Below are 56,497 nucleotides of genomic sequence, written 5' to 3'. Positions count from 1 at the left end.
CGCCGACAAGGGCGTCGCCGACGTGAAGGCCGCGCTCGACGGCGCGCGCGACATCCTGTCCGAACAGTTCGGCGAGACGGCGGAGCTGCTCGGCAAGCTGCGCGACTACCTGCACAACCAGGGCGTCGTGTCGTCGGCCGTGGTCGAGGGCAAGGAAAGCGAGGAAGGCGAGAAATTCCGCGACTATTACGACTACGCGGAAACGATCAAGACCGTGCCGTCGCACCGCGCACTCGCGCTGTTCCGCGGCCGCAACGCGGGCGTGCTGACGGTCAAGCTCGGCCTCGGCGAAGAACTCGACGCGCAGGTGCCGCATCCCGGCGAGGCGATGATCGCGCGCCATTTCGGCATCGCGAACCAGAATCGCCCGGCCGACAAATGGCTGTCCGACGTCTGCCGCTGGTGCTGGCGCGTGAAGGTGCAGCCGCATATCGAAAACGAACTGCTCACGCAACTGCGCGAAACGGCCGAAACCGAAGCGATCCGCGTGTTCGCGCGCAACCTGAACGACCTGCTGCTGGCCGCACCGGCCGGCCCGAAGGCCGTGATCGGTCTCGACCCCGGCCTGCGCACCGGCGTGAAGGTCGCGGTCGTCGACCGCACCGGCAAGGTGCTCGCGACCGACACGATCTACCCGCACGAACCGCGCCGCGACTGGGACGGCTCGCTCGCGAAACTCGCGCGCATCGCCGCGCAAACTCAAGCCGAACTGATCAGCATCGGCAACGGCACCGCGTCGCGTGAAACCGACAAGCTCGCGAGCGAACTGATCGCGAAGCACCCGGAGCTGCGCCTGCAGAAGATCGTCGTGTCGGAAGCCGGCGCGTCGGTCTACTCGGCGTCCGAGCTCGCCGCGAAGGAATTCCCCGAAATGGACGTGTCGCTGCGCGGCGCGGTGTCGATCGCGCGCCGCCTGCAGGACCCGCTCGCCGAGCTCGTGAAGATCGAGCCGAAGGCGATCGGCGTCGGCCAGTACCAGCACGACGTGAACCAGCGTGAACTCGCCCGCTCGCTCGATGCGGTCGTCGAGGACTGCGTGAACGCGGTCGGCGTCGACGCGAACACGGCGTCGGCCCCGCTGCTCGCCCGTGTGTCGGGCCTGAACGCGACGCTCGCGCGCAACATCGTCGACTATCGCGACGCGAACGGCCCGTTCCCGTCGCGCGAGCACCTGCGCAAGGTGCCGCGCCTCGGCGACAAGACCTTCGAACAGGCCGCCGGCTTCCTGCGCATCAACGGCGGCGAGAATCCGCTCGACCGCTCGTCGGTGCACCCGGAAGCGTATCCGGTCGTCGAACGGATGCTCGCGAAGATCAACAAGCGCATCGACGACGTGCTCGGCAACCGCGAAGCGCTGTCGGGCCTGTCGCCGACGGAATTCGTCGACGAACGTTTCGGTCTGCCGACCGTGCGCGACATCCTGGCCGAACTGGAGAAGCCGGGCCGCGATCCACGCCCGGAATTCAAGACGGCCACGTTCCGCGAAGGCGTCGAGAAGGTCTCGGATCTCGTGCCGGGCATGACGCTCGAAGGTGTCGTGACGAACGTGGCCGCATTCGGCGCGTTCGTGGATATCGGCGTGCACCAGGACGGCCTCGTCCACGTGTCCGCGATGTCGACGAAGTTCATCAAGGATCCTCACGAAGTCGTGAAGGCCGGCCAGGTCGTCAAGGTGAAGGTGATCGACGTCGACGTGAAGCGCCAGCGCATTGCGCTGACGATGCGCCTCGACGACGACGCGGCAGCACCCGGCATGTCGTCGCGCGGCGGCCAGGATCGCGGCAACGCCGGGCGCGGCGCCGCCCGTCCGCAGCGTGCGCGCGAGCCGGAACCGGCCGGCGCGATGGCCGCGGCATTCGCGAAGCTGAAGCGCTGAGCAGTCGAAAGCCTCGACGCACAAAAAAACCCGCCGAAAGGCGGGTTTTTCATTGCTTCGGAGAGGCGCGCGGCCTGATTCGGCATGGGCCGCATACGCGGCCCGCTCGCGCCCCGTCAGATCTCGATCTTCGTGCCGAGCTCGACGACGCGGTTCGCCGGAATCGAGAAGAAGTCGGTCGGCTTCGCCGCGTTCTGATGCATCCACGCGAATACGCGCTCGCGCCAGATCGACATCCCGGGCAGATGCGTCGGCACGACCGTTTCGCGCGCGAGGAAGAACGACGTATCCATCAGCTCGAACGTCATGTCGTGCGCGCGGCCGAATTCCTCGAGTACGGCCTTCACGTCCGGCGTCTCGTTGAAACCGTACTCGGCCTTGACGATGTACAGCCCGCCGCCCGCATCGCGCGAACTCAGGCGCTTGTCGTCGCGCACGTAAGGAAAGTCGCGCGTGACGAACGTCAGGAAAATGGTTCGCTCGTGCAGCACCTTGTTGTGCTTGAGGTTGTGCAGCAGGCTGACGGGCACGAGCTTGTCGTTGCCGGTCAGGTAGATCGCGGTGCCCGACACGCGATGCGGCGGATGCGCGAGCAGCCCCTGCAGGAACGGCTCGAGCGGAATGCCGTCGGCGGCCGTGCGCTCCTTGACGATGTGGCGCCCCTTGTACCAGGTCATCAGCAGGAAGAACAGCAGCCCGCCGATGCCGAGCGGCAGCCAGCCGCCCTGCGCGACCTTCAGCAGGTTCGCGCCGAAAAAGCCGAGGTCGATCGCGAGGAACACCGCGATGATCGCGCCGACCAGTATCCGGTTCCAGTTCCACACCTTCACCATCACGACGCATGCGAGCACCGTCGTGATCACCATCGTCGCCGTCACCGCGATGCCGTACGCGGCCGCGAGGTTCTCGGAGCTCTTGAAGCCGACCACGATGCAGAGGATCACGAACAGCAGCAGCCAGTTCACGACCGGCACGTAGATCTGGCCGATCGCGAGTTCCGACGTATGCAGCACCTTCATGCGCGGCACGTAGCCGAGCTGGATCGCCTGCGACGTCAGCGAATAGGCACCCGAGATCACGGCCTGCGACGCGATCACGGTCGCAACCGTCGACAGCACGACGAGCGGCAGCAGCCCCCATTCGGGCGCGAGCAGGAAGAACGGGTTCTCGATCGCCTTCGGGTTCTGGATCAGCAGCGCGCCCTGGCCGAAGTAGTTCAGCACGAGCGACGGCATCACGAGCCCGTATGCAGCGAGGCGAATCGGCTTCGCGCCGAAGTGCCCCATGTCCGCGTAGAGCGCTTCCGCGCCGGTCAGCACCAGCACGACCGAGCCGAGCACGACGTAGGCCTGCAGCAGATGGTCGGCCATGAACGACGCTGCGTAGTACGGATTGATTGCCGCGATGATGCCCGGCACGCGCATGATGTGGTACACGCCGAGCGCGGCGATCACGACGAACCACAGCACCATGATCGGACCGAACAGCTTGCCGACCAACGCGGTGCCGTGACGCTGGATCCAGAACAGCGCGATCAGGATCACGATCGTGATCGGCAGCACGAGGTGCGACAGGTGCGGCGTCGCGATCTCGAGACCTTCGACGGCCGACATCACCGAGATCGCCGGCGTGATCACCGCGTCCCCGTAGAACATGCATGCGCCGAATATCCCGAGCGCCATCAGCGCACCCGCGACGCGGGTTTTCGAGTCGAGCGGCCGCAGCGACAGCGCCATCAGCGCGAGCACGCCGCCTTCGCCGTTGTTGTCCGCCCGCATCACGAACAGCAGGTACTTGACGCCGACCACCAGGACGATCGCCCAGAACAGCAGCGAAATCACGCCGAGAATCGAGCTTTCGGTCAACGGAATGCCGTGCGCGGGGCTGAACGCCTCCTTGAGCGAATACAGCGGGCTGGTGCCGATGTCGCCGAACACGACGCCGATGGCTGCTATCGCTAGCGCCCGCATCGAATGTTGCTGCGTCGAATGCGGCGCGTGTGCTGCGTCGGTCGCGTGGATCGTGTCGTTCATATGAAGCGTAATAATCGGGTCCGGGTCGGACAAAACGAGCGCTATTCTACTCGCGCCCCCGTGAAACGCCGCCCTGCTCTGTTGCCGTGAAACCACGTGATCCACGCTGCGCATGCAATCCGGCGCGAGCTGTGGCAGGGCTGCCATCATAGCCGGGGCGGCGCCGTCTGCCTACCGGATACGCAGCGCACGCCGCGCCGCGCAAACGGTGCCGCAACGAAAAACGGCGCCGCAAGCGGCGCCGTACAAGGCTTTCGTTCGATCGGCCGGACGCTTACGCGCCCGAACCGTCGCGCTGCGCGCGACCGCGCTTGATCCACGCCTCGAGGTTGTGCGGACGAACCGTGTCCCACTCCTCGAACGGCTGATGAATCCACGGATTCGTCGGCAGGAACTGCGTGTGATAGTCGGGCTTGACCTTCGAGCACCCCTTGTACCAGAGCACGGCCGAACGCACGGCCGTCACGGACGGGTAGCGCTCCTTCAGGTGCTCCTGCACGCGCGCGAGCGTGACGCCCGAGTCGACGAGATCGTCGACCAGCAGCACGTTGCCCGCGAGATTGCCGCGCGTCATCGTGATGTATTGCGCGATGTCGAGCTCGCCCTGCTCGGTGCCGGCCGCTTCCCGGTACGAACTCGTCGCGAGGATCGCGAGCGGCACGTCGTAGATGCGCGACAGCTGGTCGCCGACGCGCAGGCCGCCGCGCGCGAGGCACAGGATCTGGTCGAACTTCCAGCCCGAGGCATGCACCTGGAGCGCGAGCAGCTCGATCAGACGGTGATACTCGTCCCAGCCTACCCACAGGTTCTTGTCGTCGTTGCGCGGATCGGTCATCAAGTCTGCCGCCGTCATCGTGATTTGCTGCGTCATCTGGAAATTACACCTTGAACGGATGGCGGAGCAGGATCGTTTCGTCGCGGTCCGGGCCCGTCGACACCATGTCGACCGGCACGCCAGCCACTTCCTGGACGCGGGCGAGGTAGGCCTGCGCGTTCGCCGGCAGCGCGTCCCACGTGTTGATCCCGACGGTGCTTTCCTTCCAGCCGGCGAACGTCTCGTACACCGGTTCGCAACGCGCGACATCGACCGCGCCGCGCGGCAGGATGTCCACGTCCTTGCCGTCGACGTGATAGCCGACGCACAGCTTGACTTCGTCGAGGCCGTCGAGCACGTCGAGCTTCGTCATGCACAGGCCCGACACGCCGTTGATCTGGATCGAGCGGCGCAGCGCAGCCGCATCGAGCCAGCCGGTGCGGCGCGGCCGGCCGGTGACCGAACCGAATTCCTTGCCGACGTTCGCCAGCGTGACGCCGATCTGGTCCTGACGCTGCGGGTTGTCCGCATCGTACAGTTCGCTCGGGAACGGGCCCGAGCCGACGCGCGTGCAATACGCCTTCGTGATGCCGAGGATGTAGTTGAGCTTCTGCGGACCGACGCCCGCGCCGGCCGACGCCGCGCCTGCGACGCAGTTGCTCGACGTGACGAACGGATAGGTGCCGTGGTCGATGTCGAGCAGCGTGCCTTGCGCGCCTTCGAACAGCAGGTTCTGGCCCGCGTTGTTCGCGTCGTACAGGCGGCGCGACACGTCGGCCACCATCGGCTTCAGGCGGTCGGCATAGCCGAGCATCGTGTCGAGCGTGGCCTGGAAATCGACGGCCGCGCCGCCCAGATACTGGGTCAGCACGAAATTGTGGAAATCGAGATTTTCGCGCAGGCGATCGGCGAAGGTCTTCGCATCGAACAGGTCCTGCACGCGCAGCGCGCGGCGGCCGACCTTGTCTTCGTACGCGGGACCGATGCCGCGGCCGGTCGTACCGATCTTGCCCGCGCCCTTGCGCGCTTCGCGCGCCTGGTCGATCGCGATGTGGTACGGCAGGATCAGCGTCGCGGCTTCGGAGATGAACAGGCGGTCGCGCACGTTCACGCCGGCTTCTTCGAGCTCGCCGATTTCCTTGAACAGTGCTTCGGGGGACAGGACGACGCCGTTGCCGATGTAGCAGGCGACGCCTTCACGCATGATGCCCGACGGAATGAGGCGCAAGATCGTTTTCTTGCCGCCGATGATGAGGGTGTGGCCGGCGTTGTGACCGCCCTGGAAACGCACGACGCCCTGAGCGTGGTCCGTCAGCCAGTCGACGATCTTGCCCTTGCCTTCATCACCCCATTGCGTTCCCACGACGACGACATTGCGCCCGGGAGTCACGTTCACTGCGCTGGCAGACATGTTGATTCGTTAGCTGGTTAAAAACGTATTCTACCTATGTTCGCGGGCGATTCCGAATTTTTCCGTTTCACTTCAACGATATGCACGCCGAAGCACGGGCCCGCGAACACCTGTTTATCGGGGTTCGACCACCCATGCGCCGTTGCGCTCGACGAGCGAACGATCGCACGCGAACTCGTCGAGCACGTGGTCGTGCCCCGGCAGCGCCTGGATCACGACCTCGCCCGCATCGCGCAGCGCCGCGACGGCCGCGCCCAGCGCATCGTCCTGCGCCCACGGCGCGAGGATCGCGGTGCCGCGCGCCTCGACCGGCGAAATCCGCGCGAGCTCGCGCAGGTCGAGCGAGAAGCCGGTCGCCGGACGAGCCCGGCCATAGGCCTGCCCCACGTGGTCGTAACGGCCGCCGCGCGCGATCGCGTTCGGCACGCCGTCGATGTATGCGCTGAACATCGCGCCGCTGTGATACGCATAGCCGCGCAGATCGGCGAGATCGATCGCGACCTCGACGCCCTTCGCCTGCGACGCAAGCTGCGCGAGATCGTCGAGCGCCCGCGTGATTTCGGGCAGCACCGGCAGGCGCGTGCGCGCCTCGGCGAGCACGCTCGCGTCGCCGTAGAGGCTCGGCAGCGCGCGCAGCGCGGCACGCGTATCGGCGCCGAGATCGTCGGTGAGTTCGTTCAGCAGCGGCACGTCCTTGCCCGACAGCGCGTCGTACAGCGACTCGCCACGCCCGGCGGCCTGCGCGTCGCGCGCCAGCAGCGCCGCGAGCACGCCCGCGTGACCGAGGTCGAGACGGATGCGCGACAGGCCCGCGAGATGCAGCGCGTCGAGCATCAGTTGCTGAATCTCGAGATCGGCTTCGAGCCCGGCGTGGCCGTAGATTTCGGCGCCGATCTGGATCTGCTCGCGCGTCGCGTGCAGGCCGCGCGGACGCGTATGCATCACGTGGCCCGCGTAGCAGAGGCGCGTCACGCCCTGACGGTTCAACAGGTGCGCGTCGATCCGCGCGACCTGCGGCGTGATGTCCGCGCGCAGGCCGAGCGTGCGGCCCGACAGCTGGTCGACCAGCTTGAAGGTACGCAGGCGCAGATCGGCGCCGCCGCTCGTCAGCAGCGACTCGAGATACTCGAGCAACGGCGGCATCACCATTTCGTAGCCGTACGAACGGAAGCGGTCGAGCAGCCTGCGGCGCAGCTCCTCGATCTTGCGCGCTTCCGACGGCAGTACGTCGGCGATATTCTCGGGAAGTAACCAGGTCGACATCGGTACGGTCCTACGACGGGAAACGGCGCGCGACACGCGCGCCGCGAGTTGAATCGGAACTTCGAAATCGGGCGGAACGAACGGCGGATGCGCCGTCCGGATCGGGGCGCCGGTCAGGTCGCGAGCAGCAGCAGCACGAGCCCGAGCACCATCACGATCAGCCCGCCGATCCGGATATGATGCGGCGGCCGCTCGGCTATTCTACGAAACGTGTCGCGCCAGGCGACGGGAAACACGAAGGGGAACGCCCCCTCGATGATCAGCATCAGCGCTACTGCGAGCAACAACGAGCCAGCCAGGTCCATGCGAGCGACGGCGCCGCTCGACGCGGCGCCCCAAGGTCAATGTTTGCGGGGAGCAGGCGCCGCCGGTGCGGCACCGCCCGTCGGGCTGCGCATGAAGCGGAAGAACTCGCTGTCGGGATCGACGACGATGATGTCGTTGCGCTTGAACGTATTCCGGTAGGCCTGCAGGCTCGCGTAGAACTGATAGAACTGCGGATCGCGACCGAATGCATCGGCGGCGATCGTCGCGGCCTTCGCGTCGCCCTCGCCCTTGATCGTCTGCGCGGACTTGTACGCGTTCGCGAGCACGGCCTGCTGCTCGCGTTCGGCGTCGGCCCTGATCTGCTCGACGTCGGCCGCGCCTTGCGCACGCACCTGGGCCGCCTGATCGCGCAATGCGCCGATCATTCGTTGATAGACGGCGTCCGTCTGCGCGGCCGGCAGGTCGACACGCGTGAGCTGGACGTCGACCACATCGACGCCGAAACCGGCCGCTTTCGCCTTCGCCGCATCGCGAGCCGCATCGGCGATCGCGCGCTGGCCGCCGAGGGCATCGTCGAGCGAGTGCTTGCCGAATGCATCGCCGAGCGCGCTCTTCAGCGTGCCGGACAGCCGCTCGGTCGCCGCCGCCGGGTCGCCGCCCGTCGCGGTGAAATATTTCATCGGATCGCTGATCCGATACTTCACCGCATACGCGACGAGCAGGTCGTGCTTGTCTTCGGTTGCCAGCTGCAGCGGATCGGACGACTCGAGCGATTGCAGGCGCGTGTCGATCAGCGTGGCCGTCTGCAGAGGCGGCGGCAGCTTGAAATGGAGGCCGGGGCCCGCGAGTTCCGGCTGCGTGCCGTCGCGGCCCGACAGCACGGCCGTATGGCGCGGATCGACGGTGAGGACCGTCGACGACGCCGCGAAGGCAACGATCACGATTGCGACGACGAGCGCAATGATTCGGTTCATGTTCTGCGCTCCCCGTTACTTCGTATCGTCTTCACGCGACCGGCTGCGAAACGCGTCGCGCGATCGCAGCACGTCGACGCCCGACGCGGTGGCGGCCGGTGCGGCGCTCGCCGGCGCGGCTGCGGCTGCCGACGGCGCCGTGGCCGCCGGTGCCGACGCCGCATCGGCGGCGGACGCGCCGGTCGAGGTCGCGGCGTTTTGCCGCCCCTGCTCGACGAGCTTGTCGAGCGGCAGGTATACGACGCTGTTGCCGCCCTTGTTGCCGACGAACACCTTCGTCGCGTTCGAATAGATTTCCTGCATCGTCTCGAGGTACATCCGCTCGCGAATGACCGCGGGCGCCTTCGAGTACTGCGCGTAGACCTGCTTGAAGCGGTCCGCGTCGCCTTCGGCTTCCGTGACCACGCGATCGGCATACGCCTTCGCTTCGTCGACGAGCTTCGCCGCATCGCCCTGCGCCTTCGGCAGCAGGTCGCTCGCATACGCCTGCGCGGCGCGCTTCGCGGCCTCGCGCTCGTCGCGCGCCTTCGCGACTTCGGCGTAGGCGGCCTGGGTCTGGTCGGGCGCCGCGACGCTCTGCATCGTGACGGCCGTCACCTCGAGCCCCGACTGGTAGCGGTCGAGATCGCGCTGGATCGCGCTGGAAAGCTGCTCGCGCAGCGCATCGCGGTCCTGGTTCAGCATGTCGGCCGCGCTGCGCGTGCCGACGATCGCGCGCACCGCGGCCTGAGCGGCCTGCGACACGCTGCGCTCGGGATCGACGCTGCGGAACAGATAATCGGTGGCGGAACGGATCCGGTACTGGACGATGAAACGCACGTCGACGATGTCGGCATCGCGCGTCAGCATCGCGGCCTCCTTGACGTTCGCGAGGCGCACGACGTTGTTGCGGCCGATCTCGATCGAGCGGACCTGCGACGTGTCGACGATCTCGTGAGACGCGAACGGATACGGCGCGCGCCAGTGCACGCCCTGGCCGACCGTGCCCGACACCTTGCCGAGCTGCAGCACGACACCCGTCTGGCCTTCCTGCACGACGAACAGCCCGCTGCCCGCATAAACCGCGACCAGCACGCCGATCACGATGCCGACGCCGACCCGTGCGGCCCGGCCGTTGTCGGGACGGAAGCCGTTGCCGCCCTTGCCGCCGAACAGGCCGCTCAAGCGACGGTTGAAGTTACGCCACATCTCGTCGAGATCGGGCGGACCGTCGCCGTCGCCGCCTTGCGGGCGTTTCGATTCGTTCGCGCGGGGGCGGGATCCGTCCTTGCCATTGCCTTCGCCGCGTCCCCAGCGGGGATCGTTGATCGACAGCAAGGCGCGCATCCGCCGCCAGGTACTCCGCTCGTTGTATTCGTTCACCAGAATTTGTTCACCAGATTGGACGCCGGCGAACCGGCCGGGACCGGTTAGCGCCCGTGTTCGGAAATCGTGTGGTCTTCGTGCGGTTCAGCGGACGTGCCATCGAGCGCGTCGGGCAACGTCGCGCTGGAAAGGTGTTCCGCGGAGGCGATTTCGGCGATGGCGGCGCGCAACGTATCAAGACCCTGACCGGTGCGCGCGCTCAAAAAGACGCGCGAAATATTACCATACTCGTCCCGCTCGACCGCGTCGCCGCGGGCCGCCAGCTCGGGCACCGCGTCGATCTTGTTGAACACCAGCACCTGCCGGATCGTGTCCGCGCCGATCTCGTGCAGCACGCCGTTGACCTGCTCGATCTGCTCGAGCCTGACCGCGCTCGACGCATCGACCACATGCAGCAGCAGATCCGCATGGATCGTTTCCTCGAGAGTCGCGCGGAACGCCGCGACGAGCTGGTGAGGCAGCTCGCGGATGAACCCGACCGTATCGGACACGACGATCTGCCCGACCTCGTCGCCGAGATACACGCGCCGCGACGTCGTATCGAGCGTCGCGAACAGCTGGTCGGCCGCGTATGCCTGCGCTTTCGTCAGTGCATTGAACAGCGTCGACTTGCCCGCGTTCGTATAGCCGACGAGCGACACCGACATCGTGCCGCTGCGCGCGCGCTGCCGGCGCTGCGTGCTGTGCTGGCGGCGCAGCCGATCGAGCCGCGACTTCAGCATCTTGATGCGTTCGCCGATCAGCCGGCGGTCGGTTTCGAGCTGGGTTTCGCCGGGGCCGCGCAGGCCGATACCGCCCTTTTGCCGCTCGAGGTGGGTCCACGCGCGAATGAGCCGGGTCGACAGGTACTGAAGCTGCGCGAGTTCGACCTGCAGCTTGCCTTCGTGGCTGCGGGCGCGCTGCGCGAAGATGTCGAGGATCAGGCTCGTGCGATCGATCACGCGCCTGTTAAGCGCTTGCTCCAGATTGCGTTGCTGGGCGGGCGCCAGGGCGTGGTTGAAGATGACGATTTCGACGTTGTGCGCGTCGCAGGCAAGCCGCAGTTCTTCGGCTTTGCCGCTGCCGATGAACATCTTGGCATCGGGACTTGAGCGACGACCCGTGAGGGTGACGGCGGGACGGGCCCCCGCGCTGGAGGCGAGAAGACTGAGTTCTTCGAGACTGGCTTCGAAATCGGTCTTGCCGAAATCGATGCCGACGAGCGCTGCGTTGATCAAATTATCGGGTGTCAAGATAAGGCGGCTGGCATCGGTCGCTCGCGGCGACCGGATGCCGGCCGCTGCAATAGGTTAGGACGAAGCTTCCGCGTCCGGGTGGAAATTCACCGGGCGCGCCGGCACGACCGTCGAGATGGCGTGCTTGTAAACCATCTGGGTCACCGTATTACGGAGCAACACGACGTACTGGTCGAACGATTCAATGTTCCCTTGAAGCTTGATGCCGTTGACGAGGTAGATCGAAACGGGAACGTGCTCTTTGCGCAGTGCGTTCAAAAACGGGTCTTGTAACAATTGCCCTTTGTTGCTCATGGCGTACTCCATCTTTTTTTGCAGGTTGATCTGAATTGGCGGCGAAGAAAAAGAGATCCGGCGCCAATCGCTACACTATAGCCGATTTTGCCTGCCCCGCCCGGGCCCAGGCCATGCGGCCTGGCCGTTGCGGGGCATGCTTCAGCCCTTGTCCGCGTACGGGTTGTTCGACGAACGGAACTCTATGCGCAATGGAGTCCCGGTCAGCGAGAAAGTTTCGCGGAACCGGTTTTCGAGGTAGCGCTTGTAGGTTTCCGTCACCGCGTCGAGCGCGTTGCCGTGGATCACGATGATCGGCGGATTCTGGCCGCCCTGGTGCGCGTAGCGCAGCTTCGGACGCACCGGGCCGCGACGGCGCGGCTGCTGGAACTCGACGGCCTCGATCAGCGCGCGCGTGAGCTTCGGCGTCGGCAGCTTCGTCATCGCCGCCGCGTACGCGTCGTCGACCGAACGCATCAGCGCGCCGATACCCGTCTTCTTCGCGGCCGAAATGAAGTGCGATTTCGCGAAGTCGAGGAATTTCAGCTTGCGGGTCAAATCCGCTTTCGCGCGGTCGCGCGCGTGGTCGTCGAGGCCGTCCCACTTGTTGACGCCGATCACGAGCGCGCGGCCCTGCTCGACGACGAAGCCGGCGATGTGCGCGTCCTGGTCGGAAATGTCCTGCTGCGCATCCAGCAGAAGAATGACGACGTTCGCGTCGGAGATCGATTGCAGCGTCTTCACGACCGAGAACTTCTCGATCGCCTCGAACACCTTGCCGCGACGTCGCAGGCCGGCCGTGTCGATCAGCGTGTATTTCTTGCCGTTACGCTCGAAGTCGACGTAGATCGAATCGCGCGTCGTACCCGGCATGTCGAACGCGATCACGCGGTCTTCGCCGATCAGCGCGTTGACGAGCGTCGACTTGCCGACGTTCGGACGGCCGACGATCGCGATCTTGATGCCGCGCGACGGATCGTCCACGTCCGCTTCCTCGGGCTGGCCCGCGTACGCGACCTCGAGCGCCTCGTTGATCATGTCGGTCACGCCGTCGCCGTGCGCGGCCGAGATCGCGCGCGGATCGCCGAGCCCAAGCTCGTAGAAGTCCGTCGCGACCGCCGTGTACTTCATCCCCTCGGCCTTGTTGACGACCAGGAAGATCGGCCGGCCGGTCTTGCGCAGGTAGTCGGCGATCGACTTGTCCTGCGGCGCGAGCCCGTTACGGCCGTCGACGATGAACACGACGACGTCGGCTTCCTCGACGGCCTGCCGCGTCTGGCGCGCCATTTCGTGCAGGATGCCGTCCTTCGCGACGGGCTCGAAGCCGCCGGTATCGACGACCAGATACGGCCGTTCGCCGACGCGCCCTTCGCCGTAATGGCGATCGCGCGTGAGGCCCGGCAAATCGGCGACCAGCGCATCGCGCGAGCGCGTGAGCCGGTTGAACAGCGTGGATTTCCCCACATTGGGGCGCCCAACGAGGGCAATGACCGGTTTCATCTGAGTTTTCTACGGTGAAGCGCAGCAGCGGGAGGCCCGCTGCTGCGGGCGGCTGCGCTGAATGAAAATATCACGAATTCGCGCCGCGCCGAATGCGCGCGCCGGGCGCGCGTTGCGCGCCGTCGTCTTTCGTCTCGAACTGCCTTTCAAATACCGAGCGGCCGGGAACACCGGCCGCCTTCAAGTCGCGTGGCCGCGGCGCGCGGGACCCGCCCGCCGCGCCACGGCCACGCTGGTTTCCTGCGCGTCAGCGCGGGCGGAACCCGTACAGGCCGCCGTCCTTCGTCTGCACGACGAGTGTATTGCCCGCGAGGACCGGCGCCGCCGTAATCGCGCTGCCGTCGGTCTTCATCCGCGCGATGAAGCTGCCGTCCTCGCGCGACAGGAAGTGCACGAAGCCCTTGTAATCGCCCATCACGACCGCATGCCCGAGCAGGTACGGCACGCCGACGTCGCGGCTCTTCAGCTTGTCGTTGCGCCAGAGCTGGTTGCCCGTGGCCGCGTCGTACGCGGTGACGACCGACCAGTCGTCGCCGCCGGCGACCACCGAATCGTCCTGCGCGAGGCCGCTGCGGCTCGAGAACGGCTTTTCCCACAGCGGACGGCCCGAGTTCGCATCGAAGCAGCCGAGCTGACCCTGGAACGTCACCGCGCAGGCTTCCGCACCCACGAGCGTCGGCGGGCCGCTGACGTCGTTGATGCGCTCGACCTCGGTCACGCCCTTCGGGAACGACACCGGGGTCTGCCAGAACGGCTCGCCCGTCTGCAGGTTGATCGCGACGAGCCCGCCGCCCGGGAAGCCCGCCAGCACGGCCGCGTCGCCCGCGAACGTCATGCCGGCCGACACGCGCAGGTTCAGCGGCACCGCGCGGTTGCGGTAGTTCCACTTCTGCTCGCCCGTCTGCGCGTTGAACGCGATCACCTGGCCGTCGATCGTGCGGACGACCACGAGGCCGTTACCGACGAGCGGCGGCGAGAAGATCTCGCCCTGCACGCTGGTCTTCCACAGCTGCTTGCCGTCCGGGCCCAGCACGAACACGCCGCCCTTCAACGCACCGACCGCGGTCAGGTTGCCGTCGCTGCCGACACCGGCCGACAGGTCCGAACCGACCTTCGAGCGCCAGAGCGTCTGGCCGGTCTTCGCGTCGATCTTCTCGACCGAACCGTTTTCGCCCGCCGCATAGACGGCGTCGCCCACGGCCACCGGCGAGAACAGGTAGCGTCCGGCCTTGCCGACGCTCGCCTTCCAGACCTGTTGCACGTCCATGACGGGCTTGAACTCGGTGAGCGGCGTCGGCACGCGGCGCGCGTCCTTCGACGACGAGCAAGCCGCCAGAGCGAGGACAGCCGCCGCGCAGGCAACGGGCACAGCGTAACGTTTCAGCAAATTCATCGGTTAGCGAAGCAGAGTTAAGAGGTTGAGGGGACCGGGATTCAGCCGCCGAGCGCGTCCAGCTTGAACTGCACGAGCTGGCGCGCAGACTGGTCGTCCTTCGACAGGCCGTCGAGCGCGAGCTTGTAAGCCGCACGCGCATCGTCGGTCTTGCCTTGCGCGGCCAGCAGATCGCCGCGGCGATCGGCCACGAGGCCCTTGAATGCATCGACCGGCGTACCCGACAGCAGCGCGAGGCCCGCATCGTACGCCTTCTCGTCGAGCAGCAGCGACGCGAGGCGCAGCTTCGCGATCTGCTTGTACTCGTCGTCCTTGGCGTGATCGACGGCCCATTGCAGCTGCGCCTTCGCGCCTGCCGCGTCGCCGGCCGCATACAGCGTCTTCGCGGCCGCAAGCGCCGTCATCTGCGCATACGGCGTGCTGCCGAACTTGTCTTCCATGTCGGCAGCCGCGCGGGCCATCGTGGCCTTGTCGTTCGCGGCGGCAGCCTTCTGGACCTGCTCGTACAGCCCGGACGCCTCGGCAGCCTGACGGCGCTGCCAGTAGTTCCAGCCGTTGAAACCGGCCGCGACGACGAGCGCCGCGAGCACGATCCACGTGGTGAGGTTGCCCCAGCGGGCCCACCACGCCTTGAGACTTTCAATCGATTCTTGTTCGTCGTGATAACTCATCGGCGAGCGATTCCTTCCTGTTCAGGCTTTTCTTGTCGAGCGAATGCGAGCGCGATCAGTCGTCGCCGTCTTCGGCGGATGCAACCATCGCATTGATTAGGAATTCGGTCAAGCTTTCGACCGGTACGGTCTGCTGAACGTTCTTTTCCCCTTCCGCACCCGCGCCGCGCAACGCTTTCACGCCCACCGTGCCGTTCGCGACCTCTTCTTCGCCGAAGATCACCGCGAACGCGGCGCCGCTTGCATCGGCCCGCTTCATCTGCGACTTGAAGCTCGCCGGCGCGCCGTCCGCGCTGCAGTGGAAGATCACGTCGAGGCCCGTGTCGCGCAGGCGCTCGGCCGCGATGAACGCCTGTTCGCGCGCGGTTTCGCCCTGATGCACCACGTACACGTCGACGCCTTCCTGCTCGGGCGCCAGATCTTCTTCCTTCAGCAGCTCGAGGATGCGCTCGATGCCCATCGCCCAGCCACACGCGGCGGTCGGCTTGCCGCCGAGCTGCTCGATCAGCGGATCGTAGCGGCCGCCGGCCGCGACCGTGCCCTGCGCGCCGAGCTTGTCGGTCACCCATTCGAACACGGTCAGGTTGTAGTAATCGAGGCCACGCACGAGACGCGGGTTGATCTTGAACGGAATGTTGTTCGCGAGCAGCAGGCGCTGCAGCCCGTCGAAGTGCGCGCGCGATTCGTCGCCCAGGAAGTCGATCAGCTTCGGCGCGTTCTGCGCGATTTCCTGCAGCGCGGGATTCTTCGTGTCGAGCACGCGCAGCGGGTTCGTATACAGGCGGCGCTTTGCGTCCTCGTCGAGCACGTCGGCAAACTGCTCGAGGTACTTGATCAGCTCGACGCGGTGCGCGGCGCGCTCCTCGGCGAGGCCGAGCGAGTTGATCTCGAGCTTGATGCCGGTCAGGCCGAGGTCGTCCCACAGGCGCTGGCACATCATGATGATCTCGGCATCCGCATCGGGACCCGCGAAGCCGAGCGCCTCGACGCCGACCTGGTGGAACTGGCGATAGCGGCCGCGTTGCGGACGCTCGTGACGGAACATCGGGCCGATGTACCACAGGCGCTTCGGGCCGTCGTACAGCATGTTGTGCTCGATCGACGCGCGCACGACGGCCGCGGTGTTTTCCGGGCGCATCGTCAGGTTCTCGCCGTTCAGCGCGTCGGTGAAGCTGTACATCTCCTTCTCGACGATGTCGGTGACTTCGCCGATGCCGCGCGTGAAGAGCTGCGTATGTTCGACGATCGGCGTGCGGATGTTCTGGTAGCCGTACGCGCGCAGCAGCGATTTCACGGTAGCTTCGAAGAATTCCCACAGGCCGGCATCCTGCGGAAGGATGTCGTTCATGCCTTTGACGCCGGTGAGCTTCTCGATCTTGCGTTTCTGTTCGGTCATCGTTCGTGTGTATGGACGAATTAGTTCAGGGCCTCGGTGCGGCCGTAATTGCGTGCGACGTAGTCGCTGACGATCTGCTGGAATTCCTCGGCGATCCGCTCGCCGCGCAGCGTCTTGACCTTCTCGCCGTCGATGAAGACGGGCGCGGCCGGGTTCTCGCCCGAACCCGGCAGGCTGATGCCGATGTTCGCGTGCTTCGATTCGCCCGGGCCGTTGACGATGCAGCCCATCACCGCGACGTTCATCTTCTCGACGCCCGGATATTCCTTGCGCCACGCCGGCATCTGCTCACGCAGGTAGGTCTGGATCTGCATCGCGAGTTCCTGGAACAGCGTGCTCGTCGTGCGGCCGCAGCCCGGGCACGCGATCACCATCGGCGCGAACGAGCGCAGGCCCATCGTCTGGAGGATTTCCTGGCCGACGATCACTTCGCCCGTGCGCGACGCGCCCGGTTCCGGCGTCAGCGAGATGCGGATCGTGTCGCCGATCCCTTCCTGCAGCAGCACGCCGAGCGCCGCCGTCGACGCGACGATTCCCTTCGAGCCCATGCCTGCCTCGGTCAGCCCGAGGTGCAGCGCGAAGCCGCAGCGGCGGCCGAGTTCGCGGTACACGGCGATCAGGTCCTGCACGCCGCTGACCTTGCACGACAGCACGATGCGGTCGCGGCCCAGGCCAAGCTCCACCGCGCGTTCGGCCGAGCCGATCGCCGACTGGATCAGCGCCTCGTACATCACGCTTTGCGCGTCCCAAGGCTGCGCGCGCGCGCCGTTCTCGTCCATCATGCGTGCGAGCAGATCCTGGTCGAGGCTGCCCCAGTTCACGCCGATCCGCACCGGCTTGTCGTACTTCGCCGCGGCTTCGATCATCTGCGCAAACTGCGTGTCGCGCTTCGCGCCCTGACCGACGTTGCCGGGGTTGATCCGGTACTTCGACAGCGACTCCGCGCAGCCCGGGTAGTCGCGCAGCAGCAGGTGGCCGTTGTAGTGGAAATCGCCGACGAGCGGCACGCTCACGCCCATCCGGTCGAGCTGCTCGCGAATCGCCGGCACCGCGGCCGCGGCTTCGGGCGTGTTGACCGTGATGCGCACCAGTTCGGAGCCCGCGTTCGCGAGTTCCTTGATCTGGATCGCCGTGCCGATCGCATCGGCCGTGTCGGTATTCGTCATCGACTGCACGCGCACCGGTGCGTCGCCGCCGATCGTCACGAGTTGCCCGCCCCAGCGGACATCCACCGCATGCGATACACGGCGCGGCTGATGCCCGCCGAACACCGGCTCGGTTGAACAAATCTGACTGCTGCGTGGGGATTGAGCTTCGGATTGCATCGATAGATCCATTTACGCGGAATGCGCCGCGACGCGACGCATGAATTGAAAAAGCGCCGTGCCCTCACGGCCTGCCGAGATCGACGGCAAGCCTTCGCCACGGCGCTTGACGTCAGGGCAACGTGAACCGCGCCACGTTACCCCGCGCTGCCGAATATTTTGCCGGATCGACAGGTTTTCCGTCGAACGCAACCGCGTCGAGGCCGGCCTTGTTGCCGATCGTGACCTTGAACGGCCCCTCACCTGCAACCTGCTTCGTTTCGCCGGCCCGCACCAGCGCCGAGAACAGCTCCTTGCCGTTCTTGTCGCGCACGCTGAACCAGCAATCCTGCTTGACCTTCAATTCGATCATCGACTGGCCTGCCGCCACCACGACGCTCGCCGGCTGGGCCGGCGCGGCCGTGCTCGCCGCCGCCGTTGCCGCCACGGGCTGCGATGCCGCGGCCGTCGCGACCGGGGCCGCGGGCGCCGGAACAGCCGACGCAATCGCCTGCGCCGGAGCAGCCGATGCGGTAGCCGGCGCCGGAACCTCATTCGTCACCGCCGTCGACGCGTCATTCGTGGCCGCTTCTTCGGCAGACGACGATGCCGCCGCCGCGCTCGCGGCCGACGCATGCTCGGCGTCGCCGCCCTTGAAGCGCGCGAGCAGGCTCGCCGAATCGCCGCCAGTGTGCCACATCAGTACGGCGACCACCGCGACGACGACGATCCCCGTTCCCCACAGCCACGGATGGTGGCGCGACGAGCTGCCCAACGGAATCGACACGCGGCCGCGCGGCAGATCCGTGCCCGACGACGCAGGCATCGACAGGTCGACTTCCGGCACCCCGCGCTCGCGGCGCAGCGCCTGCGCAAACGGTTCCGGATCGACGCCGAGCATCTTCGCGTAGCTGCGCACGACCCCGAGCGCGAACGTCACGCCGGGCAAATGGCTGATGTCGCCGGCCTCGAGCGCCCGGAGCTTTTGCGGTGCGACCTTGAGTCGCGCCGACACGTCGTCGACCGACCAGCCCTTCGTCTCCCGAAGCTGCGCCAGCCGGCTGCCGACCGCCGCCAGCGATTCCAGCCCCGCCGGTGCCGGCTTCGCGGCATTCGTCTCTGCGCCGTTAGACGGCTGCGGCTCACTCATCCTTGTCCTCGCGTCGATTCTTCTTCACTGGCGGCTGCCGCCGGCTTCCGCCGGCCGGCACCCGCAACGGTTCATACCATGCGCGGCGCCGAGGCGCCGCGACCGATCGCTATTCGCGTGTTGCACCGCCAAAGGGTTCGGGCACCCCGGCCAGGTGCCCCCGTCAAACTGCCCGAACTTCGATGATTTTTCCTGCTGCGCCCGTTCGTTCCGCCAGGCGCGTACGATCCTTCACCGCGCCGGCCAGTTGCCCGCACGCGGCGTCGATGTCGTCGCCGCGCGTCTTGCGCACGGTCGTGACGACACCCGCGTCGATGAGGACCTGCGCGAAGCGCTTGATCTGTTCCGGCTTCGAGCGGATGAGGCCCGATTCCGGAAACGGATTGAACGGGATCAGGTTGAACTTGCACGGCACGTCGCGCGTGACGGCCAGCAGTTCGCGCGCATGCGCTTCGGTGTCGTTGACGCCGTCGAGCATGCAGTATTCGAACGTGATGAAGTCGCGCGGCGCGACTTTCAGATAACGCTGGCACGCAGCCATCAGCTCGCGAAGCGGATACTTCTTGTTGAGCGGCACCAGCTCGTCGCGCAGCGCATCGTTCGGCGCATGCAGCGAAACGGCCAGCGCGACCGGCAACTCGGCGCCGAGGCGGTCCATCATCGGCACCACGCCGGACGTCGACAGCGTGACGCGACGGCGCGACAGGCCGTACGCGTTGTCGTCGAGCATCAACCGCATCGCGGGCACGACCGCGCTGTAATTCAGGAGCGGCTCGCCCATGCCCATCATCACCACGTTGGTGACGACCCGTTCGGCCTTGCCGTTCGGGCCGGGCGCGCGGCCCAGCGACGCTCGCAATGCAAATTCGGCCATCCGGAGCTGGCCGATGATTTCGGCTGTCGACAGGTTGCGGGAGAAGCCCTGCTTGCCCGTCGAACAGAAGCGGCAGTTCACCGCGCACCCGGCCTGCGACGACACGCACAGCGTGCCGCGCGTCTCTTCCGGGATGAACACGGTTTCGACCGCATTGCCGTTTCCGACGTCGATCAGCCACTTGCGCGTGCCGTCGGCGGAAACATGATCGCTGGCGATGTCCGGCATCACGATCGATGCGCGGCCCTTGAGCTTCTCCCTCAGGGACTTCGCGAGATCGGTCATGCCGTCGAAATCGCCGGCGTTGTACTGGTGGATCCAGCGCTGCAACTGCTTGGCGCGGAACGGCTTCTCGCCCAGGCTGCCGCAGTACGCGACAAGACCCTCGGCGTCGAAGTCGAGAAGATTGACGGAAGTTTCGCTCGTCATGATGTGCTGCCTTGCCGCGTGCGCTGAATCCTGCCTACTTGCTGTCAGCCAGGGCTTAACGCGAGTAAACGTTCATTTCCGGAAAGAAGAACGCGATTTCGACCGCTGCCGTTTCCGCAGCGTCCGAGCCGTGCACGGCGTTCGCGTCGATGCTGTCGGCGAAGTCGGCGCGGATCGTGCCCTTTTCCGCCTTCTTCGGATCCGTCGCGCCCATCAGGTCGCGGTTCTTCAGGATCGCGCCTTCACCTTCCAGAACCTGGATCATCACCGGGCCCGAGATCATGAAATCGACGAGATCCTTGAAGAACGGACGCGCTGCGTGAACCGCATAGAACTTCTCTGCGTCGGCGCGCGACAGGTGTGCCATGCGCGATGCGATGATCTTCAGGCCGGCGCCTTCGAAACGGCTGTAGATCTGGCCGATCACGTTCTTTGCCACCGCATCCGGCTTGATGATCGACAGGGTGCGCTCGATTGCCATAAAAACTCCAAAAAATTAAGAAGTTACAGGTTCAAATGAATCCGCTATTGTAGCACGATCCCGTGTATCATTGCGATTGAACCCTTACACGAATGAAAGGTTCAGAATCCATATGTTTTGTGCCGCCGAGCCATTGAAACCTCGCGGCACGGAACGTATCTTAGCCATAGCTGCCCCGGTTTGCTGCGCCGCACATCGCGCGCGCCGAACCGGCCCCGGACGCTCACGCGTTCAATGTTAGGAGAAACCATGAACGACTATCCGTACAATTTCGGCCGCGGCGGTTCCGTCAGCACCGCCGAGGTTCGCAACCGCGTGCTGCGGAACACGTACTGGCTGCTCGCGCTGTCGATGGTGCCGACCGTGCTGGGCGCCTGGGTCGGCGTCGCGACGGGCTTCTCGCTGTTCGCGGCCACGAGCCCGATGATGAGCCTGCTCGCGTTCTTCGCGATCGCGTTCGGCTTCATGTTCGCGATCGAGCGGACCAAAAACAGCGCGGCCGGCGTGTTCGTGCTGCTCGGTTTCACGTTCTTCATGGGCCTGATGCTGTCGCGGCTGCTGAGCTTCATCCTCGGCTTCTCGAACGGCCCGTCGCTGATCATGCTCGCGTTCGGCGGCACCGGCATCATCTTCGCCACGATGGCGACGATCGCCACCGTCAGCAAGCGCGACTTCTCCGGGCTCGGCAAGTGGCTGTTCATGGGCGTGATCGTGATCCTGCTCGCGTCGGTCGCGAACATCTTCCTGCAACTGCCGGCGCTGATGCTCACCGTGTCGGTGCTCGCGATCGCGATCTTCTCGGCCTACATGCTGTTCGACGTCCAGCGCGTCGTGAACGGCGGCGAGACGAACTACATCTCGGCCACGCTCGCGATCTACCTCGACCTGTACAACGTGTTCACGAACCTGCTCGCGCTGCTCGGCATCTTCGGCGGCAACCGCAACTGACGTTCGCTGCGCACCATGAAAAAACCGGCCCGCGGGCCGGTTTTTTTACGTCCGCCGCCCGGCTCAGTCGCGCTCGAACAGCGCGATCGATTCGACGTGCGACGTATTCGGGAACATGTTCACGACCCCGGCGCCCTTCAGCCGGTAACCGGCCTCGTGCACGAGCAGGCCCGCATCGCGCGCGAGCGTCGACGGGTTGCACGACACGTAGACGATGCGCTTCGGCAGCGGGCCTTCGCCGCTCTGCGCGATCTCGGCCAGCGCCTTCGACACGGCGAGCGCACCTTCGCGCGGCGGGTCGATCAGGAACTTGTCGAATGCGCCGAGTGCGCGGAGGTCGTCGCCCGTCACTTCGAACAGGTTCCGGCACGCGAACGTCGTGTGGCCGTCGACACCGTTCTCGCGTGCGTTCGCCAGCGCGCGCGTGGTCAGCGTGTCGCTGCCCTCGATGCCCATTACTTCGCGCGACAGCCGCGCGAGCGGCAGCGTGAAGTTGCCGATCCCGCAGAACAGGTCGAGCACGCGATCGTCGCGCGACGGCGCGAGCAGGCGCAGCGCCCGGCCCACCAGCACGCGGTTGATCTGGTGGTTGACCTGCGTGAAGTCGGTCGGCTTGAACGGCATGCGGATGCCGAATTCCGGCAGCGTGTAGTCGAGCGATACGTCGAGCGGATAGAACGGCGTCACCGTGTCGGGGCCCTTCGGCTGCAACCAGAACTGCACGTTGTGCTCGTCCGCGAACGCGCGCAGCAGCGCTTCGTCGTCCGCGTTGATCGGCTCCAGCACGCGCAGCACGAGCGCGGTGACGGCCGAGCCGACCGCGAGTTCGATCTGCGGCATCCGGTCGCGAATCGACAGCCCTTCGACGAGCCGGCGCAGCGGCACGAGCATGGCCGACACGTGCGGCGGCAGCACTTCGCAGCTCGTCATGTCGGCGACGTAGCTGCTCTTCTTCTCGTGGAACCCGACCAGCACGCCGCCCTTCTTCACCACGTTGCGCACGGTCAGGCGCGCACGGTAGCGATAGCCCCACGACGGACCGTGGATCGGCGCGAACATCGTTTCCGCACGCAGCTTCGCCAGATGCCACAAGTTGTCCTCGAGCACGCGCTGCTTGACCGCCACCTGCGCGCGCATGTCGAGATGCTGCATCGAGCAGCCGCCGCAGGTGCCGAAGAATTTGCACTTCGGCTGCGTGCGCATCACGCTCGGGCGCAGAATGTCGACTACCGTCGCCTGCTCGTAGCTCGGCTTGCGGCGATAGCTCGAATAAGTCACGCGCTCGCCCGGCAGCGCGCCTTCGACGAAGATCACCTTGCCCGGCTGACCGTCCTCGGTCATCGTGCGGCCGACACCGCGCGCTTCCATGTCGAGCGATTCGATCTCGAGAACCGGGGCGGGCCCGGGCGCGACGGGCGCGTTTTTCGATTTGCGCGCAGAAGTGGGGACGGCTTCGGACACCAGCTTTTCCTGACAAACGTTGAAGAAGGCGAGATTGTAGACGACGAAGGCGCCCGTCGCGCGCTTTGGATGACGCAGGCGCCGAACTTGCGCACGGACAGCCCTGTGGGGCGCCCGGGCGGCCCTGCAATGCGGCTTCGGGACGCGCCTGCGGCGAGCCGAGCCGAGCCGCAAAACGGCCCGGCAACGCCCGAGGCCCGACATTCCGCTCGACAGGAGATTCGACCATGCGATTGATCGACTGGAACATCCAATGGGGTCGGGACGCCGACGGCGTCGTCGATCTTTCCCGCACCGTCGCGGCGATTCGTCAACTCGGCGATTTCGACGTGCTGTGCCTGCAGGAAGTCACGCGCGGCTTCGACGCCCTGCCCGGCCGGCCGGGCCCCGACCAATTCGCCGAACTCGCCGCGCTGCTGCCCGGCTATACGATCGTCGACGCCGTCGGCGCCGACCTGCCGGCCATCCGGCCGGGCGCCCCGCGCCGCCAGTTCGGCAACGCGATCGCGACGCGGCTGCCGCTCGGGCGCGTGCGGCGCCAATCGCTGCCGTGGCCGGCCGACGCCGGCGCACCGTCGATGCCGCGCGTCGCGCTCGACATCGAATTGCAGGCGCCCTTCGGATCGTTACGCGTGGTCACCACGCATCTGGAGTATTACTCGGTGCGCCAGCGGCTTGCGCAGGTCGACGCGCTGCGCGACCGGCATCGCGAGGCCTGCGCGCACGCGGCACACCCGGCTCCCGCCGAAACCGCCGAGGGGCCGTTCAGCGCGACCGGACAACCGCGCGATGCGATCGTCTGCGGCGATTTCAACAGCCCATTCGATAGCGACGCGTACCGGCGCTTCCTGGAGCCGATCGCCGACGCGCCGAGTTTCGTCGACGCGTGGGTCGCACGGCATCCCGGTCGTACGCCGCCGCCGACGGCCGGCGTCTACGATACGGTGCAATGGTCGGAGGGGCCGCTCGCGTGCGATTTCGTGTTCGTGACCGACACGCTGTTGCCGCGCGTCGTCGGCTGCGAGATCGACGGGGACGTACGCGCGTCCGACCACCAGCCGGTGCTGCTCGAACTGGCCTGACCGCGCCGGTTGCGGCACGGGCCGCGCTACGCGTCGAAGCCCGCCAGGTATTCGACCCAGTGCGGCGCCGGCTCCTGCGCAAGCGCGTTCTTCACGATCAGAATCTCGTCCGCGTACTCGCTCGGCGTCAGGCCGCCGCGCATCAACTGGAACCGGCAATACAGCAGGTAGGTGTTGACGACGTCGGTTTCGCAATAGTTGCGGATTTCGTCGATCCGCCCGTCCCGGAACGCCGGCCATACCTGGCTGCCGTCCATCCCGAGCTTGCCCGGAAAGCCGCACAGCTTCGCGAGCGCATCGAGCGGCGCGTTGGCGCGCGCCTGATACATCGCGAGCACGTCCATCAGGTCGGTATGCCGCGAGTGATAGCGCGAGATGTAGTTGTTCCACTTGAATTCGCGGTCGTCCTCGCCGAGATCCCAGTAGCGGGTGGCGGGAATGCCGTGCACGAGCGCGCGGTAATGGAGGACCGGCAGATCGAAACCGCCGCCGTTCCACGACACGAGCTGCGGCGTGTATTTCTCGATCACGCGGTAGAACGACTGGATCAGCGTGGCTTCGTCGTCCTGCGGCGTCCCGAGCGAGCGCACGCGAAAACCGTTGTTGTCGCGGAATACGCACGAGATCGCCGCGATCCGCTGCAGATGGTGCGGCAGGAAATCGCCGCCCGTCTTCTCGCGGCGTGCGGCGAATGCGTGTTCGGCCACCGCGGCATCGTCGAGCGTCGCGGGCAGGTCTTCCAGACGGCGAATGCCGTCGACATCGGGAATCGTCTCGATGTCAAAAACAAGAATCGGAGTCATCGGTTACAGAACGGCGTCCTTGCGCACGCCGTTGGAGGCGAAGAACCGCTTGAGGCGCACCAGCGCTTCCTGCTGGATCTGCCGCACGCGCTCGCGCGTGAGCCCCATCTCGTCGGCGAGCTCCTCGAGCGTCGCCGGTTCGATATGGTTCAGGCCGAAGCGGCGCTCGATCACGTGCCGGTGCTTGTCGGACAGCCGCGACAGCCACGCGCGCGTCAACGTTTCGAGCTCGCGATGCTGCACCTCGGCGTCGGGCGACTGGCTCTGGTCGTCGGGCAGCAGGTCGAGCAGGCTGCTCGCGGGATCGAGGTCGAGCGGCGCGTCGAGCGACGCCGTGTGTTCGTTGAGCGCGAGGATATCGGTGACTTCCTCGGCGGTCTTGCCGGTGAGATAGGCGATGTCGTCGATGCTGGCTTCGCGGCGCTCGGCCGCCTCGCCCGTCGACATCGAATTCTTTTCGAGGTGGCGCTTCGCGCGCAATACCTGGTTCAGTTCGCGGATCACGTGCACGGGCAGGCGCACCGTGCGGGCCTGGTTCATGATCGCCCGCTCGATGCTCTGCCGGATCCACCACGTCGCGTAGGTCGAGAAACGGAAACCGCGCGTCGGGTCGAATTTCTCGATCGCATGCATCAGGCCGAGGTTGCCTTCCTCGATCAGGTCGAGCAGCGGCACGCCGCGGTTCAGGTACCCCTTCGCGATACTGACGACGAGACGCAGGTTGCGCTCGATCATCACCTGGCGCGCCTCGAATTCGCCGGCCTTCGCGAGGCGCGAATAGCGCTGCTCTTCCTCGACGGTCAGCAGCGGCTTCACGCTGATGCGGTTCAGGTAATGCTGGATCGTGTCGGCCGTGAGCTCGGCCTGCAGCAGCGTGCGGAAATCGTCGACGTCGGGCGCCGCTTCCTGGCGGCCTTCGCGCTCGTCGTCGCCACCGTCCGCTTCGCCGTCGCGTGTATCGAGATCACGTTCGTTTTCCGCGGCGTCGTCCTCGTCGTCCGTCGAAGCACCTACTCGCCCCACCGATGCTTGCGTGGCACGACTGATCTTCTCAGACTCGGCTTGCGGCTCGTGGCGCTTCGATTTCGGCATGGTCGTCTCGGTTATTGAGGCGGCAAATACTTCAGCGGATCGACAGGCTTACCCTGCCGGCGAACCTCGAAATGCAGCATCACGCGGTCGGCATCGCTGTTACCCATCTCGGCGATCTTCTGCCCCTTCGTTACCGCGTCCCCCTCTTTTACCATCAAAGCGCGATTGTGTGCATACGCCGTGAGGTAAGTTGCATCGTGTTTGATGATAATGAGGTTGCCGTAGCCACGCAGGCCGTTGCCGGAGTAAACGACGCGGCCGTCCGCGGCCGCCTTCACGGCTTCGCCGGCCGTCCCGCCGATATTGACACCCTTGTTCTTCGCATCGTCGAACCCGTTCAGCACGGGGCCGCGCGCGGGCCATGCGAACGTCACGGGGCCGCTCGGTGCGGCAGCCGTATCGCTCGATCCGGTTGCCGCAGCCGGCGGCGTGGCGGCGAGCGAGGACGACGTGCCCATGGCCGGCGTGGCCGGCCCGCTGCTCAGCGGTGCGGTCGCGACTGCACCGCCGGCGATCGGCGCGGTGGCCGGTACGCCCGCAGCCGGTACGCCCGCGACCGCCGCGCCGCCTGGCGGCGCCACGCGCAGCAACTGGTCGACTTCGATCTGGTTCGGGTTCGTCAGATTGTTCCACGACGCGATGTCGCGATAGTTCTGCCCGTTCTCGAGCGCGATCCGGTACAGCGTGTCGCCCGGCTTCACACGGTAGAAGCCCGGCGGCGGCGGGCCGAGCGGCACCGCGGGCTGCGCGGCGGCGGTCGTGCCGAGCGAGCCGGAGCGGTCGACGACGGGCGCGTTGTCGAGCCGCGTCGCACAGGCGGCCAGTAACGTGGAGAACGCAGCCACACAGATCGCGCGCTGGGCGAGCGTGAGCGGTTCCCTGGATCGGTTGTTTTGCATCGCGCGCAACATACTCATCGGTTTCAAATCACTCCGGATTTTAAAGGGACAAAGAAAACGCGATCAAGCCGGGACTCTCGCCATTGCGCGTGCGCAACGCGCTCGACGAGCGTGAGCACCTGGTGCTGCCCGCTCTGCGCGCCGACCGGCGCGATGAGCCGCCCGCCGATCGCGAGCTGCTCGAGCAGCGCCTGCGGCACGTCGAGCCCCGCCGCCGCGATCACGATCGCGTCGAACGGGGCCGCGGACGGCAGGCCGACACGCCCGTCGCCGTAGTGCAGACGGATGTTCGGCACGCGCAGCGGCCGCAGGTTCAGCTTCGCGCGCTCGTAAAGCGGCTTGATGCGTTCAATCGAATACACGTCGCGTGCCACGTGGCTCAGCACGGCGGCCTGATAGCCGCAACCGGTGCCGATCTCGAGCACGCGCTCGAGCGTGCGGCCGGCCATCGCGAGCTCGATCATGCGCGCGACGACCGACGGCTTTGAAATGGTCTGCTGGTGGCCGATCGGCAACGCCGAATCCTCGTAGGCCTGCGTCGCGAGCCCGGGATCCACGAACATGTGGCGCGGCACCGCGGCCATCGCGTCCAGCACGCGCGCATCGGTGACGCCGTTCGCGCGCAGGCGTTCGACCATCCGCTCGCGCACACGTTCCGACGTGAGCGCGAACGCGCCGGCCGGCACGATGCTCGGCGCAGCCGGCTTCGGCAGCGCAGGCTTCAGCACGGTCGGCTTCGGTGCGGTCGCCGGCTTCGCGGCGGCGATACCCGGCAGCGGCGCCCGCACGGCGGCCGGCTTCACCGCAACCGGTTTCAGCACGGCTGCGGGTTTGTCGGCGGCCTTCGACTTCGTGCCCGCCACCTGGCGTTCACCGGCCCGACCTTCCGACTTGCGTGGCGCTCGCTTGAGATCTTCGAGCGCGAGCGGGAACCGCTTCGCGCGCTCGCCGCTCATGAAGCCCGCCCTCCGGCGCGCGCCCATTCGCGCGTCGCGGGCAGCATCTGCGTATGCGTGAGATCGAGCTGCAGCGGCGTGATCGACACGAAGCCGTTTGCGACGGCGTGGAAATCGGTGCCCTCGCTGGCGTCCAGCGCCTCGCCCGCGGCACCGATCCAGTAAATCGGCTCGCCGCGCGGGTCGGTCTGGCGAATCACCGGCTGCGACGGATGACGCTTGCCGAGGCGCGTGACTTTCCAGCCCTTCTGTTGGTCGTACGGCAGGTTCGGAATATTGACGTTCAGCAGCGGCTGGCCGGGCAGCGGATGTGCGAGGTAGTGCGCGACGATTTCCGCGGCGACGCGCGCGGCATCGGCCAGATGGGCCCAGCCCTTGTCGACCAGCGAGAACGCGATCGCCGGCACACCGAACATGATGCCTTCGGTGGCGGCTGCAACTGTCCCCGAATAGAGCGTGTCTTCGCCCATGTTCTGGCCGTTGTTGATGCCCGACACGACGATATCCGGCCTCGCATCGGCCATCCCCGTCAGCGCGACGTGCACCGAATCGGTCGGCGTGCCGTTCACATAGAAGAAACCCGTACCCGCAGCGCGCTGCACCGACAGCGGCCGCGACAACGTGAGGGAATTCGACGCGCCGCTGCAGTTCTGCTCGGGCGCGATCACCGTAAGCTCGGCCAGCGGCTGCAACGCTTCGCTGAGCGCGGCGAGACCGGGGGCGAGATAGCCGTCGTCGTTGCTGAGTAGGATTCGCATCCGGCGATTGTAACCGAGGAAAGATGGCGCGAGAGCGACAGTCCGGCCACCGCGGACGGGCGGGTTTACGCATGGGCACGCGCTGCGCCGCCGCACTGCGCGGCGGCGTTCCGCGCGCTGGGGAAAACACCGGGCCGCCGGGTTTTCCGCCGGAGAAAATCTTCTCGGGAACATCATCCCGTCATCGGGCCGCCCGGCGCGACGCGCCAGGCCGGGTGCACTCAGATCGCGCCGGCCTCGCGCAGGGCGGCAATCGCCTGCCCGTCGTAGCCGAGGCCGCGCAGCACCTCGTCGGTATGCTCGCCGAGCTCGGGCCCGAGCCAGCGCGTTTCGCCCGGCGTATCCGACAGCTTCGGCGTGATGTTCGGCAGCGGAATGTCGGTGCCGTCGGCCAGCTTGAAACGCTGGATCATCTGGCGCGCGACGAACTGCGGATCGGTGAACATGTCGGCGGCGCTGTAGATGCGCCCGGCCGGCACGTCGGCCGCGTTGAGCACGACGAGCGCCTCGTCGATCGTGCGCGGCGCGAGCCACGCGGCGATCGCGTCGTCGATTTCCTGCGTGCGCGGCACACGCCCGTCGTTTTGCGCGAGCGCGGGATCGTCGGCGAGGTCGTCGCGTTCGATCGCCTTCATCAGCCGCTTGAAGATCGGATCGCTGTTGCCGCCGATCACGATGCTGCCGTCGCGGCATGCATACGTATTCGACGGCACGATGCCCGGCAGCGACGCGCCGGTGCGCTCACGCACCATCCCGTACACGCCGTACTCGGGCACCACGCTTTCCATCATGTTGAAGACGGCTTCATACAGTGCAACGTCGACCACCTGCCCCGCGCCGCCGTTGACCTTGCGGTGATGGAGCGCCATCAGCGCGCCGATCACGCCGTGCAGCGCGGCGATCGAATCGCCGATCGAGATGCCGATGCGCGGCGGCGGCAGATCCGGATAGCCGGTGATGTGGCGCAGCCCGCCCATCGATTCGGCGATCGCGCCGAAGCCGGGCCGGTCGCGGTACGGGCCCGTCTGCCCGTAGCCGGACAGGCGCACCATCACGAGGCCCGGATTGTCGGCCGACAGCACGTCGTAGCCGAGCCCGAGCTTTTCGAGCAGGCCCGGACGGAAGTTCTCGATCACGATGTCGGCCTCGCTCGCGAGCTGCCGCGCGATCGCCTTGCCGGCGTCGGCTTTCAGGTTGAGCGTGACCGATTTCTTGTTGCGCGCCTGGACGGACCACCACAGCGACGTGCCGCCCTGCTCCGGGTGGAGTTTGCGCCACTTGCGCAGTGGGTCGCCGCCGTTCGGATCCTCGATCTTGATCACTTCCGCGCCGAATTCGGCGAACAGCCGCGACGCGAACGGCCCCGCGATCAGCGTTCCGAATTCGAGCACCTTGACGCCCGCGAGCGGGCCCTGGCTGACGCTCATGTGTCTCCCTGACATGAAGGAACGGCGCCGCCCGCGGGCGGCGCCCGGCTTACATCGTGCGGCGGTCGAGCATCGCGCGGGCGATGGTGCCCGCGTCGACGTACTCGAGCTCGCCGCCCACCGGCACGCCGCGCGCGAGGCGCGTGACCGCGAGCCCGCGCGCCTTGAGCGTCTGGCCGAGGTAGTGGGCGGTGGCTTCGCCTTCGTTCGTGAAGTTGGTCGCGAGCACGACTTCCTTGACGACGCCGTCGGACGCGCGCCGCACGAGGCGGTCGAAATGGATTTCCTTCGGGCCGATTCCGTCGAGCGGGCTCAGTCGCCCCATCAGCACGAAATACAGCCCGCGGTAGGTCATCGTCTGCTCGAGCATGATCTGGTCGGCAGGCGTCTCGACGACGCACAGCAGCGTCGGATCGCGCTCCTCGTCGCTGCAGACATCGCAGATCTGCGCTTCGGTGAACGTGTTGCACTTCTCGCAGTGCTGCAGATGCTCGGTCGCGAACAGCAGCGAGCGGCCGAGCCGCTCCGCGCCCTCACGGTCGTGTTGCATCAGGTGAACCGCCATGCGCTGCGCGGATTTCGGCCCGACGCCGGGCAGCACGCGCAACGCTTCGACGAGAGCGGACAAGGCGGACGGCTGTTTCATACGGCGGCAAACGGTGACAAGGACGCCGCGCTCAGAACGGCAGCTTGAAGCCCGGGGGCAGCGGCAGGCCCGACGTCATCCCGCTCATCTTTTCCTGCGACGTTGCTTCGGCCTTGCGCACCGCGTCGTTGAACGCAGCGGCGACGAGATCCTCGAGCATGTCCTTGTCGTCCGCGAGCAGGCTCGGGTCGATCGACACGCGGCGCACTTCGTTGCGGCACGTCATCGTCACCTTGACGAGGCCGGCGCCCGACTGCCCTTCCACTTCGATGAGCGCAAGCTGCTCCTGCATCTTCTTCATGTTTTCCTGCATTTGCTGCGCTTGCTTCATCAGTCCGGCGAGGTTGCCTTTCAACATGGGAATACTCCTTCTTGATCGTGTGAAAACCGGCACGCGGCGCGTGCCGGCCAATGTGTGCGGGGCGTGATTGTGCCTGTCGCGGGGCGGTCAGTTCAATGCAGCGTCGGCGGGGCGCCGTCCGGCGCCGAATCGGCGAGCGGGCGCACCGATCCGTCGACGATGCGCGCACCGAACTCGCGCACGAGCTGCTGGACGAACGGATCGCCGTGAATCTCCTGCTCGGCTTCGCGCTGGCGCGCCGCGCGTGCGGCCGCATCGAGCGCTGCCGCGGTGCGCCGCGCGGGCCCGACCTCGACGCTCACCTCGACCGGCTTGCCGAGCGCATCGGCCAGTGCGGCCTTCAGCTTCGCCACCTGTGCGGCGTCCGCATACTGCGGCACCGGCACGGACAATTTCAATGCGGTCGCATCGACGGCCGTCAGTTCGCTGTTGAACGCGAGCTGGTACGCGACACCCTTCAGCGGCAGCCGCGCGGCCAGCGCCGGCCATTCGCCGTCGAAGCCGATCGGATCGAGCGCGATCGCGGGCGGCAACGGGCGCGAGTCGATCGGCGCGGCCGGACGCGCGTCCGCCGGCTTCGGCGTCACGCGCACGTCGTCGGGACCGCTGTCGAATACCGGCACGAAGCCGTCGTCGGAACCGCCGAACATCTCGTCGGCGCTGAGCGGTACGTAGTCGTCGGGCGGGATGTCTTCCCAAGGCGGCGACGGCTGGCGCGAATCGGCTGCTTGCGGCGCACGGGCAGCGGCACGCGGCGTCGGCACCTGGACGGCCGGACGCGGTGTGGCCAGCTTGTCGGCCGCCGGCTGGGTTGCCGCCGGCTTGGCGGCAGCAGCGCCTGCGCGCCCACGGTCCGACGACACGCGCATCCCCGCATTGCGCAGCACGTCGAGCGCGGCGGCGGCACCGCCTGCGCGCGCCGACCGCGCGGCGGCGGGTTCGGGCGATGCAGCGCGCGGCGCCGGTTCGGCCGCGGGAGCCGGTTCGTCGTTTCGCTGCATGGCGGCAACGGCAGGCGGCTCAGGTTCCTTGTGCGCGGGAGGCGGCATGTCGACTGCGGGCACTGCCTTCGCTTCCGGCTGCGGCGGCTCGATAGCTTGTGCGTGGGCCGCGACCGGTGCCGGTGCCGGTGCTGCCGACTCTGCCGGTGACGGGACGGCAACCGGTTGGGCGGCCGGCCGCTCGGCTTCGTCGCTTGATTGCGCCGGCGCCGAACGTGCGACCGGTGCAGCCGGCGCCGCGGCTTGCGGACGCGCTGCGGCAGCGGGCGCGGCCGATACCGGCTTCGCCGCGGCGGCTGCCGGTGCCGCGGCTGCGCGCGGGGCCGGCACCGTACGCGGCGGCACGGACGGCTGGCCGCCCGGCGCACTGCCGGCGCCAACGGTCGGCTCGAACGCGAGCATCCGCAGCAGCGTCATCGTGAAACCGGCGTATTCGTCCGGCGCCAGGCCGAGCTCGGCGCGCCCGACGGTCGCGATCTGATAGAACAATTGAACCTGTTCGGGGCTCAGCGTCTCCGCGAAACGACGCAGGTCGGCCGCTTCGGGCCATTCGTCGAGCACCGAGCCCGGCGCGAACTGCGCCCATGCGATCCGGTGCAGCAGGCTCGCGAGATCCTGCAGCGCGGTCGAGAACGACAGGCTGCGCAGCGACATCTCGTCGGCGATCGTGAGGATTTCCGGGCCGTTGCCGGCCGCGAGCGCGTCGAGCAAGCGCACCATGTAAGTCTGGTCGAGCGCGCCGAGCATGCCCGACACCGCCGACTCGGTCACCTCGTTCGCCGAATAGGCGATCGCCTGGTCGGTCAGCGACAGCGCGTCGCGCATGCTGCCCTGCGCGGCGCGCGCGAGCAGACGCAGCGCCTGCGGCTCGAACGTGATCCGCTCTTCGCCGAGGATCCGCTCGAGATGCGACACGATGTGCCCGGCCGGCATCTGCTTCAGGTTGAACTGCAGGCAGCGCGACAGCACGGTGACGGGGATTTTCTGCGGATCGGTCGTCGCGAGGATGAACTTGACGTGCGGCGGCGGCTCTTCGAGCGTCTTCAGCATCGCGTTGAACGCGTGGTTCGTCAGCATGTGCACTTCGTCGATCATGTAGACCTTGAAGCGCGCATCGACGGGCGCGTACACCGCGCGCTCGAGCAGCGCGGCCATCTCGTCGACGCCGCGGTTGCTCGCCGCATCCATCTCGACGTAGTCGACGAAACGGCCCTCGTCGATCTCGCGACAGGCGCGACACACGCCGCACGGCTGCGACGTGACGCCGGTTTCACAGTTGAGCGCCTTCGCGAAGATCCGCGACAGCGTCGTCTTGCCGACACCGCGGGTTCCGGTAAACAGATAGGCGTGATGGAGACGCCCGCCGTCGAGCGCGTGCGTGAGCGCCCTGACGACGTGCTCCTGGCCGACGAGCGAAGCGAAATCCTTCGGACGCCACTTGCGTGCGAGAACTTGATAGGTCATCGGGAAATTGTATCAGTAACGCTGCGTCGCGCCGACACGCGAAACGGTGCGGAACACGGGCAAGGCGCAGGTCGAACGGAGTGTGACGCAGAAATAAAAAACGCCCTGCGAACGGGGCGAGAAGGAAGGTGACGAGCCCAACCCTCGGCACTGGCAGAAAACGATTGTGGCTGCTTCGTTCCCGACCTGACCAGGTTCACCGCCCCACCATGCGAGGAGGCCCGTCACGGCATATTCTATCACCGCTTCCGGACGAATGCGACCGTTTGTTCGCATCAATGCGAATATCGCCGGGCAAACCGGCACGTCGTCCACTTGTACACGTCGAATGCGGCCCGCCCCTTGTAATTCGCGGACCGGCCTCCACCTGCGTGGCACGACGGTCGAACGTCGCGTCGTACCCCTACTCGCGTAGCGGCTACTATCGCCGCCCGCAGCAGATAGCAATTTAGGCTAATATGACGCCCGAACGACCCGCGAGCCGCGGCATGCAGCGCTTACGCCCTCTTTCCGGAAGGCGGAGTGACCTGCCGCAGCGGCCGGCAGCCCACGGCGGCCGGTACGCCGCAACGCGCAAGCAGGCAGTCCCCGAACCGTAAGAGGTATTGACCCAATGAGCGAACAGATCAAACACATCAGCGACGCATCGTTCGAACAGGACGTCGTCAAGTCCGACAAGCCCGTACTCGTCGATTTCTGGGCCGAATGGTGCGGCCCGTGCAAGATGATCGCCCCGATCCTCGACGAAGTCGCGAAGGACTACGGCGACAAGCTGCAGATCGCGAAGATCAACGTCGACGACAATCAGGCCACGCCGGCGAAATTCGGCGTGCGCGGCATCCCGACGCTGATCCTGTTCAAGAACGGCGCGGCCGCCGCGCAGAAGGTCGGCGCGCTGTCGAAGTCGCAGCTCACCGCATTCCTGGACAGCCATCTGTAATACCGGCAGTTCCGCGGACGTGTTGTCAGTCGGCAACACGTCCGTCGTCAAGCCGACGATCGCTCGCTCAAGCGCGAATCGGCCTATGCTAGAATTAAAAAACGTCGGCAAGACGCATTAAGTCTCTGAGCGCTTCCGCTCGCCCTCCTCCCTTATTTTCTTTCGTCGCTTCTCCTCCCTGGCGGGTTCCCCGTATGCATTTATCCGAGCTCAAGTCTCTGCACGTGTCCGAACTGATCGAAATGGCCAATGGCCTGGAGATCGAAAACGCGAACCGCCTGCGCAAGCAGGAGTTGATGTTCGCCATTCTTAAAAAGCGCGCCAAGACGGGAGAGACGATCTTCGGCGACGGCACGCTCGAAGTGCTGCCGGACGGCTTCGGCTTCCTGCGCTCGCCGGAAATGTCGTACCTCGCGAGCACCGACGACATCTACATCAGCCCGTCGCAGATCCGGCGCTTCAACCTGCACACCGGCGACACCATCGAAGGTGAAGTCCGTACGCCGAAGGACGGCGAGCGCTACTTCGCGCTGGTGAAGGTCGACAAAGTCAACGGGCAGCCGCCCGAGGCCTCGAAACACAAGATCATGTTCGAGAACCTCACGCCGCTGCATCCGAACAAGCCGCTGTCGCTCGAACGCGAAATGCGCGGCGAGGAAAACGTCACGGGCCGCATCATCGACATGATCGCGCCGATCGGCAAGGGCCAGCGCGGCCTGCTCGTCGCGTCGCCGAAGTCGGGCAAGACCGTGATGCTCCAGCACATCGCGCACGCGATCAAGCAAAACCACCCGGACGTGATCCTGTTCGTGCTGCTGATCGACGAGCGTCCGGAAGAAGTGACCGAAATGCAGCGCTCGGTCGCCGGCGAAGTGATCGCCTCGACGTTCGACGAACCGGCCACGCGCCACGTCCAGGTCGCCGAAATGGTGATCGAGAAGGCCAAGCGCCTCGTCGAAATGAAGCACGACGTCGTGATCCTGCTCGACTCGATCACGCGTCTCGCGCGCGCATACAACACCGTGATCCCGGCGTCGGGCAAGGTGCTGACGGGCGGTGTCGACGCGAACGCGCTGCAACGTCCGAAGCGCTTCTTCGGCGCGGCACGCAACATCGAGGAAGGCGGCTCGCTGACGATCATCGGCACGGCGCTGATCGAAACCGGCAGCCGCATGGACGACGTGATCTACGAAGAGTTCAAGGGCACCGGCAACATGGAAGTGCACCTCGAGCGCCGTCTCGCGGAAAAGCGCGTGTATCCGTCGATCAACCTGAACAAGTCGGGCACGCGTCGCGAGGAAATGCTGATCAAGCCCGAGATCCTTCAGAAAATCTGGGTGCTGCGCAAGTTCATCCACGACATGGACGAAGTCGAGGCCATGGAATTCCTGCTCGACAAGATCCGTCAGACGAAGAGCAACTCCGAGTTCTTCGACCTGATGCGCCGCGGCGGCTGATCGCCCCCGCTCCGCGACACGGCCGCCCGCGCAACCTGCCCGGCGGCCGTTTTTCGATCTCAACCTGAACGTGAACGTACAGGTTGATCTATAATCGCGTCATCGTCCCGCCGAATCTCGCCCACCCGATGCCGAACGATGCCTCCACCCCGTTGTTGACCGTCAGCGACGCCGCGTCGCGGCTCGGCGTCACGCCGCGCACGCTCAAATATTACGAAGAGCGCGGGCTCGTCACGCCGTCGCGCAGCGAAGGCCGCTACCGCCTCTACGACGAAGCCGACCTCGAGCGCTTCGCGCGCATCCTGCGGTTGCGCGCGCTCGGCTTCTCGCTGCACGGCATCACCGAAATGCTGAAGCGCCCGCTGGAAGAAACCGGCGACGGCCGGCGCCGCTATTCGGATGCGTCGCTGCGCGACATCCGCGCGGGCCTGGCCGAGCAGATCGATACGCTCGACCGGCGGATCGCGGCCGTCCAGCGCGAGCTGAAGGAAGCCGTCGCGCTGCGCAAGGAGTTGCAGCACGACATCGACTACGTCGAACGGCGCCTCGCCGGCGAAAACGCCGAGGTCCTGATCGCGCAGCGGCAGGCCGAAGCCGGCACGCGGCGCGCGCGCAAGGATCGCGAATGAACGCGGTGCCGGGCCGGCCGCCGCTGTGGAGCCGCGCGAACCTGCGCGCGGACCTGTTCCCGTGGGCGCTCGCGCTCGTCACCGGCATCGACTACTTCGACAACGCCGCCTTCTCGTTCTTCGCGAGCTACATCGCGGGCGGCATCAACGCGTCGCCCGACGAACTCGTCTGGTCGTCGAGCGCCTACGCGGTCACGGCCGTGCTCGGCATCCTGCAGCAGCAATGGTGGGTCGACCGGCTCGGCCATCGCCGCTACGTCGCGGGCTGCATGCTGATGTTCTCGTTCGGCGCGATCGCGGCGGCGCTGGCCGACACGTCGCTGGAGCTCGCATTCGCGCGCGGCTTTCAGGGCTATTTCATCGGCCCGATGATGGGTGCGTGCCGGATCCTGATCCAGATCAGCTTCAAGCCGCAGGAGCGTCCGCCCGCGACGCGCGCATTCCTCATCATGATCCTGCTCGGCAGCGCGCTCGCGCCGATCGTCGGCGGGCTGCTGGTCGCGCATTCGACGTGGCGCGCACTGTTCGCGTGCACGGCGCCGGCCGGCATCGCGTTCGCGATCCTCGCCTTGCTCACGCTGCCCGATTCGGGCCGCACGCCGGACGACGAACGCGGTTCCGGACATTTCTGGCCGTACGTCGTGTTCGCGCTCGCGCAAGGGGCGCTGCAGATCGTGCTGCAGCAGGTGCATTACCAGCTCTACAGCGGCTCGCCGATGCTGATCCTGCTGACGATCGCGGGGCTCGGCGCGCTCGCGTGGTTCGCGTATCACCAGTGGCATCACCCGACGCCGCTCGTGCGGCTGCATGCGTTTCGCGAGCGGACGTTCCAGATCGGGCTGCTGCTCTACATGTTCTATTACTACGAGACGACGGGCTTCAGTTACCTGACGTCGCGGTTTCTCGAGGGCGGGCTCGGCTATCCGGTCGAGAACGCCGGGCGCCTGGTGGGCACGATGTCGCTGATCTCCGCCACCGCGCTGTTCGCCTACCTGCGCTACGCGAAATTCGTCACGCACAAGAAGTGGTTCGTCGTGCCGGGGTTCGCGATCGCCGTCACGGCCGCGCTGTGGATGACCCGGATGACGCCGCAGGTCGGCGAAGCCGCGCTGATCGTCCCGCTGCTGCTGCGCGGGTTGCTGCTGCTGTTCATCGTGCTGCCGGTCGCGAACCTCACGTTCCGGATTTTCGCGATCGACGAATACACGCACGGCTACCGGCTGAAGAACATCGTGCGGCAACTGACGATCTCGTTCGCGACGTCGTCGGTGATCATCGTCGAGCAGCACCGGCTGGCCGTGCACCAGACACGGCTCGTCGAGCGTGCGAACGTGTTCGATCCGCTGTTCCAGCAGACCGTCGATGCGCTGACGCGCAGCTATGCGGCCGCCGGCCACGCGCTGAACGACGCGCACGGCCTCGCGATCGCGTCGATCGCGCGGATGGTGGCGCAACAGGCGTCGTTCCTCGCGTCGCTCGACGGCTTTTACTTCCTCGCGGGCGTGGCGCTCGTCGGCGGCCTCTTCGCGGCATGGCAAAAACAGATCGATTGAGTTAAAAGACAGGCTTTGGTTTTTCATCCGCGGCCTCCATGCTTTCGAAACTGACCCGCTGGTTCGACGACCGCCGCCGCGACCGCGCGCTGCGCAGCCATCCGATTCCCGACGCGCTGTGGCAGGAAACCGTCGAGCGCCTGCCGTTCCTCGCGACCCTGCCGCCCGACGCGCTCGGCCGGCTGCGCGAGCTGACGAGCCTGTTCGTCGCGAAAAAATCGTTTTCGACCGCGCACGGGCTCGAGCTCACCGACGCGATGATCGTCGCGATCGCCGCGCAGGCCTGCCTGCCCGTGCTGAATCTCGACCTGTCGCTGTACGACGGCTGGGTCGGCGTCGTCGTGTATCCGGGCGAATTCGTGATCCGCAAGACCGTGCAGGACGAGGACGGCGTCGTCCACGAAGTCGAGCAGGATGCGAGCGGCGAGGCATGGGAAGGCGGCCCCGTGATCCTCTCGTGGGAAGACGCGCAAATGACCGACGGCCGGGACGCGTACAACGTCGTGATTCACGAGTTCGCGCACAAGATCGACATGGTCAACGGCGCGGCCGACGGCTATCCGCCCCTTTTTCGCCGCTGGCATGCGCCGCATCTCGACGCACAGGCGTGGGCCGACGTGTTCGAACACGCATACGACCAGTTCTGCGGGCGCGTCGACGCGGTGCCGGACCGCGCGTGGGCGCGCTTCGAGCGGGACTCGCTGATCGATCCCTATGCGGCCGATCATCCGTCGGAATTCTTCGCGGTGTGCAGCGAGGCGCTGTTCGTGCGGCCGAAAGCGTTCGAGTCCGAATTTCCGGAGCTGTACCGGTTGCTCGCGCGCTACTACCGGCAGGATCCGGCCGGCACCGGCGCGCTCGACGCACCATGAAAATTATTCGTCAACCGTCTGATTTTCTGGCATAATCGCCGTTTTTCGACCTTAGGCAAGTGGCTCGCGCCGGGCTTGGCGTCGTCTGGTGATACGCGAATTCGCGCACGCCGGCACGGCAAGCGGCGGGTTGGCTACCGCTCTCACCAAGGAAAGACCATGAAAGAAGGCATCCACCCGAATTACCGCGAAGTCGTCTTCCAAGACATGTCGAACGGCTTCAAGTTCATCACGCGCTCGACGATCCAGACGCGTGAAAACATCGAACTCGACGGCAAGACCTACCCGCTCGCCAAGATCGAAGTGTCGTCGGAATCGCACTCGTTCTACACGGGTCAGCAAAAGATCATGGACACGGCAGGCCGTGTCGAGAAGTTCAAGAACAAGTTCGGCGCACGCGCCAACGGCAAGGCTGCAAAGTAAGCTTTGCACCGATCCGGTGGTTGCAACGCACCGGTACCGCACGAAAGGGCAGCCCAGGCTGCCCTTTTTTGTCTCTGCTCGCCCGGAAGGCGCCGACCGGCGCCCGGGCAACGGCCTGACGCACAACAGCGGGCGCGACTACAATGCCGGATGCTCGAAACCGGCTCGACCGCGCGCAGCCGCGCCGGCCGCCCGCCCATAACAAATCGCTCATCTGCATGAAGCCTGTCGTCCGTCTCACCGCCTCCGCCACGCGTGCGCTGCCGCGCTGGCTGCTGCTCACGCTCTGCTTCGTCTACGCGGCTTTCGGCCTGTTCGGCCGCGACCCGTGGAAAAACGAGGACGCGGCGGGTTTCGGCGTGATGTGGACGATGGCCAAGGGCAGCTGGCACGACTGGCTGCTGCCGAACCTGGTCGGCAAGTTCATCACGACCGACGGGCCGCTCGGCTACTGGCTCGGCGCGCTGTCGATCCGCGGCCTGGGCCCGTGGGTCGACGCGAGCAACGCGTCGCGTGTCGACACCGGCGTGCTGTTCTGCGTCGCGTGCGCGTTCGTCTGGTACGCGGCCTACCTGCTCGGCCGGCGCGCCGAGGTTCAACCGTTCAAATACGCATTCGGCGGCGAACCCGAGCCGCGCGACTATGGCCGCACGCTCGGCGACGGCGCGCTGCTGGTGCTCGTCGCCTGCTTCGGTCTCGCGGAACGCGGGCACGAAACGACGCCGCAGCTGGCGCAGTTCGCGTGGATCGCGATGCTGGTGTACGGGATCGTGCGCGGCATCGACAAGCCGCTGCAAGGCGCACTGTGGTGGGGCCTCGCGATCGGCCTCGTCGCGCTGTCCGGCAACCCGGTGCTGGTCGTCGCGCTGCTCGCGGGCACGGCCGCGCTGTGGCTCGTCACGCCCGAGATGCGCAACCTGCGCCTGCCGCTCGTCGGCGTGCCGCTCGCGGCCGCGATCTTCGCGCTCTGGCCGCTCGCCGCGTTCGTCGCGGCGCCGGACGACGCGGCCTGGTTCTTCAACCAGTGGATCCACGGCAGCCTGATGCGCTTTTCGGGCCCGCCGACGGCCGTGCTCGGCTATGCGGCGAAGAACCTGCCGCTGTTCACGTGGCCCGCGTGGCCGCTCGCGATCTGGGCGTGGTGGAGCTGGGCCGGCATGCGCCGTCGTGCGCACATCGCGATTCCGCTGTCGGTTGCCGTGCCGCTCGTCGCGCTCGTGATCCTGCAAAGCCAGCAGTCGAACCGCATGTACATGCTGCTGCTGCCGCCGCTCGCGGTGCTCGCGACGTTCGCGCTGCCGACCCTCAAGCGCGGCGCGATCAACGCGATCGACTGGTTCGCGGTGCTGAGCTTCACGATCCTCGGCACCTTCGTGTGGCTCGTGTGGCTCGCGTCGCTCACCGGCTTCCCGCATCCGCTCGCGCGCAACCTCGCGCGCCTCGTGCCCGGCTACGAGCCGCATTTCAAGATCCTGTCGTTCATCTGCGCGGTGATCGTCACCGTGTGCTGGTGCTTCCTCGTGCGCTGGCGCGTCTCGCGGCAGCCGAAGGTGCTGTGGCGCAGCGTCGTGCTGTCGAGCGCGGGCACCACGCTGATGTGGGTGCTGCTGATGACGCTGTGGCTGCCGATCGTCAACTACGGCCGGACCTATCGCGATGTCGCGCAACAGATCGCCGTGCACCTGCCGTCCGACTACGAGTGCATCTCGCCGGTGCGGCTCGGCGACGCGCAGATCGCGACTTTCGCGTATTTCGGCGACATGCACTTCGATTTCTCCGGCGACTGCGACGTGATCCTGCGCCAGGACCGTGCCGACTTCGGCGAGCCGAGCGCGATGTCGCAATACGTATGGCGGCTCGTCTGGGAAGGCCGCCGCGTTGCCGACCGCGACGAGCGCTTCCGCCTGTACGAGCGCATCGAACGGCCGAAGACGCCCGTCAAGCGGCGTCCGCCGCGCCGCCAGGCGGCCGATTGACGATGTTCGGCGACGTCCGCCGGATCGTCGGTCTCGCGTGGCCGGTGCTGATCGGCCAGCTCGCGATCATCGCGTTCGGCGTGATCGACACCGCGATGGTCGGCCGCTACTCGGCCGTCGATCTCGCCGCGCTCGGGCTCGGCTCGTCGATCTACGTATCGATCTATATCGGCCTGACCGGCATCCTGTCCGCGCTGCAGCCGATCACCGGGCAACTGTACGGCGCGCGGCGCTATGCCGAGATCGGCGAGGAAGTGCGCCAGGCGCTGTGGCTCGCGCTACTGCTCTCGATTCCCGGCTTCCTGCTGCTGCATTTTCCCGAGCCGCTGCTGCGCGTCGCGCACGCACCCGCCGCGCTGCACGAGCGCACCGTCGACTACCTGCGCATCCTGTCGTACGGGCTGCCCGCCAGCCTCGTATTCCGTATCTACAACGCGCTGACCAACGCGGCCGGCAAGCCGCGGCTCGCGATGATCCTGCAGATCGGCGCCCTGCTGCTCAAGTTTCCGCTGAACGTGTGGTTCATCTTCGGCGGCTTCGGCGTGCCGGCGCTCGGCGGCCCCGGCTGCGGGCTCGCCAGCACGCTGATCAACTGGGCGCTCGCGCTGATCGGCTACGCGCTGCTCGCGAAGCTCGACGTGTTCGCGCCGCTCGCGATCTTCTCGCGCTTCTGCTGGCCCGTGTGGGCGCGCCAGAAGGCGATCCTGAAGCTCGGCGTGCCGATGGGCCTGTCGTACCTGATCGAGGTCACGTCGTACACGTGCATGGCGCTGTTCATCGCGCAGTTCGGCACGACGACTCTCGCCGGCCACCAGATCGCCGGCAACATCGGCGCGGTGCTGTACATGACGCCGCTGTCGATCGGCGTGGCGGCGTCGACGCTGGTCGCGCGCGCGCTCGGCGCCGGACACGCCGAGGAAGCCCGGCTGCTCGGCCGGCACAGCGTGATGTTCGCGTGCGGTATCGCGGCCGCCTACGGCGTGCTCGTGTTCGCGCTGCGCCCGCTGATCGTCGGCGGCTATACGCCGAACCCGGCCGTCGCCGCGGCCGCGATGCCGCTCGTCGCGATCGTCGCGTGCTACCACGTGTTCGATGCGCTGCAGGTCACGTCGGCGTTCGTGCTGCGCGCGTACAAGGTGGCGGTCGTGCCGACCGTGATCTACGCGGTCGCGCTGTGGGGCGTCGGACTCAGCGGCGGCTACGTGCTCGGCTTCGACGTCGGCGGCATCGCGCCCGCATGGCTGACCGGCGCGCGCGGCTTCTGGTTCGCGAACACGGTCAGCCTGATGCTGGCGGGCGCGGGACTCGTGCTGTACCTGCGTCGCATCAGCCGCGCACACGCCACCGCCGCCGCCGCGGCCTGACGCGCGACGCGCTACGCGTCCTCCAGCACGTCGGCCGCGTGATACGACGAGCGCACGAGCGGGCCGGCGACGACTTCCCGGAAACCGAGCGCGAGCGCCTCGTCGCGCCATGCGGCGAACGCGTCCGGGCTCACGTATCGCCGCACCGGCAAATGGTGCGCCGACGGCGCGAGATACTGGCCGAGCGTCAGCACGTCGACCTCGTGCGCGCGCAGGTCGCGCAGCGTGTCGCGCACCTCGTCGTCGCGCTCGCCGAGCCCGAGCATCAATCCCGATTTCGTCACGAGCGTCGGCCGCGCGGCCTTCGCCTGCGCGAGCAGTTCGAGCGAGCCGCGATAGTCGGCGCCCGGCCGCGCCGCCCGGTACAGCGACGGCACCGTCTCGATGTTGTGATTGAACACGTCGGGCCACGCCGACGACAGCGCGTCGAGCGCACGGGCCGCGCGGCCGCGGAAGTCCGGCGTCAGCACCTCGACGCCGATGCCCGGCACGCTCGTGCGCACCGCCGCGATGCACGCGGCGAAATGCGCGGCGCCGCCGTCGCGCAGGTCGTCGCGGTCGACCGACGTGATCACGACGTAGCGCAACCCGAGCGCCGCCGCCGCGTCGGCCAGCCGCGCGGGCTCGTCGGGATCGAGCGGCTCGGGACGGCCGTGCGCGACATCGCAGAACGGGCACCGCCGCGTGCACAGCCCGCCCATGATCATGAAGGTCGCGGTGCGCTGCGCGAAGCACTCGCCGATGTTTGGACACATCGCCTCCTCGCAGACTGAATGCAGCCGATGCTCGCGTAGCACGGCGGCCATGTCGGCCACCGCCGCGCTCATCATCGGCCGTGCGTGCAGCCACGGCGGCTTCGGCAGCGCCGCGCCGGCCGCGGGCTCCACGCGCACCGGAATGCGCGCGAGCTTGTCGCGACTTCTCGCGCCGGGCTGGCCGAGCGCCGTGAGGCTGGGTCGTTCGAGCGCGGCGGCCATCGTCAGTCTCCGAGAAACGCGACGATCAGGCGGTTCACGTCGGCGGCCGCCTCCATCTGCACCATGTGCCCGCTGCCGGCGATCACCTCGGCGCGCACGCCGTCCGGCAAGCCCTGCGCATGCCGCGCGGGAATCACCTGGTCGCGCTCGCCCCAGATCACGAGCGTGCGCGGCGCGAGCGTCGCGAGCCGGTCGCGGAACACCCGCCGCTGCGCGGCGCCGTCGAACGCGGCATGCGCGATTTTCTCCAGCGCGGCCTGCACGCCTTCGAGCCGCTTGTACTTGACGAGATCCTCGACGAGCTGCCGCGTGACCAGCGCGTTGTCCGCGAACAGCGCGCCGAGATGCGGCTTCAGCGTGTTGCGGCTGTTGCCGGCGACGAAGCCGTCGATGTACGCGCGGTTGATGTCGGCGCCGAGCCCCGCGCTCGCGATCAGCGTGAGCGAGGCGACGCGTTGCGGCGCGCGCTCGGCCGCCGTCATCGCGACCGCGCCGCCCATCGAATGGCCGATCAGGTGCGCGCGCTCGATCTGCTGCGCATCGAGCAGCGCGAGCACCGCGTCGGCCAGTTCGTCGAGGCTGCCGGTCTCGACCGCCTTGCCCGACTCGCCGTGGCCGGGCAGATCGAGCGCCCACACCGGCCGGTGCGCGGCGATATCCGCGTGATTGAACAGCCAGTTGTTCAGGTCGCCGCCGAAACCGTGGATCAGCACGGCCGGCGTGCCGGAACCGTCGCCCAGCTTCAGGAAGCGGATCGTGCGGCCGCCGATCTGCGCCTTCTCCGGCTGCGGGCCGGCCGCCTCGTCGGCAGCCACGCTCGGCACGAAATCGCGCTGGAAGTCGGCGATCGCCGCATCGATGTCGGCGTCGCTCGCATCGGCGGCCGCGACGACGCCGAGCAGCGCGCCGACGGGCAGCGTCTCGCCCTCCTGCGCCACCTGCCGGCGCAGCGTGCCGTCGAACGCGCACTCGACGCCCGACGAGATCTTGTCGGTCTCGACGTCGAGCACCTCGTCGCCCTTCGCCACGCGTTCGCCGATCGCCTTCAGCCAGCCGTTGACCTGCCCCTGCTCCATCGACAGCCCCCACTTGGGCATCGTGATCATGTGAATCGACATCGTGTCAGCTCCTCGTATTCAGGACCGCCTGCGCAATCGCATCGGCGGACGGGATGTACAGGTCTTCCAGCACGCCGGCGAACGGCGCGGGCGTATGCGGCGCGGTGACGAGCCCGATCGGCGCCTTCAGCGACCGGAATGCGCGCTGCGCGACGAGCGCGGCGATGTCGGTCGCGATCGAGCAGCGCGGGTTCGCTTCGTCGACGACCACCACGCGCCCGGTGCGCGCCACGCTTTCGAGGATCGTTTCCTCGTCGAGCGGCGACGTCGTGCGCAGGTCGATCACGTCGCACTGGATGCCGTCCTTCGCGAGCGTCGCGGCCGCGTCCATCGCGAGATGCACCATCCGGCCGTACGTGACGATCGTCGCGTCGTCGCCCTCGCGCATCACGTTCGCCTCGCCGAACGGAATCGCATAGGATTCCTCGGGGACGTCGCCCTCCCGCGTATAGAGCAGCTTGTGTTCGAGGAAGATCACGGGATCGTTGTCGCGGATCGCCTGGATCAGCAGCCCCTTCGCGTCGTACGGCGTCGACGGGCACACGACCTTCAGCCCCGGAATGTGCGTGAACAGCGACGTGAGCATCTGCGAGTGCTGCGCGGCCGCGCGCAGCCCGGCGCCGTACATCGCGCGGATCACGACCGGCGTCACGGCCTTGCCGCCGAACATGTAGCGGAATTTCGCGGCCTGGTTGAAGATCTGGTCGAAGCACACGCCCATGAAATCGATGAACATCAGTTCCGCGACGGGTCGCATCCCGCACGCGGCCGCGCCGACCGCCGCGCCGATATAGCCGCCCTCCGACAGCGGCGTATCGAGCACGCGGCCCGGAAACTTGTGGAACAGCCCCTTCGTCACGCCGAGCACGCCGCCCCATGCGTCGTCCTCGCCCGGCGCGCCCGCGCCGCCCGCGTTGTCCTCGCCCATCACGATCACGCTGTCGTCGCGCGCCATTTCCTGCGCGAGCGCCTCGTTGATCGCCTGCGAATAAGTGATCTTCCTTGCCATGTCTGTCTCCTGGAATGTTCGGTTCGCCGTGCCGGCCGCTGGGTCAGGCCGCGCTCACGGATACGACACGTAGACGTCGGCCAGCAGGTCGGCGGCATCCGGCAGCGGCGCCGCCTTCGCCTGCGCGACCGCGTCGTCGATCAACGCCTTCACCTGTGCGTCGACCGCGCGCAGGTCGTCGGTGGTCAGCGCTTCGGCACGCACGACGCGCGTTTCGAAATGCTTCAGGCAGTCCTTCTCGTCGCGCAGCTTCTGCACTTCGCCCGGCGCGCGATAGGTTTGCGCATCGCCCTCGAAGTGGCCGAAGTAGCGCGTGAACTTCACCTCGACGAGCGTCGGGCCGCCGCCGTTGCGAGCACGTTCGACGGCCTCGCCGAGCGCCTCGTGCACCGCGAAGAAGTCGAAGCCGTCGACGATCACGCCCGGCATCCCGAACCCGTTCGCCCGATCGGCGATGTTGTCGGTCGCGACCGACCAACTCGACGACGTCGCTTCCGCATAGCCGTTGTTTTCGGCGACGAAGATCGCGGGCAGCCGCCACACCGACGCGAGGTTCATCGATTCGAAGATCACGCCCTGGTTCGACGCGCCGTCGCCGAAGAAGCACACGCCGACGCCGCCCGTCTTCTTGTGCTTCGCCGCGAGCGCCGCGCCGCACACGAGCGGTCCGCCCGCGCCGACGATCCCGTTCGCGCCGAGCATCCCCATCGACAGGTCGGCGATGTGCATCGAGCCGCCCTTGCCGTGGCAGACGCCCGTCTTCTTGCCGTAGATCTCGGCCATCATCCCGTGCACGTCGACGCCCTTCGCGATGCAATGGCCGTGGCCGCGGTGCGTGGTGGCCACGTAGTCGTCGAGGCCGAGGTGCAAGATCGTGCCGACGGCGGACGCCTCCTCGCCCGCGTACAGGTGAACGAAGCCGGGTATCTCGCCGGTCGCGAATTCGACGTGCAGGCGTTCCTCGAATTCGCGGATCGTGCGCATCAGCCGGTAGGCGTCCAGCAGCTTGTCCCTGCTGAGCTGTGTCGAAGCGGTCATGTGTGTCTCCTGGGTAGGTCTGACTGCGAATGCCGCCCCGGCCAGGCCGCGGCGGCGGACTTTGGCGTTCACTCGTGCCACGCGCCGGCGTCGCGCAGCAGTTGCCGCGACGATGCGTAGCGCAGCGTGCGGCCGACATCGACCGTCAACGGCCCGCGCCAATCGAGCGAAATCTCGTAGCGATCGCCGCGCGCGACCTCGATCTCGCGCTCGCCGTCGAACGCGAGCGTGCCGCGCTCGAACGGAATCGCGTGCCACGCGCCCGGTTCGAGCCGCTCGCAACTGCGCATCACGACACGGTCGACGCGCCCCGGCGCGATCGGCGCGACGAGCGGTGTGCCGGCCGCGTTGCCGGCTTCCGCGAAGCGCATCGCGAGCCCGTGGGGCGCGCTGCGTTCGAGCGGCGCCCATGCGCCGCCGAGCGCGGACAGGCCGATGCCGTCCGGTTCCGCGAATGTGAGATAGAGCGAATCGATGTCGTCGGAGCCGGAAATCGCGCGCGCGCCGATGAAGCGCTGCCGCGCGGCGCACACGTCGACGAGCGCGATCTCCTCGCGCCCCGGCTGCGCGCCCGCGACGCAGCGCACGACGAGCCGCTTGTTGCGCACGAACGCGACCTCGGCCGGCACGGCGCCGCGCGCGGCGAGCCCTGCCGCGACGCCGGCGACGGTCGCCTCGCGATGTTCGGGAAACGCGTTGTTGGTGCCGGTGGACAGCGCGACGAGCGGCGTCGCGCCGCAATGCGCGGCCACCGCGCGATGGGTGCCGTCGCCACCGAGCACGACGATCAGCGACACGTCCATCCGGTGCAGATAGGCCGCGCCGGCCTGCGTGTCGGCGACGGAATCGGTGATCGGCAGGTCGACGAATTCGACCTCGGGCCAGCGCTCGTGCGGCGCGACCGCGCGATGCGTGTCGATCGCGCGCAGCAGCAGCGTCGCGATGCCCGTGCGGTCGCGCAGCGTCAGCACACGCTCGACGCCCATCGCGCCAAGGCCGGCCAGCAGGCGCACGATCATGTTCGCCTTCTCCGCGGTCGGAAACACGGATGCATGCGTCGTGAGGCGGCGGATGTCGCGCCCCGAAGCGGGGTTCGCGATCACGCCGACGGTAACGGGCGTCGTCACGGGTTTGTCTCCATCCAGTTGGGGGGCCGGCGCATTGGCGCATCGGCTTCGCCCGTTTCGTCCGCTGCCATCGACGGGCGGCGGATCGTCGTCGCCGACGCGATCGCGCCGGCTTGCCCTCATCTCTGCAAGCGGCGTGCCATCGTGCGTGCGATGGCCGCGAAACCCGCGTCCGCACTGGCGCGGCGGGCCTGCGCGTGTTCTGGATGCGCGGCCGTGACGACGCGGCGCACGTCGAATTCGCCGGGACGTCTCACGTCGTCGATACGGCGATGCGATCGCCGCGGCCCGCGCGCATGTGCGGCATTGCGCCCGCAAACCCTGCGTTCGCGCGGCGCCGCGCATGTAACGACCCGCCGGACGACCGCCGCACGCCACGCATGCGGCCGTCTCAACCGCGCGAGACACGGAGCGGTACCCGTGAGACGACCGTCTCACGCGCCTTGCGTGCTGCGATGCAATGTGATCCGCCGGACCGGATGTGCTACAAGAACAGCGACATCCCCGCCGTACGGAACCGGAGCCGACCATGCCCTACGCCGTCCCACAGGCCCAGCACGCCGATCGTGTACTCGGCGCGCTCGCCGGACGCCTGCCCGCGCCCGCCGATTCCGCGCGCCTCGTGTCGTCGTGGCAGCGGTCGCTGGAGCGCTACCGTCTCGACCCCGCTTCGTCGATCGGCCCCCGCGTGCTGACCGCGGCCGAGCTGCGCGAGGTGCGCGACAAGGAGGAAGCCTTCCTGCGCGCGTCGGGCCAGTGCCTGACGCGGCTGCACGACATGATCCGCGTCGCCGACTACTGCGTGATGCTGACCGACGCACACGGCGTGACGATCGACTACCGGATCGACCGCGAACGCCGCAACGACTTCCGTCACGCGGGGCTGCACATCGGCTCGTGCTGGTCGGAAAGCGAGGAAGGCACCTGCGGCGTCGCGAGCGTGCTGACCGATCTCGCGCCGATCACCGTGCACAAGACCGATCACTTTCGCGCGGCGTTCACGACGCTCACGTGCAGCGCGGCGCCGATCTTCTCGCCGGGCGGCGAACTGATCGGCGTGCTCGACGCGTCGGCCGTGCATTCGCCCGACGGCCGCGACAGCCAGCGCCTCGTCTATCAGCTCGTGCGGCAGAGCGCGGCGCTGATCGAGGACGGCTACTTCGTGCACAGCACCGCGCAGCACTGGATATTGTTCGGGCATCCGAACCGTCACTACGTCGAGGCGCAGCCGGAGTGGCTGATCGCGTTCGACGAATGCGGCAACATCGTGGCCGCGAACCGGCATGCGCGCGACGCGCTGCCGGCGCTGCGCGAGCCGCGCCATATCGACGAGATCTTCGATGCGACCGAGATGCCGCTGCGCGACGCCGCGCGGCTCGATGCGATCGTCGCGCTGCGGCTGCGCGCGACCGGCGCCCCGCTCTACGCGCGGCTGCGTGCGCCGCTACGGCGCGCCGGCCGCGAACCCGGCGCGGCATCGCGCCGCCCGGGCAGCGCCGCGCCGCGTCACGTCGGCGCGCTGACACCGTTCCTGAACAGCAGCGAGCCGCGCATCGCGCAACAGGCCGAACTCGCGCTGCGCATCGCGAGCAAGCGGCTGCCGATCCTCGTGCTCGGCGAAACCGGCGCGGGCAAGGAAGTGTTCGCCCGCGCGATCCACGACGCCGGCGCGCGGCGCGCGCGGCCGTTCGTCGCCGTCAACTGCGGCGCGCTGCCGGAGGCGCTGATCGAGAGCGAACTGTTCGGTTATGCGGCCGGCGCGTTCACCGGCGCACGCAAGCACGGCGCGCGCGGCAAGATCGCGCTCGCCGACGGCGGCACGCTGTTTCTCGATGAAATCGGCGACATGCCGCTCGCGCTGCAGACGCGTCTGTTGCGCGTACTGGCCGACGGCGAGGTCGTGCCGCTCGGCAGCGATACACCCGTGCGCGTCGACCTCGACGTGATCTGCGCGACCCACCGCGATCTCGCGCGAATGGTGGCCAACGGCACGTTCCGCGAAGATCTGTACTACCGGTTGAGCGGCGCGACGTTCGACCTGCCGCCGTTGCGCGAACGCGCGGACGTGCGCGACGTGATCGCCGCCGTGTTCGCCGAGGAAGCGCAGGCGACCGGCCACGTGCTCACGCTCGACGCGACGCTCGCCGAACAGCTCGCCGCGCACCCCTGGCCGGGCAACGTGCGGCAACTGCGCAATGTGCTGCGCTATGCGTGCGCGGTGTGCGACGCCGCGCGCGTGACTCAGCGCGACCTGCCGGCCGAGCTCGCCGCGCAATTCGGCGGCGCCCCGGCGGGCGCGCTGCCCGACGACGAACGCGGCCGCATCGTCGCCGCGCTCACCGCGCATCGCTGGCGGCCCGACGCGGCCGCCAGCGCGCTCGGCATGTCGCGCGCGACGCTGTACCGGCGCATCGCGAAGTACCGGATCGTCGCGCCGCATCGCGCGTGACGCGCAGGCGCATGCTCCGTCATGCGGGCTGCCCGGCCGCTTCGTTCGTGTCGTTCGCCACGCCCGCCGCTTCGTCGCGCCGCGTGAACACCTCGTGCGCGGCGAACAGCGCGTTGAGCGCGGCCGGCATCCCCGCATACACGGCCATCTGCATGAACACCTCGACGATCTCGTCGCGCGTGCAGCCGACGTTCAGCGCGGCCTCGATATGCACCTTCAATTGCGGCTGCGCGTTGCCGAGCGCGGCCAGCGCGGCGATCGTCGCGATTTCGCGCGCCTTCAGGTCGAGCTGCGGCCGGCTGTAGATGTCGCCGAAGCTGAATTCGACCAGCAGCCGCCCGAAGTCCGGCGCGATCGGTGCAAGCGCCGCGATCACGCGTTCGCCCACTTCGCCGTCGATTTCCTTGAGCTTGTTCCAGCCGCGCGTGTAGCGATCCTCAACGAGTCGTTCCATCGTGTCCGTCCTGTTCCGATAAAGAGTGAGAAGGATTCGCCCGTCGTTCCGTTTCCCGTTCCCGCGCCTCGTAGTACGCGATCTTGTCGCCGATCGCCTCGAGGCTCGCCTGCAGCTCCGCGATATGCGCGCGCACCGCGTCGCGATGCGCGACCAGCAAGTCGCGCCGCGCGCCGAACGTCGACTCGCCCTGCTCGCGCAGCACCGCGAACGCCTGCATCTGCGCGATCGGCATGCCGGTCGCCTTCAGGCGCATCACGAAGGCCAGCCAGTCAAGATCGGCCGGCGCATAGAGCCGGTGCCCGGCCGCCGTGCGCGAAATCGCGCGCAGCAGGCCGGCCTGCTCGTAATACCGCAACGTGTGCGTCGACACGCCCGTCAGTTCGGCGACTTGCCCGATCGTCAGCGGACCGGCGGCGGTGGGTTGGGATACGGTTTTCGACATGGCAGGAACAAGGTTAGGAGTTAGAGTTCACTCTAAGTCAAGCGTTGTCGAACGGCCAGTGTCGCGACCGCCGGCGACACCGTAAAGAATGGTCAAAATCGGCGCCCGGTATCGGTTTCGCCCTTTACAGCACCGCAAGCCTTCAGCAAGATTCGGTCAGCCTGTCTTAAAAAGGGCACGCATTTGTCCTATGCTTAACGGCGACGCCCGGCCAGCTCGCGCCCCGTCGTCCGTTGCAACAGCCATTCATCCGTCAGAACCAGGGAGCCTATGCCATGCTGAAAAAGCTGCTGATGCTGTTCGTCGCGCTATCGCTGTCGCTCGCCGCCGGCCTTGCCGCGGCCGTCGAAGTCAACACGGCCGACCAGGCCGCGCTCGAATCCGTGAAGGGTCTCGGGCCCGTGAAGTCGAAGGCGATCATCGACGAACGCACCAAGAACGGCCCGTTCAAGGACGCCGACGATCTCGCGAACCGCGTGAAGGGCCTCGGCACGAAGTCGGTCGGGCATCTCGAGGAAAACGGCCTGACGATCGGCGGCGCGTCGACGCCGCCGAAGGGCGTGAAGCTGTCGAAGCCGGCCGCGACGACGTCCGCGACCACGTCGACCACGACGTCGGCAGGCACCGCATCCACGTCCACGACCGCGACGGCCGGTACGGCGCCCGCGCCGACGGCGAGCGCACCGGAAGCGGCCTCCAAGCCGGCCAGGACCAAGCGCGCATCGAAGAAGGAAAAGGCGGCAGCGGCTGCCGCGGCATCCGCCGACGCGGGTGCGAGCGCACCGGCGGCCGCGTCGTCCACGAAGGCGACGAAGGGTTCGAAGAAGAAGAGCAAGAAGGACAAGGCAGCCTCCGCCGCCGCGGCGTCGGGCGCCTGATGTGCGCCGCGCGCGCGACGGCGTGCGCGCGGCATTCGTTCAACGGGCGCCGTCGTCACGGCGCCCTTTTCAGTGAAGGTGAAGAACCATGGGTCTCCTCGACATCGTTGGCGGTCTGATCGGCGGCCAGGCCGGCGGCAACTCCCAAAGCGCGCTGATTACGACCGCGCTCGAATTCATCAACAACCAGCCGGGCGGCCTGAACGGGCTGATCGAGAAGTTCAAGGCCGGCGGCGCCGGCGACGTGATCGGTTCGTGGGTCGGCAACGGCGAAAACCAGCCGATCTCGCCGGACACGCTGCAGAACGTGCTCGGCTCGGACGTCGTCGGCTCGCTCGCGAGCAAGGTCGGCATCGATCCGTCGCAGGCCTCGTCGATCCTCGCGCAGGTGCTGCCGCACGTGGTCAACGGCGCGACGCCGAACGGCGAAGTGCCGGCCGGCGGCCAGGTCGACACGTCGAACGTGCTCGGCACGCTCACGCAGCTCGCCGGCATGTTCGGCGGCAACAAGCAGGCCTGAGCGCCCGCCGCGACCGGGCGGCCCGTTCGGCCGCTCCATAAGCAAACACCCCGCCGAGGCGGGGTGTTTGTTTTTGTGCCCGGTGCGAACCGGGCGCGCTGCCGACGGCAGGCGATCAGTGAACGACGCGGTCGAACACGAACTGGCCGTCGTTGACGTCGACCGGGATCACGTCCTTCGGGCCGAAGCGGCCGGCGAGGATCAGCTTCGCGACCGGGTTCTCGATCTCCTGCTGGATCGCGCGCTTCAGCGGCCGGGCGCCGAACACCGGATCGTAGCCGACCTTCGCGATCTGTTCGAGGGCCGCGGGCGACACGTCGAGCGCCATGTCGAGCTTCGCGAGCCGGTCGTGCAGGCGCGCGAGCTGGATCTTCGCGATCGACTCGATGTTGCTGCGGTCGAGCGCATGGAACACGACGACGTCGTCGATCCGGTTCAGGAACTCGGGACGGAAGTGCTGCTTCACCTCGAGCCACACGGCGTCCTTGATCTCTTCCTGCGGCGCGCCCGTCATCGCCTGGATCACCTGCGAGCCGAGGTTCGACGTCATCACGATGACCGTGTTCTTGAAGTCGACCGTGCGCCCCTGCCCGTCGGTCATGCGGCCGTCGTCGAGCACCTGCAGCAGCACGTTGAACACGTCCGGATGCGCCTTCTCGATCTCGTCGAGCAGGATCACGCTGTACGGCTTGCGACGCACGGCTTCCGTCAGGTAGCCGCCTTCCTCGTAGCCGACATAGCCCGGCGGCGCACCGATCAGCCGCGCGACGCTGTGCTTCTCCATGAACTCGCTCATGTCGATGCGGATCAGATGCTCTTCCGAATCGAACAGGAACGACGCCAGCGCCTTGCACAGCTCGGTCTTGCCGACGCCCGTCGGGCCGAGGAACAGGAACGAGCCGTACGGACGGTTCGGATCGGCGAGACCCGCGCGCGAACGACGGATCGCATCGGCCACCGCGCTGATCGCCTCGTCCTGGCCGACCACGCGCTCGTGCAGCTTTTCCTCGATGTGCAGCAGCTTCTCGCGTTCGCCCTGCATCATCCGCGACACGGGAATGCCCGTCGAACGCGACACGACTTCCGCGATTTCCTCGGCGCCGACCTGCGTGCGCAGCAGGCGCGGGCGGGTCGGGTTGTGCTGCTCCTGCTCTTCGGCCTGCGTGACCTGCTTCAGTTGCGACTCGAGCTGCGGCAGCTTGCCGTACTGCAGCTCGGCGACCTTCTCCAGCTTGCCTTCACGCTGCAGGCGCGCGATGTCCGCCCGCACCTTCTCGATCTCTTCCTTGAGCTGCGCGCTGCCCTGCACCGCGGCCTTCTCGGCGGTCCAGATCTCCTCCAGGTCCGCATATTCGCGGCCGAGGCGGTCGATCTCTTCCTCGATCAGCTGCAGGCGCTTCTGCGACGCTTCGTCCTGCTCCTTCTTCACGGCTTCGCGCTCGATCTTCAGCTGGATCAGACGACGGTCGAGCTTGTCCATCTCCTCGGGCTTCGAATCGATTTCCATCTTGATCTTCGAAGCGGCTTCGTCGATCAGGTCGATGGCCTTGTCGGGCAGGAAGCGGTCGGTGATGTAGCGATGCGACAGCTCGGCCGCGGCGACGATCGCCGGGTCGGTGATGTCGACACCGTGGTGCAGTTCGTACTTCTCCTGCAGCCCGCGCAGGATCGCGATCGTCGCCTCGACGCTCGGCTCGTCGACGAGCACCTTCTGGAAGCGGCGTTCGAGCGCGGCATCCTTCTCGATGTACTTGCGGTATTCGTCGAGCGTGGTCGCGCCGATGCAGTGCAGCTCGCCGCGCGACAGCGCCGGCTTCAGCATGTTGCCCGCATCCATCGCGCCTTCGGCCTTGCCCGCGCCGACCATCGTGTGGATCTCGTCGATGAAGACGATCGTCCGGCCTTCGTCCTTCGCGATATCGTTGAGCACCGCCTTCAGGCGCTCCTCGAACTCGCCGCGATACTTCGCGCCGGCGAGCAGCGCGGCCATGTCGAGCGACAGCACGCGCTTGCCCTTCAGCGTCTCGGGCACTTCGCCGTTGACGATCCGCTGCGCGAGCCCCTCGACGATCGCGGTCTTGCCGACGCCCGGCTCGCCGATCAGCACCGGGTTGTTCTTGGTGCGGCGCTGCAGGATCTGGATCGAGCGGCGGATTTCGTCGTCGCGGCCGATCACCGGATCGAGCTTGCCCGCACGGGCGCGCTCGGTCAGGTCGACCGTGTATTTCTTCAGCGCCTCGCGCTGGCTTTCCGCGTCCTGGGTGTGCACCTGCGAGCCGCCGCGCACCGCGGCGATCGCGGCTTCGAGCGACTTGCGCGTGAGGCCGTGCTGGCGGGCGAGCTTGCCGGCGTCGCCCTTGTCGTCGGACACGGCGAGCAGGAACATCTCGCTCGCGATGAACGTGTCGTTGAGCTTCTGCGCTTCCTTGTCAGCCTGGTTCAGCAGCCCGGCCAACTCGCGGCCGATCTGGATGTCGCCGCCCGTGCCCGTCACTTGCGGCAGGCGCGAAATGGCTTCGTTCAGCGCGCCTTGCAGCGCCTGCACGTGCACGCCCGCGCGCGACATCAGCGAGCGGGCCGAACCGTCCTGCTGCGCGACCAGCGCCGCGAGGACGTGAACGGGTTCGATGTATTGATTGTCGCGGCCTGCCGCAAGGCTTTGCGCGTCCGCGAGTGCTTCCTGGAACTTGGTGGTGAGCTTGTCGATTCTCATTTAGTCGAGACCTCCAATTTTCGATTAACACCAAGATGAGGATGGTTATGCGGCTTTCAAGCGAAATTCGGGTTGATTCAGCGCAAAAAATGCCGGATAGCCTGAAAACGGTCCAGCGGCGTGATGAGGTGGGCGCAGCGCGCGGCGCGCGCGTGTCAGTGGGCGTTGGACGACGGTTCGGCGGCGGCCGGCGCGTCGTCCGGTACCGGCGCGGCACGCACGAGCGCGACCGGACGGATGCCGAGCAGCGCCACGAGCGGCGACGCGGGCTCGGCCAGTTCGCCGAGCGTGTGACGATCGAGTTCCGCGAAGAATGCATCGCGCGCGGCCGCCAGCACGCCCTTCAGCCGGCACTGCGGCTCGATCACGCAGCCGCGCGACTCGCTGCCGTCGGACGAAAAGCAGCCGACCAGCGCGAAGTCGTTTTCGGTCGCCCGCACGACCTGGCCGACCGTCAGTTGCAGCGAATCGGCAAACAGCCGCAACCCGCCGTTGCGGCCGCGAACGGTGTCGACCCAGCCCAGCTCGCCGAGCTGCTGGACGACTTTCATCAGATGGTTCTTCGAGATGCCGTAGGCGTCCGAGATCTCCTGGATCGTCGCGAGCCCCTCGCCGCGCACGGCCAGGTACAGCATCACGCGCAGCGAATAGTCGGTGTAGTCGGTGAGTCTCATGGGCGAATACGGAAAAGATCGATCATGCCCCGTTACGTGAGCCGGGCGGATCGCGATGCGTGCAGGGCCGATTGACGGTGCCGTTGCGCGGCCCCCGGGTTGCCGGGATCGCGTGCGCGCAATAAGATGCGTGATATCTACACGTTTTCCAGGGGTTACAGGACGCTATTTTGCGTCAAAATCCGGCCGGCGTCCTGCTCGTCGCCCATGCCGTCGCCCCGTCGCCGCCCCCGATCTACCGGCCCTTTTTTGTTATGACTGCCCTGCCCGCCTC

50 protein-coding genes and 1 other RNA gene (1 of these 51 cut by a window edge) are annotated in these 56,497 nt (G+C 67.3%); 14 read left to right on the top strand and 37 right to left on the bottom strand.

The features are described from left to right. Nucleotides 1–1,876, top strand: the 3' portion of a protein-coding gene (locus C4B30_RS30705; protein WP_027784573.1) for a Tex family protein. 449 nt of this gene lie to the left of the window's left edge; the window shows 1,876 of its 2,325 coding nt (coding positions 450–2,325); the start codon falls outside the window, past its left edge; its stop codon occupies nt 1,874–1,876. Nucleotides 1,877–1,992: 116 nt separating this feature from the next. Here C4B30_RS30705 and C4B30_RS30700 read toward each other — a convergent pair whose 3' ends face one another. The 17 genes from C4B30_RS30700 to ndk all read right to left on the bottom strand — a co-directional run bounded on the left by C4B30_RS30700 (nt 1,993) and on the right by ndk (nt 20,709). Then, a complete protein-coding gene (locus tag C4B30_RS30700) occupies nt 1,993–3,909 on the bottom strand; it encodes a potassium transporter Kup (RefSeq protein WP_027784574.1) in 1,917 nt (638 codons plus the stop codon). Nucleotides 3,910–4,183: 274 nt separating this feature from the next. Next, a complete protein-coding gene (locus tag C4B30_RS30690; protein ID WP_006485899.1) occupies nt 4,184–4,780 on the bottom strand; it encodes a phosphoribosyltransferase in 597 nt (198 codons plus the stop codon). Between the two features lie 7 nt (nt 4,781–4,787). Beyond that, a complete protein-coding gene (locus C4B30_RS30685; protein ID WP_027784575.1) occupies nt 4,788–6,134 on the bottom strand; it encodes an adenylosuccinate synthase in 1,347 nt (448 codons plus the stop codon). Nucleotides 6,135–6,248: 114 nt separating this feature from the next. Further along, complete coding sequence (locus tag C4B30_RS30680; protein WP_027784576.1) at nt 6,249–7,397, bottom strand: ATP phosphoribosyltransferase regulatory subunit; 1,149 nt, start codon at nt 7,395–7,397, stop codon at nt 6,249–6,251. Nucleotides 7,398–7,510: 113 nt separating this feature from the next. Then, a complete protein-coding gene (locus C4B30_RS30675) occupies nt 7,511–7,702 on the bottom strand; it encodes a DUF2065 domain-containing protein (RefSeq protein WP_006478685.1) in 192 nt (63 codons plus the stop codon). A 36-nt stretch (nt 7,703–7,738) separates the two neighbouring features. Next, nucleotides 7,739–8,638 (bottom strand): protease modulator HflC, encoded by a 900-nt coding sequence (hflC, locus tag C4B30_RS30670; RefSeq protein WP_027784577.1) that lies wholly within the window; start codon nt 8,636–8,638, stop codon nt 7,739–7,741. Between the two features lie 15 nt (nt 8,639–8,653). Continuing rightward, entirely contained in the window at nt 8,654–10,000 is a 1,347-nt protein-coding gene (gene hflK, locus C4B30_RS30665) for an FtsH protease activity modulator HflK (RefSeq protein WP_027784578.1), read from the bottom strand. 47 nt (nt 10,001–10,047) lie between these two features. Continuing rightward, nucleotides 10,048–11,220, bottom strand: a complete 1,173-nt coding sequence (hflX, locus tag C4B30_RS30660) for a GTPase HflX (RefSeq protein ID WP_027784579.1) — start codon at nt 11,218–11,220, stop codon at nt 10,048–10,050. A 72-nt stretch (nt 11,221–11,292) separates the two neighbouring features. After that, nucleotides 11,293–11,532 carry an RNA chaperone Hfq gene (hfq, locus tag C4B30_RS30655; protein WP_006399927.1) on the bottom strand — a complete coding sequence of 80 codons (240 nt, stop codon included), beginning with the start codon at nt 11,530–11,532 and terminating at the stop codon, nt 11,293–11,295. A gap of 141 nt (nt 11,533–11,673) precedes the next feature. After that, complete coding sequence (gene der / locus C4B30_RS30650; RefSeq protein WP_089500256.1) at nt 11,674–13,011, bottom strand: ribosome biogenesis GTPase Der; 1,338 nt, start codon at nt 13,009–13,011, stop codon at nt 11,674–11,676. 247 nt (nt 13,012–13,258) lie between these two features. Continuing rightward, nucleotides 13,259–14,404 carry an outer membrane protein assembly factor BamB gene (bamB, locus tag C4B30_RS30640; RefSeq protein WP_027784581.1) on the bottom strand — a complete coding sequence of 382 codons (1,146 nt, stop codon included), beginning with the start codon at nt 14,402–14,404 and terminating at the stop codon, nt 13,259–13,261. Between the two features lie 41 nt (nt 14,405–14,445). Further along, nucleotides 14,446–15,075 carry a tetratricopeptide repeat protein gene (locus tag C4B30_RS30635; protein ID WP_006478678.1) on the bottom strand — a complete coding sequence of 210 codons (630 nt, stop codon included), beginning with the start codon at nt 15,073–15,075 and terminating at the stop codon, nt 14,446–14,448. 55 nt (nt 15,076–15,130) lie between these two features. Further along, nucleotides 15,131–16,471 carry a histidine--tRNA ligase gene (hisS, locus tag C4B30_RS30630; protein ID WP_027784582.1) on the bottom strand — a complete coding sequence of 447 codons (1,341 nt, stop codon included), beginning with the start codon at nt 16,469–16,471 and terminating at the stop codon, nt 15,131–15,133. Nucleotides 16,472–16,491: 20 nt separating this feature from the next. Continuing rightward, on the bottom strand, nt 16,492–17,796 hold the full coding sequence (gene ispG / locus C4B30_RS30625; RefSeq protein ID WP_027784583.1) for a flavodoxin-dependent (E)-4-hydroxy-3-methylbut-2-enyl-diphosphate synthase: 1,305 nt from the start codon (nt 17,794–17,796) through the stop codon (nt 16,492–16,494). A gap of 112 nt (nt 17,797–17,908) precedes the next feature. After that, nucleotides 17,909–18,925: a helix-turn-helix domain-containing protein gene (locus C4B30_RS30620; protein WP_027784584.1), complete on the bottom strand. Its 1,017-nt coding sequence runs from the start codon at nt 18,923–18,925 to the stop codon at nt 17,909–17,911. A 163-nt stretch (nt 18,926–19,088) separates the two neighbouring features. After that, nucleotides 19,089–20,228, bottom strand: a complete 1,140-nt coding sequence (rlmN, locus tag C4B30_RS30615; protein WP_027784585.1) for a 23S rRNA (adenine(2503)-C(2))-methyltransferase RlmN — start codon at nt 20,226–20,228, stop codon at nt 19,089–19,091. Nucleotides 20,229–20,283: 55 nt separating this feature from the next. Next, nucleotides 20,284–20,709 (bottom strand): nucleoside-diphosphate kinase, encoded by a 426-nt coding sequence (gene ndk / locus C4B30_RS30610; RefSeq protein ID WP_027784586.1) that lies wholly within the window; start codon nt 20,707–20,709, stop codon nt 20,284–20,286. 249 nt (nt 20,710–20,958) lie between these two features. Between ndk and C4B30_RS30605 the strand changes: the two genes are divergently transcribed. Further along, complete coding sequence (locus C4B30_RS30605) at nt 20,959–21,657, top strand: Bax inhibitor-1/YccA family protein (protein WP_006484459.1); 699 nt, start codon at nt 20,959–20,961, stop codon at nt 21,655–21,657. A 63-nt stretch (nt 21,658–21,720) separates the two neighbouring features. Here C4B30_RS30605 and rlmD read toward each other — a convergent pair whose 3' ends face one another. Then, on the bottom strand, nt 21,721–23,118 hold the full coding sequence (rlmD, locus tag C4B30_RS30600; protein WP_027784587.1) for a 23S rRNA (uracil(1939)-C(5))-methyltransferase RlmD: 1,398 nt from the start codon (nt 23,116–23,118) through the stop codon (nt 21,721–21,723). A 227-nt stretch (nt 23,119–23,345) separates the two neighbouring features. On the opposite strand from rlmD, the gene C4B30_RS30595 reads away from it, so the two are divergent. Then, nucleotides 23,346–24,200: an endonuclease/exonuclease/phosphatase family protein gene (locus C4B30_RS30595; protein ID WP_027784588.1), complete on the top strand. Its 855-nt coding sequence runs from the start codon at nt 23,346–23,348 to the stop codon at nt 24,198–24,200. A 26-nt stretch (nt 24,201–24,226) separates the two neighbouring features. On the opposite strand, the gene C4B30_RS30590 is transcribed toward C4B30_RS30595, so the two are convergent. The 10 genes from C4B30_RS30590 to ffs form a co-directional block, all read right to left on the bottom strand. Then, a complete protein-coding gene (locus C4B30_RS30590) occupies nt 24,227–25,003 on the bottom strand; it encodes a 3'-5' exonuclease (protein WP_027784589.1) in 777 nt (258 codons plus the stop codon). Nucleotides 25,004–25,006: 3 nt separating this feature from the next. Then, a complete protein-coding gene (rpoS, locus tag C4B30_RS30585; RefSeq protein ID WP_027784590.1) occupies nt 25,007–26,095 on the bottom strand; it encodes an RNA polymerase sigma factor RpoS in 1,089 nt (362 codons plus the stop codon). A gap of 11 nt (nt 26,096–26,106) precedes the next feature. Beyond that, nucleotides 26,107–27,012 carry a peptidoglycan DD-metalloendopeptidase family protein gene (locus tag C4B30_RS30580; RefSeq protein WP_027784591.1) on the bottom strand — a complete coding sequence of 302 codons (906 nt, stop codon included), beginning with the start codon at nt 27,010–27,012 and terminating at the stop codon, nt 26,107–26,109. A gap of 5 nt (nt 27,013–27,017) precedes the next feature. After that, nucleotides 27,018–27,950, bottom strand: a complete 933-nt coding sequence (locus C4B30_RS30575; RefSeq protein ID WP_027784592.1) for a protein-L-isoaspartate(D-aspartate) O-methyltransferase — start codon at nt 27,948–27,950, stop codon at nt 27,018–27,020. After that, complete coding sequence (gene surE, locus C4B30_RS30570) at nt 27,947–28,708, bottom strand: 5'/3'-nucleotidase SurE (protein WP_027784593.1); 762 nt, start codon at nt 28,706–28,708, stop codon at nt 27,947–27,949. Before surE ends, C4B30_RS30575 begins: the two co-directional genes overlap by 4 nt. A 221-nt stretch (nt 28,709–28,929) precedes the next feature. Further along, complete coding sequence (locus C4B30_RS30565) at nt 28,930–30,135, bottom strand: CaiB/BaiF CoA transferase family protein (protein ID WP_027784594.1); 1,206 nt, start codon at nt 30,133–30,135, stop codon at nt 28,930–28,932. A 49-nt stretch (nt 30,136–30,184) separates the two neighbouring features. After that, on the bottom strand, nt 30,185–30,781 hold the full coding sequence (gene recR, locus C4B30_RS30560; protein ID WP_027784595.1) for a recombination mediator RecR: 597 nt from the start codon (nt 30,779–30,781) through the stop codon (nt 30,185–30,187). 31 nt (nt 30,782–30,812) lie between these two features. Continuing rightward, nucleotides 30,813–31,139: a YbaB/EbfC family nucleoid-associated protein gene (locus tag C4B30_RS30555; protein ID WP_006482124.1), complete on the bottom strand. Its 327-nt coding sequence runs from the start codon at nt 31,137–31,139 to the stop codon at nt 30,813–30,815. 95 nt (nt 31,140–31,234) lie between these two features. Further along, complete coding sequence (locus C4B30_RS30550) at nt 31,235–33,607, bottom strand: DNA polymerase III subunit gamma/tau (RefSeq protein ID WP_027784596.1); 2,373 nt, start codon at nt 33,605–33,607, stop codon at nt 31,235–31,237. 127 nt (nt 33,608–33,734) lie between these two features. After that, an RNA gene (gene ffs, locus C4B30_RS30545) (signal recognition particle sRNA small type) lies at nt 33,735–33,833 on the bottom strand. 387 nt (nt 33,834–34,220) lie between these two features. Between ffs and trxA the strand changes: the two genes are divergently transcribed. The 8 genes from trxA (at nt 34,221) to C4B30_RS30505 (ending at nt 42,821) form a co-directional block, all read left to right on the top strand. Next, a complete protein-coding gene (gene trxA / locus C4B30_RS30540) occupies nt 34,221–34,547 on the top strand; it encodes a thioredoxin TrxA (RefSeq protein WP_006402348.1) in 327 nt (108 codons plus the stop codon). A gap of 194 nt (nt 34,548–34,741) precedes the next feature. Continuing rightward, complete coding sequence (rho, locus tag C4B30_RS30535; protein ID WP_006478662.1) at nt 34,742–36,004, top strand: transcription termination factor Rho; 1,263 nt, start codon at nt 34,742–34,744, stop codon at nt 36,002–36,004. A 128-nt stretch (nt 36,005–36,132) separates the two neighbouring features. Beyond that, the gene (locus C4B30_RS30530) at nt 36,133–36,633 is read left to right on the top strand and encodes a MerR family transcriptional regulator (RefSeq protein ID WP_027784597.1); all 501 of its coding nucleotides are present in this window, start codon (nt 36,133–36,135) and stop codon (nt 36,631–36,633) included. Continuing rightward, nucleotides 36,630–38,186: an MFS transporter gene (locus C4B30_RS30525; RefSeq protein WP_027784598.1), complete on the top strand. Its 1,557-nt coding sequence runs from the start codon at nt 36,630–36,632 to the stop codon at nt 38,184–38,186. The genes C4B30_RS30530 and C4B30_RS30525 overlap by 4 nt, the downstream gene beginning before the upstream one ends. Nucleotides 38,187–38,224: 38 nt before the next feature. Next, entirely contained in the window at nt 38,225–39,058 is an 834-nt protein-coding gene (locus C4B30_RS30520) for a zinc-dependent peptidase (RefSeq protein ID WP_027784599.1), read from the top strand. Between the two features lie 159 nt (nt 39,059–39,217). Continuing rightward, nucleotides 39,218–39,481: a type B 50S ribosomal protein L31 gene (locus C4B30_RS30515; protein WP_027784600.1), complete on the top strand. Its 264-nt coding sequence runs from the start codon at nt 39,218–39,220 to the stop codon at nt 39,479–39,481. Nucleotides 39,482–39,624: 143 nt separating this feature from the next. Next, nucleotides 39,625–41,457: an ArnT family glycosyltransferase gene (locus C4B30_RS30510; RefSeq protein ID WP_027784601.1), complete on the top strand. Its 1,833-nt coding sequence runs from the start codon at nt 39,625–39,627 to the stop codon at nt 41,455–41,457. 2 nt (nt 41,458–41,459) lie between these two features. Beyond that, on the top strand, nt 41,460–42,821 hold the full coding sequence (locus C4B30_RS30505) for an MATE family efflux transporter (RefSeq protein WP_027784602.1): 1,362 nt from the start codon (nt 41,460–41,462) through the stop codon (nt 42,819–42,821). 11 nt (nt 42,822–42,832) lie between these two features. Here the strand turns inward: C4B30_RS30505 and lipA are convergent, their stop codons facing one another. From lipA to C4B30_RS30480, 5 genes are all read right to left on the bottom strand, one after another. Next, entirely contained in the window at nt 42,833–43,798 is a 966-nt protein-coding gene (lipA, locus tag C4B30_RS30500; RefSeq protein WP_027784603.1) for a lipoyl synthase, read from the bottom strand. 2 nt (nt 43,799–43,800) lie between these two features. Beyond that, entirely contained in the window at nt 43,801–44,916 is a 1,116-nt protein-coding gene (locus C4B30_RS30495; RefSeq protein WP_027784604.1) for an acetoin dehydrogenase dihydrolipoyllysine-residue acetyltransferase subunit, read from the bottom strand. 4 nt (nt 44,917–44,920) lie between these two features. Beyond that, nucleotides 44,921–45,925: an alpha-ketoacid dehydrogenase subunit beta gene (locus tag C4B30_RS30490; protein WP_027784605.1), complete on the bottom strand. Its 1,005-nt coding sequence runs from the start codon at nt 45,923–45,925 to the stop codon at nt 44,921–44,923. A gap of 54 nt (nt 45,926–45,979) precedes the next feature. Then, on the bottom strand, nt 45,980–46,963 hold the full coding sequence (locus C4B30_RS30485; protein WP_027784606.1) for a thiamine pyrophosphate-dependent dehydrogenase E1 component subunit alpha: 984 nt from the start codon (nt 46,961–46,963) through the stop codon (nt 45,980–45,982). Nucleotides 46,964–47,031: 68 nt separating this feature from the next. Continuing rightward, a complete protein-coding gene (locus tag C4B30_RS30480; protein WP_027784607.1) occupies nt 47,032–48,090 on the bottom strand; it encodes an ATP-NAD kinase family protein in 1,059 nt (352 codons plus the stop codon). 529 nt (nt 48,091–48,619) lie between these two features. Between C4B30_RS30480 and C4B30_RS30475 the strand changes: the two genes are divergently transcribed. Continuing rightward, on the top strand, nt 48,620–50,539 hold the full coding sequence (locus C4B30_RS30475) for a sigma-54-dependent Fis family transcriptional regulator (RefSeq protein ID WP_027784608.1): 1,920 nt from the start codon (nt 48,620–48,622) through the stop codon (nt 50,537–50,539). 19 nt (nt 50,540–50,558) lie between these two features. Here C4B30_RS30475 and C4B30_RS30470 read toward each other — a convergent pair whose 3' ends face one another. Both C4B30_RS30470 and C4B30_RS30465 read right to left on the bottom strand, forming a co-directional pair. Next, nucleotides 50,559–50,993 (bottom strand): carboxymuconolactone decarboxylase family protein, encoded by a 435-nt coding sequence (locus C4B30_RS30470; RefSeq protein WP_027784609.1) that lies wholly within the window; start codon nt 50,991–50,993, stop codon nt 50,559–50,561. Continuing rightward, nucleotides 50,977–51,438 (bottom strand): MerR family transcriptional regulator, encoded by a 462-nt coding sequence (locus C4B30_RS30465; protein ID WP_027784610.1) that lies wholly within the window; start codon nt 51,436–51,438, stop codon nt 50,977–50,979. Before C4B30_RS30465 ends, C4B30_RS30470 begins: the two co-directional genes overlap by 17 nt. A gap of 275 nt (nt 51,439–51,713) precedes the next feature. Here C4B30_RS30465 and C4B30_RS30460 point away from each other — a divergent pair, with 275 nt between their 5' ends. Beyond that, nucleotides 51,714–52,316: a ComEA family DNA-binding protein gene (locus C4B30_RS30460; RefSeq protein ID WP_027784611.1), complete on the top strand. Its 603-nt coding sequence runs from the start codon at nt 51,714–51,716 to the stop codon at nt 52,314–52,316. Between the two features lie 88 nt (nt 52,317–52,404). After that, entirely contained in the window at nt 52,405–52,836 is a 432-nt protein-coding gene (locus tag C4B30_RS30455; RefSeq protein WP_027784612.1) for a YidB family protein, read from the top strand. A gap of 115 nt (nt 52,837–52,951) precedes the next feature. Here the strand turns inward: C4B30_RS30455 and clpB are convergent, their stop codons facing one another. Both clpB and C4B30_RS30445 read right to left on the bottom strand, forming a co-directional pair. After that, nucleotides 52,952–55,549: an ATP-dependent chaperone ClpB gene (gene clpB, locus C4B30_RS30450; protein ID WP_027784613.1), complete on the bottom strand. Its 2,598-nt coding sequence runs from the start codon at nt 55,547–55,549 to the stop codon at nt 52,952–52,954. A 155-nt stretch (nt 55,550–55,704) separates the two neighbouring features. Beyond that, a complete protein-coding gene (locus C4B30_RS30445) occupies nt 55,705–56,223 on the bottom strand; it encodes an Rrf2 family transcriptional regulator (RefSeq protein ID WP_027784614.1) in 519 nt (172 codons plus the stop codon). Nucleotides 56,224–56,497: the final 274 nt, after the last annotated feature.

It is taken from the genome of Burkholderia sp. BE12, from assembly GCF_002959955.1.
In the GTDB taxonomy this organism is placed as follows: domain Bacteria; phylum Pseudomonadota; class Gammaproteobacteria; order Burkholderiales; family Burkholderiaceae; genus Burkholderia.
This window is presented reverse-complemented; position numbering and strand designations above follow the sequence as displayed.

What these genes read in the sequence shown, in the direction of transcription:
- C4B30_RS30700 (WP_027784574.1), bottom strand. Translation starts at nt 3,909, where the DNA reads ATGAACGACACGATCCACGCGACCGACGCAGCACACGCGCCGCATTCG.
- C4B30_RS30690 (WP_006485899.1), bottom strand. Translation starts at nt 4,780, where the DNA reads ATGACGCAGCAAATCACGATGACGGCGGCAGACTTGATGACCGATCCG.
- C4B30_RS30685 (WP_027784575.1), bottom strand. Translation starts at nt 6,134, where the DNA reads ATGTCTGCCAGCGCAGTGAACGTGACTCCCGGGCGCAATGTCGTCGTC.
- C4B30_RS30680 (WP_027784576.1), bottom strand. Translation starts at nt 7,397, where the DNA reads ATGTCGACCTGGTTACTTCCCGAGAATATCGCCGACGTACTGCCGTCG.
- C4B30_RS30675 (WP_006478685.1), bottom strand. Translation starts at nt 7,702, where the DNA reads ATGGACCTGGCTGGCTCGTTGTTGCTCGCAGTAGCGCTGATGCTGATC.
- hflC (WP_027784577.1), bottom strand. Translation starts at nt 8,638, where the DNA reads ATGAACCGAATCATTGCGCTCGTCGTCGCAATCGTGATCGTTGCCTTC.
- hfq (WP_006399927.1), bottom strand. Translation starts at nt 11,532, where the DNA reads ATGAGCAACAAAGGGCAATTGTTACAAGACCCGTTTTTGAACGCACTG.
- der (WP_089500256.1), bottom strand. Translation starts at nt 13,011, where the DNA reads ATGAAACCGGTCATTGCCCTCGTTGGGCGCCCCAATGTGGGGAAATCC.
- bamB (WP_027784581.1), bottom strand. Translation starts at nt 14,404, where the DNA reads ATGAATTTGCTGAAACGTTACGCTGTGCCCGTTGCCTGCGCGGCGGCT.
- C4B30_RS30635 (WP_006478678.1), bottom strand. Translation starts at nt 15,075, where the DNA reads ATGAGTTATCACGACGAACAAGAATCGATTGAAAGTCTCAAGGCGTGG.
- hisS (WP_027784582.1), bottom strand. Translation starts at nt 16,471, where the DNA reads ATGACCGAACAGAAACGCAAGATCGAGAAGCTCACCGGCGTCAAAGGC.
- ispG (WP_027784583.1), bottom strand. Translation starts at nt 17,796, where the DNA reads ATGCAATCCGAAGCTCAATCCCCACGCAGCAGTCAGATTTGTTCAACC.
- C4B30_RS30620 (WP_027784584.1), bottom strand. Translation starts at nt 18,925, where the DNA reads ATGAGTGAGCCGCAGCCGTCTAACGGCGCAGAGACGAATGCCGCGAAG.
- rlmN (WP_027784585.1), bottom strand. Translation starts at nt 20,228, where the DNA reads ATGACGAGCGAAACTTCCGTCAATCTTCTCGACTTCGACGCCGAGGGT.
- ndk (WP_027784586.1), bottom strand. Translation starts at nt 20,709, where the DNA reads ATGGCAATCGAGCGCACCCTGTCGATCATCAAGCCGGATGCGGTGGCA.
- C4B30_RS30605 (WP_006484459.1), top strand. Translation starts at nt 20,959, where the DNA reads ATGAACGACTATCCGTACAATTTCGGCCGCGGCGGTTCCGTCAGCACC.
- C4B30_RS30595 (WP_027784588.1), top strand. Translation starts at nt 23,346, where the DNA reads ATGCGATTGATCGACTGGAACATCCAATGGGGTCGGGACGCCGACGGC.
- C4B30_RS30590 (WP_027784589.1), bottom strand. Translation starts at nt 25,003, where the DNA reads ATGACTCCGATTCTTGTTTTTGACATCGAGACGATTCCCGATGTCGAC.
- rpoS (WP_027784590.1), bottom strand. Translation starts at nt 26,095, where the DNA reads ATGCCGAAATCGAAGCGCCACGAGCCGCAAGCCGAGTCTGAGAAGATC.
- C4B30_RS30580 (WP_027784591.1), bottom strand. Translation starts at nt 27,012, where the DNA reads ATGAGTATGTTGCGCGCGATGCAAAACAACCGATCCAGGGAACCGCTC.
- C4B30_RS30575 (WP_027784592.1), bottom strand. Translation starts at nt 27,950, where the DNA reads ATGAGCGGCGAGCGCGCGAAGCGGTTCCCGCTCGCGCTCGAAGATCTC.
- surE (WP_027784593.1), bottom strand. Translation starts at nt 28,708, where the DNA reads ATGCGAATCCTACTCAGCAACGACGACGGCTATCTCGCCCCCGGTCTC.
- C4B30_RS30565 (WP_027784594.1), bottom strand. Translation starts at nt 30,135, where the DNA reads ATGAGCGTCAGCCAGGGCCCGCTCGCGGGCGTCAAGGTGCTCGAATTC.
- recR (WP_027784595.1), bottom strand. Translation starts at nt 30,781, where the DNA reads ATGAAACAGCCGTCCGCCTTGTCCGCTCTCGTCGAAGCGTTGCGCGTG.
- C4B30_RS30555 (WP_006482124.1), bottom strand. Translation starts at nt 31,139, where the DNA reads ATGTTGAAAGGCAACCTCGCCGGACTGATGAAGCAAGCGCAGCAAATG.
- C4B30_RS30550 (WP_027784596.1), bottom strand. Translation starts at nt 33,607, where the DNA reads ATGACCTATCAAGTTCTCGCACGCAAGTGGCGTCCGAAGGATTTCGCT.
- trxA (WP_006402348.1), top strand. Translation starts at nt 34,221, where the DNA reads ATGAGCGAACAGATCAAACACATCAGCGACGCATCGTTCGAACAGGAC.
- rho (WP_006478662.1), top strand. Translation starts at nt 34,742, where the DNA reads ATGCATTTATCCGAGCTCAAGTCTCTGCACGTGTCCGAACTGATCGAA.
- C4B30_RS30530 (WP_027784597.1), top strand. Translation starts at nt 36,133, where the DNA reads ATGCCGAACGATGCCTCCACCCCGTTGTTGACCGTCAGCGACGCCGCG.
- C4B30_RS30525 (WP_027784598.1), top strand. Translation starts at nt 36,630, where the DNA reads ATGAACGCGGTGCCGGGCCGGCCGCCGCTGTGGAGCCGCGCGAACCTG.
- C4B30_RS30520 (WP_027784599.1), top strand. Translation starts at nt 38,225, where the DNA reads ATGCTTTCGAAACTGACCCGCTGGTTCGACGACCGCCGCCGCGACCGC.
- C4B30_RS30515 (WP_027784600.1), top strand. Translation starts at nt 39,218, where the DNA reads ATGAAAGAAGGCATCCACCCGAATTACCGCGAAGTCGTCTTCCAAGAC.
- C4B30_RS30510 (WP_027784601.1), top strand. Translation starts at nt 39,625, where the DNA reads ATGCCGGATGCTCGAAACCGGCTCGACCGCGCGCAGCCGCGCCGGCCG.
- C4B30_RS30505 (WP_027784602.1), top strand. Translation starts at nt 41,460, where the DNA reads ATGTTCGGCGACGTCCGCCGGATCGTCGGTCTCGCGTGGCCGGTGCTG.
- lipA (WP_027784603.1), bottom strand. Translation starts at nt 43,798, where the DNA reads ATGGCCGCCGCGCTCGAACGACCCAGCCTCACGGCGCTCGGCCAGCCC.
- C4B30_RS30495 (WP_027784604.1), bottom strand. Translation starts at nt 44,916, where the DNA reads ATGTCGATTCACATGATCACGATGCCCAAGTGGGGGCTGTCGATGGAG.
- C4B30_RS30490 (WP_027784605.1), bottom strand. Translation starts at nt 45,925, where the DNA reads ATGGCAAGGAAGATCACTTATTCGCAGGCGATCAACGAGGCGCTCGCG.
- C4B30_RS30485 (WP_027784606.1), bottom strand. Translation starts at nt 46,963, where the DNA reads ATGACCGCTTCGACACAGCTCAGCAGGGACAAGCTGCTGGACGCCTAC.
- C4B30_RS30475 (WP_027784608.1), top strand. Translation starts at nt 48,620, where the DNA reads ATGCCCTACGCCGTCCCACAGGCCCAGCACGCCGATCGTGTACTCGGC.
- C4B30_RS30470 (WP_027784609.1), bottom strand. Translation starts at nt 50,993, where the DNA reads ATGGAACGACTCGTTGAGGATCGCTACACGCGCGGCTGGAACAAGCTC.
- C4B30_RS30465 (WP_027784610.1), bottom strand. Translation starts at nt 51,438, where the DNA reads ATGTCGAAAACCGTATCCCAACCCACCGCCGCCGGTCCGCTGACGATC.
- C4B30_RS30460 (WP_027784611.1), top strand. Translation starts at nt 51,714, where the DNA reads ATGCTGAAAAAGCTGCTGATGCTGTTCGTCGCGCTATCGCTGTCGCTC.
- C4B30_RS30455 (WP_027784612.1), top strand. Translation starts at nt 52,405, where the DNA reads ATGGGTCTCCTCGACATCGTTGGCGGTCTGATCGGCGGCCAGGCCGGC.
- clpB (WP_027784613.1), bottom strand. Translation starts at nt 55,549, where the DNA reads ATGAGAATCGACAAGCTCACCACCAAGTTCCAGGAAGCACTCGCGGAC.
- C4B30_RS30445 (WP_027784614.1), bottom strand. Translation starts at nt 56,223, where the DNA reads ATGAGACTCACCGACTACACCGACTATTCGCTGCGCGTGATGCTGTAC.